This window comes from Embleya sp. NPDC055664 (assembly GCF_053618075.1).
This window is the reverse complement of sequence record NZ_JBSHGZ010000022.1, coordinates 57,672-113,622: the sequence shown is the minus strand read 5'-3', so window position 1 is coordinate 113,622 and position 55,951 is coordinate 57,672. Positions and strand designations below refer to the sequence as shown.

At 71.4% G+C, this 55,951-nt stretch carries 57 protein-coding genes (2 of these 57 only partly in view); 21 read left to right on the top strand and 36 right to left on the bottom strand.

Annotation, left to right across the window (positions count from 1 at the left end; genetic code table 11):
* The 5 genes from ACWGR4_RS29910 to mshA form a co-directional block, all read right to left on the bottom strand.
* A protein-coding gene (locus ACWGR4_RS29910) for a response regulator transcription factor (RefSeq protein WP_078975976.1) crosses the window boundary here: on the bottom strand, window positions 1–335 show its 5' portion. Its footprint begins 346 nt before the window's first position; 335 of the gene's 681 nt are visible here — the first part of the coding sequence; it begins with the start codon at window positions 333–335; its stop codon lies off the left edge, out of view.
* A complete protein-coding gene (locus tag ACWGR4_RS29905) occupies window positions 332–1,522 on the bottom strand; it encodes a sensor histidine kinase (RefSeq protein WP_235618594.1) in 1,191 nt (396 codons plus the stop codon). Before ACWGR4_RS29905 ends, ACWGR4_RS29910 begins: the two co-directional genes overlap by 4 nt.
* A gap of 353 nt (window positions 1,523–1,875) precedes the next feature.
* Window positions 1,876–2,634: a phosphoglyceromutase gene (locus ACWGR4_RS29900; RefSeq protein ID WP_452130190.1), complete on the bottom strand. Its 759-nt coding sequence runs from the start codon at window positions 2,632–2,634 to the stop codon at window positions 1,876–1,878.
* 31 nt (window positions 2,635–2,665) lie between these two features.
* The gene (locus ACWGR4_RS29895) at window positions 2,666–3,187 is read right to left on the bottom strand and encodes a YbjN domain-containing protein (RefSeq protein ID WP_452130189.1); all 522 of its coding nucleotides are present in this window, start codon (window positions 3,185–3,187) and stop codon (window positions 2,666–2,668) included.
* A 31-nt stretch (window positions 3,188–3,218) separates the two neighbouring features.
* Window positions 3,219–4,538: a D-inositol-3-phosphate glycosyltransferase gene (mshA, locus tag ACWGR4_RS29890; protein ID WP_452130188.1), complete on the bottom strand. Its 1,320-nt coding sequence runs from the start codon at window positions 4,536–4,538 to the stop codon at window positions 3,219–3,221.
* Window positions 4,539–4,745: 207 nt separating this feature from the next.
* Between mshA and ACWGR4_RS29885 the strand changes: the two genes are divergently transcribed.
* On the top strand, window positions 4,746–5,642 hold the full coding sequence (locus ACWGR4_RS29885) for a class I SAM-dependent methyltransferase (RefSeq protein WP_452130187.1): 897 nt from the start codon (window positions 4,746–4,748) through the stop codon (window positions 5,640–5,642).
* A gap of 295 nt (window positions 5,643–5,937) precedes the next feature.
* Window positions 5,938–7,308 (top strand): NlpC/P60 family protein, encoded by a 1,371-nt coding sequence (locus ACWGR4_RS29880; RefSeq protein WP_452130186.1) that lies wholly within the window; start codon window positions 5,938–5,940, stop codon window positions 7,306–7,308.
* 196 nt (window positions 7,309–7,504) lie between these two features.
* On the opposite strand, the gene ACWGR4_RS29875 is transcribed toward ACWGR4_RS29880, so the two are convergent.
* The gene (locus tag ACWGR4_RS29875; protein WP_452130185.1) at window positions 7,505–8,020 is read right to left on the bottom strand and encodes an O-acetyl-ADP-ribose deacetylase; all 516 of its coding nucleotides are present in this window, start codon (window positions 8,018–8,020) and stop codon (window positions 7,505–7,507) included.
* A 212-nt stretch (window positions 8,021–8,232) separates the two neighbouring features.
* Between ACWGR4_RS29875 and ACWGR4_RS29870 the strand changes: the two genes are divergently transcribed.
* Both ACWGR4_RS29870 and ACWGR4_RS29865 read left to right on the top strand, forming a co-directional pair.
* Window positions 8,233–9,561: a PP2C family protein-serine/threonine phosphatase gene (locus ACWGR4_RS29870; RefSeq protein WP_452130184.1), complete on the top strand. Its 1,329-nt coding sequence runs from the start codon at window positions 8,233–8,235 to the stop codon at window positions 9,559–9,561.
* A gap of 38 nt (window positions 9,562–9,599) precedes the next feature.
* Window positions 9,600–11,117, top strand: coding sequence for a sensor histidine kinase (locus ACWGR4_RS29865; protein ID WP_452130183.1), 1,518 nt, complete (start codon window positions 9,600–9,602; stop codon window positions 11,115–11,117).
* Here the strand turns inward: ACWGR4_RS29865 and ACWGR4_RS29860 are convergent.
* The 4 genes from ACWGR4_RS29860 to ACWGR4_RS29845 all read right to left on the bottom strand — a co-directional run bounded on the left by ACWGR4_RS29860 (window position 11,102) and on the right by ACWGR4_RS29845 (window position 13,241).
* Window positions 11,102–11,428 (bottom strand): DUF2516 family protein, encoded by a 327-nt coding sequence (locus ACWGR4_RS29860; protein WP_380009214.1) that lies wholly within the window; start codon window positions 11,426–11,428, stop codon window positions 11,102–11,104. The genes ACWGR4_RS29865 and ACWGR4_RS29860 overlap by 16 nt on opposite strands.
* A gap of 306 nt (window positions 11,429–11,734) precedes the next feature.
* Window positions 11,735–12,163, bottom strand: coding sequence for a hypothetical protein (locus tag ACWGR4_RS29855; protein ID WP_452130182.1), 429 nt, complete (start codon window positions 12,161–12,163; stop codon window positions 11,735–11,737).
* A gap of 8 nt (window positions 12,164–12,171) precedes the next feature.
* Window positions 12,172–12,618: a helix-turn-helix domain-containing protein gene (locus tag ACWGR4_RS29850; protein WP_380008844.1), complete on the bottom strand. Its 447-nt coding sequence runs from the start codon at window positions 12,616–12,618 to the stop codon at window positions 12,172–12,174.
* A 101-nt stretch (window positions 12,619–12,719) separates the two neighbouring features.
* Window positions 12,720–13,241, bottom strand: coding sequence for an RsiG family protein (locus tag ACWGR4_RS29845; protein ID WP_380008841.1), 522 nt, complete (start codon window positions 13,239–13,241; stop codon window positions 12,720–12,722).
* Between the two features lie 82 nt (window positions 13,242–13,323).
* Here ACWGR4_RS29845 and dtd point away from each other — a divergent pair, with 82 nt between their 5' ends.
* Window positions 13,324–13,749, top strand: coding sequence for a D-aminoacyl-tRNA deacylase (gene dtd, locus ACWGR4_RS29840; protein WP_452130181.1), 426 nt, complete (start codon window positions 13,324–13,326; stop codon window positions 13,747–13,749).
* Between the two features lie 133 nt (window positions 13,750–13,882).
* Entirely contained in the window at window positions 13,883–14,071 is a 189-nt protein-coding gene (locus ACWGR4_RS29835; RefSeq protein ID WP_078979320.1) for a hypothetical protein, read from the top strand.
* Between the two features lie 55 nt (window positions 14,072–14,126).
* Here ACWGR4_RS29835 and ygfZ read toward each other — a convergent pair whose 3' ends face one another.
* Genes ygfZ through ACWGR4_RS29820 form a run of 3 tightly spaced genes read right to left on the bottom strand, consistent with a single transcriptional unit; the run spans window position 14,127 to window position 16,096 of the window.
* On the bottom strand, window positions 14,127–15,071 hold the full coding sequence (ygfZ, locus tag ACWGR4_RS29830) for a CAF17-like 4Fe-4S cluster assembly/insertion protein YgfZ (protein WP_380008835.1): 945 nt from the start codon (window positions 15,069–15,071) through the stop codon (window positions 14,127–14,129).
* A gap of 32 nt (window positions 15,072–15,103) precedes the next feature.
* Window positions 15,104–15,529 (bottom strand): Fur family transcriptional regulator, encoded by a 426-nt coding sequence (locus ACWGR4_RS29825; protein ID WP_078975989.1) that lies wholly within the window; start codon window positions 15,527–15,529, stop codon window positions 15,104–15,106.
* A 51-nt stretch (window positions 15,530–15,580) separates the two neighbouring features.
* Entirely contained in the window at window positions 15,581–16,096 is a 516-nt protein-coding gene (locus tag ACWGR4_RS29820) for an FABP family protein (RefSeq protein ID WP_078975990.1), read from the bottom strand.
* Window positions 16,097–16,339: 243 nt separating this feature from the next.
* Between ACWGR4_RS29820 and ACWGR4_RS29815 the strand changes: the two genes are divergently transcribed.
* Complete coding sequence (locus ACWGR4_RS29815) at window positions 16,340–16,702, top strand: DsrE family protein (RefSeq protein ID WP_078975991.1); 363 nt, start codon at window positions 16,340–16,342, stop codon at window positions 16,700–16,702.
* Between the two features lie 25 nt (window positions 16,703–16,727).
* Here the strand turns inward: ACWGR4_RS29815 and ACWGR4_RS29810 are convergent, their stop codons facing one another.
* The 8 genes from ACWGR4_RS29810 to ACWGR4_RS29775 form a co-directional block, all read right to left on the bottom strand.
* The gene (locus ACWGR4_RS29810) at window positions 16,728–17,051 is read right to left on the bottom strand and encodes an SMR family transporter (RefSeq protein ID WP_439676142.1); all 324 of its coding nucleotides are present in this window, start codon (window positions 17,049–17,051) and stop codon (window positions 16,728–16,730) included.
* Window positions 17,052–17,279: 228 nt separating this feature from the next.
* Window positions 17,280–17,573, bottom strand: a complete 294-nt coding sequence (locus ACWGR4_RS29805; protein WP_020552259.1) for a DUF1416 domain-containing protein — start codon at window positions 17,571–17,573, stop codon at window positions 17,280–17,282.
* A gap of 39 nt (window positions 17,574–17,612) precedes the next feature.
* Window positions 17,613–18,452, bottom strand: coding sequence for a sulfurtransferase (locus ACWGR4_RS29800; protein ID WP_078975994.1), 840 nt, complete (start codon window positions 18,450–18,452; stop codon window positions 17,613–17,615).
* 426 nt (window positions 18,453–18,878) lie between these two features.
* On the bottom strand, window positions 18,879–19,724 hold the full coding sequence (locus ACWGR4_RS29795; RefSeq protein ID WP_452130180.1) for an anti-sigma factor family protein: 846 nt from the start codon (window positions 19,722–19,724) through the stop codon (window positions 18,879–18,881).
* Window positions 19,721–20,458: a sigma-70 family RNA polymerase sigma factor gene (locus ACWGR4_RS29790; RefSeq protein ID WP_452130179.1), complete on the bottom strand. Its 738-nt coding sequence runs from the start codon at window positions 20,456–20,458 to the stop codon at window positions 19,721–19,723. Before ACWGR4_RS29790 ends, ACWGR4_RS29795 begins: the two co-directional genes overlap by 4 nt.
* 116 nt (window positions 20,459–20,574) lie before the next feature.
* Window positions 20,575–22,128: a hypothetical protein gene (locus ACWGR4_RS29785; RefSeq protein WP_452130178.1), complete on the bottom strand. Its 1,554-nt coding sequence runs from the start codon at window positions 22,126–22,128 to the stop codon at window positions 20,575–20,577.
* Window positions 22,125–22,385, bottom strand: a complete 261-nt coding sequence (locus ACWGR4_RS29780; protein WP_078975997.1) for a MoaD/ThiS family protein — start codon at window positions 22,383–22,385, stop codon at window positions 22,125–22,127. Before ACWGR4_RS29780 ends, ACWGR4_RS29785 begins: the two co-directional genes overlap by 4 nt.
* Window positions 22,386–22,549: 164 nt before the next feature.
* Window positions 22,550–23,404 carry an alpha/beta hydrolase gene (locus ACWGR4_RS29775; protein WP_452130177.1) on the bottom strand — a complete coding sequence of 285 codons (855 nt, stop codon included), beginning with the start codon at window positions 23,402–23,404 and terminating at the stop codon, window positions 22,550–22,552.
* Window positions 23,405–23,576: 172 nt separating this feature from the next.
* Here ACWGR4_RS29775 and ACWGR4_RS29770 point away from each other — a divergent pair, with 172 nt between their 5' ends.
* From ACWGR4_RS29770 to pstB, 10 genes are all read left to right on the top strand, one after another.
* Complete coding sequence (locus ACWGR4_RS29770) at window positions 23,577–24,290, top strand: response regulator transcription factor (protein ID WP_078975999.1); 714 nt, start codon at window positions 23,577–23,579, stop codon at window positions 24,288–24,290.
* A 232-nt stretch (window positions 24,291–24,522) separates the two neighbouring features.
* Window positions 24,523–25,542 (top strand): LacI family DNA-binding transcriptional regulator, encoded by a 1,020-nt coding sequence (locus ACWGR4_RS29765; RefSeq protein WP_452130176.1) that lies wholly within the window; start codon window positions 24,523–24,525, stop codon window positions 25,540–25,542.
* 69 nt (window positions 25,543–25,611) lie between these two features.
* Window positions 25,612–26,553, top strand: a complete 942-nt coding sequence (gene mshD / locus ACWGR4_RS29760; protein WP_380008812.1) for a mycothiol synthase — start codon at window positions 25,612–25,614, stop codon at window positions 26,551–26,553.
* 84 nt (window positions 26,554–26,637) lie between these two features.
* Window positions 26,638–28,812, top strand: coding sequence for an RNA degradosome polyphosphate kinase (locus ACWGR4_RS29755; protein WP_380008809.1), 2,175 nt, complete (start codon window positions 26,638–26,640; stop codon window positions 28,810–28,812).
* Window positions 28,799–29,791, top strand: coding sequence for a CHAD domain-containing protein (locus tag ACWGR4_RS29750; protein WP_452130175.1), 993 nt, complete (start codon window positions 28,799–28,801; stop codon window positions 29,789–29,791). Before ACWGR4_RS29755 ends, ACWGR4_RS29750 begins: the two co-directional genes overlap by 14 nt.
* Entirely contained in the window at window positions 29,784–30,596 is an 813-nt protein-coding gene (locus ACWGR4_RS29745) for an NUDIX domain-containing protein (RefSeq protein WP_452130174.1), read from the top strand. The genes ACWGR4_RS29750 and ACWGR4_RS29745 overlap by 8 nt, the downstream gene beginning before the upstream one ends.
* A gap of 289 nt (window positions 30,597–30,885) precedes the next feature.
* Window positions 30,886–32,031: a phosphate ABC transporter substrate-binding protein PstS gene (pstS, locus tag ACWGR4_RS29740; RefSeq protein ID WP_380008800.1), complete on the top strand. Its 1,146-nt coding sequence runs from the start codon at window positions 30,886–30,888 to the stop codon at window positions 32,029–32,031.
* Between the two features lie 37 nt (window positions 32,032–32,068).
* Window positions 32,069–33,064, top strand: coding sequence for a phosphate ABC transporter permease subunit PstC (gene pstC, locus ACWGR4_RS29735; protein WP_380008797.1), 996 nt, complete (start codon window positions 32,069–32,071; stop codon window positions 33,062–33,064).
* Window positions 33,061–34,170 (top strand): phosphate ABC transporter permease PstA, encoded by a 1,110-nt coding sequence (gene pstA / locus ACWGR4_RS29730; protein ID WP_380030130.1) that lies wholly within the window; start codon window positions 33,061–33,063, stop codon window positions 34,168–34,170. Before pstC ends, pstA begins: the two co-directional genes overlap by 4 nt.
* A 65-nt stretch (window positions 34,171–34,235) precedes the next feature.
* Window positions 34,236–35,012, top strand: coding sequence for a phosphate ABC transporter ATP-binding protein PstB (gene pstB, locus ACWGR4_RS29725; RefSeq protein WP_078976006.1), 777 nt, complete (start codon window positions 34,236–34,238; stop codon window positions 35,010–35,012).
* 193 nt (window positions 35,013–35,205) lie between these two features.
* Here the strand turns inward: pstB and ACWGR4_RS29720 are convergent, their stop codons facing one another.
* Window positions 35,206–36,201, bottom strand: a complete 996-nt coding sequence (locus tag ACWGR4_RS29720; protein WP_380008791.1) for an inorganic phosphate transporter — start codon at window positions 36,199–36,201, stop codon at window positions 35,206–35,208.
* 4 nt (window positions 36,202–36,205) lie between these two features.
* Window positions 36,206–36,826 (bottom strand): DUF47 domain-containing protein, encoded by a 621-nt coding sequence (locus ACWGR4_RS29715; RefSeq protein WP_020552276.1) that lies wholly within the window; start codon window positions 36,824–36,826, stop codon window positions 36,206–36,208.
* A 386-nt stretch (window positions 36,827–37,212) separates the two neighbouring features.
* Here ACWGR4_RS29715 and ACWGR4_RS29710 point away from each other — a divergent pair, with 386 nt between their 5' ends.
* Window positions 37,213–37,617, top strand: coding sequence for a metal-sensitive transcriptional regulator (locus tag ACWGR4_RS29710; protein ID WP_380008788.1), 405 nt, complete (start codon window positions 37,213–37,215; stop codon window positions 37,615–37,617).
* Between the two features lie 28 nt (window positions 37,618–37,645).
* Entirely contained in the window at window positions 37,646–37,807 is a 162-nt protein-coding gene (locus ACWGR4_RS29705; protein ID WP_380008785.1) for a hypothetical protein, read from the top strand.
* A 177-nt stretch (window positions 37,808–37,984) separates the two neighbouring features.
* On the opposite strand, the gene ACWGR4_RS29700 is transcribed toward ACWGR4_RS29705, so the two are convergent.
* The 10 genes from ACWGR4_RS29700 to ACWGR4_RS29655 form a co-directional block, all read right to left on the bottom strand.
* Entirely contained in the window at window positions 37,985–38,872 is an 888-nt protein-coding gene (locus tag ACWGR4_RS29700; protein ID WP_380008782.1) for a hypothetical protein, read from the bottom strand.
* 89 nt (window positions 38,873–38,961) lie between these two features.
* A complete protein-coding gene (locus ACWGR4_RS29695; RefSeq protein ID WP_452130173.1) occupies window positions 38,962–39,669 on the bottom strand; it encodes a GntR family transcriptional regulator in 708 nt (235 codons plus the stop codon).
* Between the two features lie 28 nt (window positions 39,670–39,697).
* Complete coding sequence (locus tag ACWGR4_RS29690; RefSeq protein ID WP_380008776.1) at window positions 39,698–40,333, bottom strand: phosphatase PAP2 family protein; 636 nt, start codon at window positions 40,331–40,333, stop codon at window positions 39,698–39,700.
* Window positions 40,334–40,441: 108 nt separating this feature from the next.
* Window positions 40,442–41,281, bottom strand: a complete 840-nt coding sequence (locus ACWGR4_RS29685) for an ABC transporter ATP-binding protein (protein WP_380009211.1) — start codon at window positions 41,279–41,281, stop codon at window positions 40,442–40,444.
* Window positions 41,282–41,294: 13 nt separating this feature from the next.
* Window positions 41,295–42,215, bottom strand: a complete 921-nt coding sequence (locus tag ACWGR4_RS29680) for an ABC transporter permease (RefSeq protein ID WP_452130172.1) — start codon at window positions 42,213–42,215, stop codon at window positions 41,295–41,297.
* Between the two features lie 58 nt (window positions 42,216–42,273).
* Window positions 42,274–43,137: a glycosyltransferase family 2 protein gene (locus ACWGR4_RS29675; protein ID WP_452130191.1), complete on the bottom strand. Its 864-nt coding sequence runs from the start codon at window positions 43,135–43,137 to the stop codon at window positions 42,274–42,276.
* A gap of 53 nt (window positions 43,138–43,190) precedes the next feature.
* Window positions 43,191–43,973 (bottom strand): CDP-alcohol phosphatidyltransferase family protein, encoded by a 783-nt coding sequence (locus ACWGR4_RS29670; protein WP_439676129.1) that lies wholly within the window; start codon window positions 43,971–43,973, stop codon window positions 43,191–43,193.
* A complete protein-coding gene (locus ACWGR4_RS29665) occupies window positions 43,951–45,021 on the bottom strand; it encodes an iron-containing alcohol dehydrogenase family protein (protein WP_380008768.1) in 1,071 nt (356 codons plus the stop codon). The genes ACWGR4_RS29670 and ACWGR4_RS29665 overlap by 23 nt, the downstream gene beginning before the upstream one ends.
* Complete coding sequence (locus ACWGR4_RS29660; protein ID WP_380008765.1) at window positions 45,009–45,776, bottom strand: phosphocholine cytidylyltransferase family protein; 768 nt, start codon at window positions 45,774–45,776, stop codon at window positions 45,009–45,011. Before ACWGR4_RS29660 ends, ACWGR4_RS29665 begins: the two co-directional genes overlap by 13 nt.
* On the bottom strand, window positions 45,773–47,566 hold the full coding sequence (locus ACWGR4_RS29655; protein ID WP_452130171.1) for a DUF5941 domain-containing protein: 1,794 nt from the start codon (window positions 47,564–47,566) through the stop codon (window positions 45,773–45,775). Before ACWGR4_RS29655 ends, ACWGR4_RS29660 begins: the two co-directional genes overlap by 4 nt.
* Before the next feature lie 487 nt (window positions 47,567–48,053).
* Between ACWGR4_RS29655 and ACWGR4_RS29650 the strand changes: the two genes are divergently transcribed.
* Window positions 48,054–50,903: a bifunctional glycosyltransferase/CDP-glycerol:glycerophosphate glycerophosphotransferase gene (locus tag ACWGR4_RS29650; protein WP_452130170.1), complete on the top strand. Its 2,850-nt coding sequence runs from the start codon at window positions 48,054–48,056 to the stop codon at window positions 50,901–50,903.
* A complete protein-coding gene (locus ACWGR4_RS29645) occupies window positions 50,900–52,072 on the top strand; it encodes a glycosyltransferase (RefSeq protein ID WP_380008756.1) in 1,173 nt (390 codons plus the stop codon). The genes ACWGR4_RS29650 and ACWGR4_RS29645 overlap by 4 nt, the downstream gene beginning before the upstream one ends.
* A gap of 19 nt (window positions 52,073–52,091) precedes the next feature.
* On the opposite strand, the gene ACWGR4_RS29640 is transcribed toward ACWGR4_RS29645, so the two are convergent.
* The 3 genes from ACWGR4_RS29640 to ACWGR4_RS29630 form a co-directional block, all read right to left on the bottom strand.
* Entirely contained in the window at window positions 52,092–53,693 is a 1,602-nt protein-coding gene (locus ACWGR4_RS29640) for a glycosyltransferase family 2 protein (RefSeq protein ID WP_452130169.1), read from the bottom strand.
* A 4-nt stretch (window positions 53,694–53,697) separates the two neighbouring features.
* A complete protein-coding gene (locus ACWGR4_RS29635; RefSeq protein ID WP_452130168.1) occupies window positions 53,698–55,854 on the bottom strand; it encodes a hypothetical protein in 2,157 nt (718 codons plus the stop codon).
* A gap of 77 nt (window positions 55,855–55,931) precedes the next feature.
* Window positions 55,932–55,951, bottom strand: the final stretch of a protein-coding gene (locus ACWGR4_RS29630; protein ID WP_452130167.1) for a PIG-L family deacetylase. Its footprint extends 1,342 nt past the window's final position; only the last 20 of its 1,362 coding nucleotides appear in the window; the start codon falls outside the window, past its right edge — the gene reads right to left on this strand; it ends in the stop codon at window positions 55,932–55,934.

The window sequence follows — 55,951 nt, the reverse complement described above, 5'->3', positions numbered from 1 at the left end:
ATCCGGGCGATCAGCTCTCGGGTCGAGTACGGCTTGGTGACGTAGTCGTCGGCGCCGATCTCCAGGCCGACCACCTTGTCGACCTCGCTGTCCTTGGCGGTCACCATGATGACCGGCACGTTGGACTTGGCCCGCAGCCCGCGGAAGACCTCGGTGCCCGGCAGGCCGGGCAGCATCAGGTCGAGCAGGACCAGATCGGCGCCGCCCTGGTCGAACAGCTCCAACGCCTCGGGGCCGGTGGCGGCCACGGCCACCTCGAAGCCTTCCTTGCGAAGCATGTACGACAGCGCGTCGCTGAAGGACTCTTCATCTTCGACGACGAGCACACGGGTCATCGTGATGCCTCCATGGATGGGGTCGACGATGTCATCGACATCGATTGAGAGGTACTGGACTTGAAGGGCAGCACCAGGGTGAAGGTGGATCCCACACCCTCCAGGCTGCGCACGGTTACCTCTCCCCCGTGGCCCGCCGCAATGTGCTTGACGATGGACAGGCCCAAGCCGGTACCGCCGGTGGCCCGCGAGCGGGCCGGATCGACACGGTAGAACCGCTCGAAAATGCGATCCAGGTCACGCTGGGGAATGCCCAGGCCCTGGTCGGAAACGGTGATGACGGCCATCCGCGCCTCTGCTCTGACCTCGATGTCGACCCTCGTCCGCGCAGGACTGTAGTTGACCGCGTTCTCGACCAGATTGCCCAGGGCCATCACCAGTTGATTGTGGTCCCCCGGCACGATCAGCTCACGATCGCCCCCGATCGCGAGGGTGATCTGCTTCGACTCCGCCGCCTGCCGGCAGCGGTCGGCGGCCTCGGCCACCAGGTCGTCGAGCGGTACCGGGCCCACGTGGTGCAGCGGATGGTCGTTCTGCACCCGGGACAGGTCGATCAGTTCCTGGACCAGGTTGGTCAGCCGGGCCGACTCGATCTGCATCCGGCCCGCGAAGCGGATGATCGCCTCGGGGTCGTCACTGGCGTCCATGACCGCCTCGGCCAGCAGTGAGAGCGCGCCGACCGGGGTCTTGAGCTCGTGGCTCACGTTGGCCACGAAGTCGCGGCGCACCGCGTCCACCCGGCGCGCCTCGGTGCGGTCCTCGACCAGGAGCAGCACCAGCCGAGAGCCCAGCGGCGCCACGCGCGCGGACACCTCGAACTCGTGCGCCTCGCCGTCGGCCCGGGCGAGCAGCAGGTCGCGCTGCCTTATCTCGCCGTCGCGCCGGGTCTCCTTGGCCATCGCCAGCAGGTCCTCGGGCACCAGTTGATCCCCGCGGACCAGGCCGAACTTGTAGGCCGCGGAGGACGCCTTGACGACCGTGTCGAACTCGTCGAGGACCACGGCGGAGGAACGCAGCACGGACAACACCGTGGCCACTCCGGGCGGCAGAGAAGGGGCCGCGGCGGGCGCCGCGGCCGTACCTCTGCCCTGGGCCCGCTCACTCCAGCGGAAGGCCAGGGTGCCGGCCACACCGACGGCCAATCCGGATACAGCGGCCAAAGCGGCGGCGGCAACGTTCACGTCCACATGTTCCAGGGTAGAGCTGACCCGAACGGGTGAAACCGTCCAGAGGGTCCGTCGTGCAGATCTTCATGTGTCGTTCATCCGTGCGCCACGCCTGTCACCGGTGATCGTTCGGAGGTCGTCATGTCCGACCCGCAGACCCCGCCCCAACCGAGGGCTCCCGTGCCGGGCTGCAACTGCCCGTCCAGTTGTGGCTGTGGCTGTAAGTCCGGTTCCGCGTGCAATTGTGGCGGCAGTTGCGGTCGCTGAACGGGCGCTCGGGCCGATGAGCCCGGCCCGTGCGGAGCGCCCGGCCCCTTCCGTGACAGGCGGGCGCTCCGCGCGGAGCCGATCGGGCCTTCACCCGATGTTCGTGTTCACTTCCGTCCCTGGTTCTTGACCGCTTCGATCGCGGCCGCCGCGGCCTCGGGGTCGAGGTAGCGGCCACCGGGGGTGACGGGGCGCAGATCCGCGTCCAGTTCGTACAGCAGCGGGATTCCGGTGGGGATGTTGAGGCCGGCGATGTCCGCGTCCGAGACGCCGTCCAGGTGCTTGACCAGCGCGCGCAGCGAGTTGCCGTGCGCGGCCACCAGGACCGTGTCGCCGCCGAGCAGGTCCGGCACGATCGCGTCGTACCAGTAGGGGAGCATGCGCTCCACGACGTCCTTGAGGCACTCGGTGCGCGGGCGGATCTCCACCGGCAACGACGCGTAGCGCGGGTCGGCGAACTGCGAGTACTCGTCGTCGTCGGCCAGCGGCGGCGGCGGGGTGTCGTAGGAGCGGCGCCAGAGCATGAACTGCTCCTCGCCGAACTCCTCCAGGGTCTGCTTCTTGTCCTTGCCCTGAAGCGCGCCGTAGTGCCGCTCGTTGAGCCGCCAGGAACGCCGCACGGGCAGCCAGTTCAGGTCGGCCACGTCCAGCGCGAGCTGGGCGGTGCGGATCGCGCGGCGCTGGAGCGAGGTGTGCAGGACGTCGGGCAGCACGCCCGCGTCGAGCAGCAGTTGCCCGCCGCGCGCGGCCTCCTTCTCCCCCTTTTGGGTCAGGTCGACGTCGACCCAGCCGGTGAACAGATTCTTGGCGTTCCATTCGCTTTCGCCGTGGCGAAGAAGTACCAGTTTGTACGGAGCATCAGCCATGGCAAGGAGCGTAATCCACCACCGCGTGGCCCTATTGCCCGCGGTTCTCCGGGGCGGCGAAGCGGGCGAAGGCCTCCAGGTTGCGCAGGGATTCGCCGCGTTCGACGCGCCAGTCCCATTCCCGGCGGATCGAGGTGGCGAAGCCGATCTCCAGGAGGGTGTTGAAGCTGTCGTCGGCGGTCTGGAGCACCACGCCCAGGATCCGGTCGATCTCCTCGGCGCTCACCGCGGCCAGCGGGAGCCGGCCGTTCAGGTACACGTCGCCGAGTTTGTCGACGGCGAAGGCCACCCCGTACATCCGCACGTTGCGCTCCAGCAGCCAGCGGTAGAAGGCGGCGTGGTTCTCGTCCGCGTGCCGGATCACGAACGCGCTCATGGTCAGGCTGTGCGCGCCCACCGTGAGCGCGAGCGCCGTTTTGAGCTTGCGGGTGCCCGGCAGCACCGCGACGAACGTGTGCGGCGCGGACTGCTCCCACTCGACGCCGGCGTCGTCCAGGGCCGCGCGCACGGTGTCCGCGGCCCGCTCTCGTTCGGTTTCCACGGACTGCCCCATTCGTCGCCCCTCTCGCCCCGGTACCCCGACGCTACTGCCCGCCCACGACCCACCCACGCGGGGCCGTGCTGCGGGCCAGTGTGTCGGCGTACACCTCGGCCATCGAGGCCGCCGCCGCCGCCCAGCCGAAGGAGGCCGCGTGCCGCACCGCGCCCTCGGCGTAGTCCTCGCGCAGCCGGGGGGCGCGGATCAGGTCACGCAGGGCCAGGCCGTAGTCGACCGGGTTGTGGCCCCGGACCAGGGTGCCGGAGACGCCGTCGCGCACGGCGGTGGGCAGTCCGCCGACCGCCGCCGCGACCACGGGCGTCCCGCACGCCTGGGCCTCGATGGCGACCAGGCCGAAGGACTCGTTGTAGGAGGGCACCACCGCGACGGTGGCCGCGCGGTACCAGTCGGCCAGCACGTCCTGGCGCACCGGGCGCTGGAAGCGGACCACGTCGTGGATGCCCAGCGTCGCGGCCAGCTTGTGCAGGTGTTCGGGCGCGGCCATGCCGTTTCCGCTGGGGCCGCCGACCACCGCGACCACCAGCGAGTCGCGCAGCGTGGGGTCGGCCTGGAGCAGATGGGCGATCGCGTACAACAGCACGTCGGGGGCCTTGAGCGGCTGGATCCGCCCGGCGAACAGGATCACCGTGGCGTCCTCGGGCACGTCGAGGCGGCGGCGCGCGGCGGCCATGTCGCCGGGGCAGAACGTCTCCAGGTCCACCCCGGGGTTGACCACCGCGACCTGATCGGGCTCCGCGTCGTAGAGGTCGATCAGCTGGTCGGCCTCCTCGACGGTGTTGGCGACCAGCCGATCGGCCGCCTCGACCACCTGGGACTCGCCGATCACCCGGGCCCGGGGCTCGGGGGCGTCGCCGCCCGCGAGGGAGGCGTTCTTGACCTTGGCCATCGTGTGCATCGTGTGCACCAGCGGCACGCCCCAGCGTTCCTTGGCGAGCCAGCCCACCTGGCCGGAGAGCCAGTAGTGCGAGTGCACCAGGTCGTAGTGTCCGGGGTCGCGCATCGCCTCGGTGCGCAGCACGCCGGAGGTGAAGGCGCACAGCTGGGCGGGCAGGTCCTCCTTGGACAATCCCTCGTAGGGCCCGGCGGTGACGTGCCGCACCAGGACGCCCGGGGCCATCTCGACGACCGGCGGCAGGTCGCTGCCGGTGGCTCGGGTGAATATCTCCACCTCGATGCCGAGCGCGGCCAGCCGCTTGCTCAGCTCGACGATGTAGACGTTCATCCCCCCGGCGTCGCCGGTGCCGGGTTGGTGCAGCGGGGAGGTGTGAACGCTGAGTGTCGCGATTCGACGAGGTGCCCCCCGGCGCGCTCCCCATGTGATCGCGCGCTGGACGTGGTGGCTCACTCGTTGACCTCCCTGGCCGGCCCCGTGCCCTGTCGTTCTGTTGTGCGGAACTACCAGTTGTACCGAGCCGTCGCGGACGAGGTCCGCCCGGCCCGCCGTCGCGGCCCAACTCAAGTCCCAACCCATCGTGGTCGGGCGGGATTCCCGGGCGGGGTGTGATCCACGCCCCTGCGGGGGCGTACAGAGGTGTTCGCCTACGCTGCGAGCATGGGCACGCGCGGCAAACCGGGCATCGGCGCCCCGGGAGCGGGGACGGGAGCGGGGTCCCGGTCGCGGCCGGCCGGGGTGATCACCCGTGGTACCACCAACGCGAACCGGCTGCGCCGGGTCGACCGGTGGCTGACCGGCGTACACGGGCGGCTGCTGCGGGCCGCGGCCGATCCGCTGGTGGTCGACGTCGGCTACGGGGCGTCACCGGTGACCACGGTCGAGTTGGCGCGCCGACTGCGCACGGTGCGGGCCGATGTCGCGGTGGTCGGCTTCGAGATCGACCCGGAGCGGGTGGCTGCGGCCTTGCCGTACGCCGGGAACGGGCTGACCTTCGCCCGGGGCGGCTTCGAGGTGCCGCTGCCGGCCGGCCGCTCGGCGACCGCGATCCGGGCGTTCAACGTGTTGCGGCAGTACGACGAGGACGCGGTGCCGGCGGCCTGGGCGCGGATGTGCGCCCGCCTCGCGCCGGACGGGGTGCTGGTCGAGGGCACGTGCGACGAGTTGGGTCGGCGTGCGGTGTGGCTGGGCATCGGGTCGGACGCCCGGCCGCGCACGGTCACCTTCGCCGCCCGGTTGGCGGGTCTGGGGCGGCCGTCCGAGTTGGCCGAGCGGTTGCCGAAGGCGTTGATCCATCGCAATGTGCCGGGCGAGCCGGTACACGCGTTCCTGACCGCGTTCGACCGGGCCTGGGACCTGCACGCGCCGCTGGCCGCGTTCGGCGCCCGGCAGCGCTGGCTCGCGGCGACCGCGACGCTGGCCCGGGACTGGCCGGTGTGCGACGGCCCGGCGCGCCGGCGGCAGGGAGAGGTGACCGTTGCGTGGTCGGCGGTGGCGCCGCCGGGGCGCGCCCACGCTTCCCAGCGCGGGTCGGCACTGCCCGACCGACTGTATTGATACATTCTGGTGACTCGTGTCCGATCCGAAACGGCACATGAAATCTTGAACACACCGCGTTGATCCGGACGTGGAACAGCTCGGCGTGTCGTCCTGGATTGCACTGATACGCCCGTTCCGATATCCGGACGATCTCGAATAGTCCCCTGCCGATCACAGCCGGAACATGCAAGGATCCGACGCTGAACCGGTGCCCGGGAACTGCCGTCCCGAAAGCGCGGGTTCCGGTCGGCGTCGCCGCATGAAATCGTCCGCAGCGTCTCCAGGACAAGCCGTTTTCCGAAAGGGCGAAAGCATGGTGAAACTCGGGGGCCGGATCGGTCTGCGAACCCGGGCCGTGACCAGCTGCGGAGCGGCACTGTTGTGCGCGGTCCTGTTCGGCGGCAACGCGTGGGCGGCTCCCGACGCGCCGCCGGTGCCGCCGCCCGCCAACACCGCGATCACCTCGGTCCAGGATCTGCTGGCCGCCCAGGCCCGGGTGCAGGAGCTGTACCGCCAGGCCGAGCAGGCCACCGAGCGATTCAACGCCACCACCGAGCAGTTGGGTCGCACCCAGATCAAGGCCAACGACGTGAACGCGGGCGTGGTGTGGGCCCGGCAGAACGTCGAGAAGGCCAAGGAGGATCTGGGCCGACTGGCCCGACTCCAGTACACGACACGGGGCATGGACCCGCTGCTGACCCTGATGTTGTCCGCGGATCCCGCGCAGTTCCTGCGCGACGCGCCCACGTACGAGCGGGTCTCGCAGTCGCAGCTGGACACCATCGCGCGCGCCAAGCAGGCCGAACTCCAGCTCACCGCAATGCAGAAGAGCGCGGACGCCCAGCTCGCCGAGAGCCGTCGGCTGGAGCAGGAAGCCGCCGCGACCCGGACCGACATCCAGTCCCGGATCACCGAGGCCGAGAAGATACTGGCCGGCCTCACCCCCGAGCAGCTGGCCGAACTCGCCCGGATGGAGGCGCTGTCGGCGGAGGCCGGTCAGGCCCAGCTGAACACGCTGATCGGCAAGCCCGACCAGCAGACCACGCCCAAGGCGGCGTTGGCCATCGCGTTCGCGATCGACAAGATCGGCAAGCCGTACATCTGGGGCGGCGTCGGCCCCGAGGGCTACGACTGCTCCGGCCTGACCTCGAAGGCCTGGGCGTTCGCGGGCGTGCCGATCCGCCGCACCTCACAGGAGCAGTGGGCGTCGCTGCCGCGCGTACCGCTGGCCGACATGCGCCCCGGCGACCTGATCGTCTACTACTCCGACGCGAGCCACATCGGCATGTACCTGGGCAACGGCAAGATCGTGCACGCCCCCCGTCCGGGCCGCACGATCACCGTCGCCAACGCCGGTTCGATGCCGATCCTGGGCGTGGTACGACCCGACGCGGGCGCGGGGACGGTGAACGCCCCGGCGATCCCGAACGTCCCGGGCCCGCCGCCCACCACGCCGCCGGTGACACCGCCCGTGACCACTCCGCCCGTGACCACTCCGCCGGTGACCACACCGCCCGTGACCACGCCCCCGGTGACGACGCCTCCGGTGACCACTCCGCCCGTGACGACGCCTCCGGCGAGCACGCCCCCGCCGTCGACGCCACCGGCGACGGGGACGGGCAGGCCGAGCGGGTCGAAGTCGGGAACGCCGGCGCGTGGGTCGGGAACACCTTCGGGCGGGTGATCGCGGGTTGCGAACGAGGTTGGTGACCGGGCCTCGTGAGCGGGATCGCGTGCACGCATCGAAGGGGCCGGGCCTGCGGGCTCGGCCCCTTCGCGTTGGCGGTCGGGCGCTGGACGCGGCGGCGCGGTTCCGGGGCGAGCCGAACCCGGGGTCGCGCCGTGCCCGCCCACGGCGACGCGACCGGCTCGCCGTGGGCCTACAACGCGGCCACCGCTGCCTCGAAGGCGATATACGCGCGGGCCTCGAACAGCACGAAGCGGGCCTCCGTCACGGCGGACGGTGTGCCGTGGACCGTCTCCACGGCGATGCGCGCCGCGTCGTCCATCGGCCAGCCGTAGCTGCCGGCCGAGACGGCCGGGAAGGCCACGGTCGATGCGCCGAGGTCGTCGGCCACGCGCAGGCACTCGCGGTAGCACGAGGCGAGCAGGGCGGAGCGGTCCTCGGCGCGGCTGTACACCGGGCCCACGGTGTGGATGACCCAGCGGGCCGGGAGGCGGCCCGCGGTGGTGGCTACCGCCGCGCCGGTGGCCAGGCCGCGACCCAGCTCGGCAGCACGCAGCGCCCGGCACTCGGCCAGGATCTCCGGGCCGCCCCGGCGGTGGATCGCTCCGTCGACGCCGCCGCCGCCCATCAGGGAGGAATTCGCCGCGTTCACGATCGCGTCCGCGTGTTGCTCGGTGATGTCGCCGCGAACCAACGTGATCCGTGTCATGCCGACGAGCCTGCCGGCCGGGGCCTCGGCACCGCCGGCGCATTTCCCCGCAGGGGTGACGCCGCGAAGCGGCGCCGGTCGGGGGTCCGGGGCGGGGGACCGTACGGTTATCGGCTCGGGCCGGCCCACGCTATCGTCCCTTTTCGATTGCCGAACTTCGATTGCCGAACGACGCCGCGTCCGTGCGGCGGCATCATTCCGGAGGTGGTGGCGTGCGCCCCGCGTACGGCGGCGACGGCGGAGCGGTCGAACGGACCGGCTACCGCGCGGGTCCGGTGTCCGTCCCCTCGGCATCGGGTCCGATCGCCCACGTGGCGCGTCCGCTGCGCGTCCTGCTGATCGAGGACGACGCCGGGGACGCCTTCCTGGTCGAGGAGTTGCTGGCCGACTCGCCGGATCCGATGGAGATCGTCTGGGCGCGCTCGATGGCCGAGGCGATGGTCGGACTCGGCGAGGACGTCGGGTGTGTCCTGCTCGACCTCGGGCTGCCCGACGCCGAGGGGCTCAACGGGCTGCACCGGCTGTTGGCGTTCGCGCCGCGGACCGCGGTGATCGTGCTGACCGGGTTGGCCGACGCGCATCGCGGGTCGGCCGCGGTGGCCGCCGGTGCCCAGGACTACCTGGTCAAGCAGGAGATCGACGGCTCGCTGCTGTCCCGGGCGATCCGCTACGCCCTGGAGCGCAAGCGGGCCGACGAGTCGCAGCGCCGCCTGGTCGAGTCGGAGTTGCGCGCGCAGGAGAACGCCCGGCTCGAACGCGGACTGCTGCCCGCCCCGATCCTGCGCGACCCCTCGCTCGACTTCCTCGCCCGCTACCGCCCCGGTCGACAGCGCGCGCTGCTCGGCGGCGACCTGTACGACGCGGTGCAGACCGCCGACGGGCGGGTGCACGTGATGATCGGCGACGTCTGCGGACACGGCCCGGACGAGGCCGCGCTCGGGGTCAACCTGCGGATCGCCTGGCGCTCGCTGATCTTCGCCGGACTCACGGGCGGTGACCTGCTCACCACGCTGGAACGAATCTTCGAACACGAGCGGCGCTCGGACGAGATGTTCGCCACGCTGTGCATGACCATCATCGAACCCGACCGCCACCGGGGTCGGGTCTACCTCGCGGGCCACCCGGCCCCGCTGCTGATCACCCCCGAGGGGGTGGCGCCGCTGTCCGAGGGCGCCACCGGACCGGCGCTCGGGTTGTTCCCCGACGGCCGGTGGGGGTACGAACCGATCGACCTCGGCCCGGACTGGTCGCTCCTGCTCTACACCGACGGGCTGATCGAGGGCCGGATCGGTCGGGGCCCGGAACGCCTGGGCACCGACGGCCTGTTGCCACTGATCACCCGCCTGCTCGCGGCCGGGGGCACCGGCTACGACCTGATCGACTCCGCCGTCGCCGCGGTGGAGGAGTTGCACGGGGACAGCCTCAACGACGACGTCGCGGTGTTGCTGCTCCGATACGATCCGAACCATCCGCCGCACCGCGCCCCGGGCGAACACCCGGTGTTGCCCGGCCCGGCGACCGGTGAGGGCCGCACGGCATGAGTCGACGCGAGCCACGACAGCGACCCGGCGGCCCCCGCATGCGCCAGGTCGTCGGCCTGGGGCTTGGCCTGCTCGCGCTGGTCATCGTGATCTCCGCGGTGATCGGCGCACTGGCCATATCCCGGCTGAACGACTCCCGCAGCACCGTCCTGGAGCGGCTCGAACCGGCCGCCAACGCCGCGCTGCGCCTGGAGAACGCGCTGGTCGACCAGGAGACCGCGGTGCGCGGCTGGATCCTCAGCGGCGACCCGAGCTTCCACGAGTCGTACACGCAGGCGCGGTCCGAGGAGGACCGGGCCTACGCGGCACTGGAGCGGCTGCTGCCGAACTCCGTCGACGGGGACCGGCTGCGCGCCGACCTGGTCGAGGTGGGCGCCCGGGCCCGGGCCTGGCGGATGGGGTACGCGGAGCCGGCCTTCGCCGATCGCCCGGGCATCGCCGCGGTGCCCGACCAGGGCAGGGGGCTGTTCGACGCGGTGCGCGCGAGGACCTCGGTCCAGCAGGCCGATCTGGGCGACGAGCGGGCCGCGGCGCGGCACGAACTGTCGCGCGACTCCACCATGCTGACCGCGACGCTGATCGCGGTGGCGGTGTTGTTCGCCGGGCTGCTGATCGCCATCGCGGTGTTCTTCCGCCGGATGGTCACCAGCCCCCTGGAGCATCTGGGCGAGCAGGTCCGGCGGGTCACCGAGGGCGAGTACGACCACGCGCTGACCGGGCGCGGCCCGGCCGAGATCGCCGCGCTCGCGCAGGACGTGAACTCGATGCGCGACCGCATCCTGGAGGAGTTGCACAGCACCGAGGCGGCCCGCGCGCTGATCGACGAACAGGCCGAGGACCTGCGCAGATCCAACGCCGAGTTGGAGCAGTTCGCCTACGTGGCCTCGCACGACCTGCAGGAGCCGCTGCGCAAGGTGGCCAGCTTCTGTCAGCTGTTGGAGAAGCGGTACCAGGGCCAACTGGACGAACGGGCCGACCAGTACATCGCCTTCGCGGTGGACGGCGCCAAGCGGATGCAGACGCTGATCAACGACCTGCTCGCGTTCTCCCGGGTGGGCCGGCTGGACACCGAGCTGGGCGACGTCGATCTGCGGGAGAGTCTGGAGCGCGCGCTGCACGCGCTGGCCGCGGCCCGTGAGGAGAGCGGCGCGAAGATCACCGCCGATCCGCTGCCCACCGTGCCGGGCGACGCGGTGCTGCTCGGGCAACTGGTGCAGAACGTGGTCGGCAACGCGATCAAGTTCCGCACCGGGGAGACTCCAAGGGTGCACGTGGGCGCCCGCTGGGACGGCGAGCAGTGGGAGTTCGCCTGTGTCGACAACGGCATCGGGATCGAACCGCAGTACGCCGACCGGATCTTCGTGATCTTCCAGCGCCTGCACCCGAAGGACGCCTACGGCGGCACCGGCATCGGACTGGCCATGTGCAAGAAGATCGTCGAGTATCACGGCGGTCGGATCTGGCTGGACACCGAGGTCACCGCCGGCACCACGATCCGCTGGACGCTGCCCGGCCCGCCGCCCGCCTCGGACGAGGCGGCTCACCAGGGGCCGTAGGGCCCCATGTTGTTGCGGCCGCCGCCGCGCCGGCCGCCGACCTCCTTGAGCGCGGGGCGCACGTCGACCATGTAGACGATCGCCGCGACCAGGCCCGCGAGGGTGAACATCAGGCCAAGGCCGCCGGTCGGCAGCACGTCGACCACGACAGCGACGCCGAGCAGGATCAGCCAGAAGGACTTCTTCTTCTTGTCGGCGGCGCGATACGCGTCCTCGCGCCGAAACGCCGCGTCGAACAGGCAGAAGACCTTGAGCAGGAGGATGCCGAGGAACAGCCACGTCAGCGCCTGGTCGAACTTGGCCGTCAGCAGACCATCGGCCATGTCCATGCCCATCGATCCTCCTCTGCGCGGCCGCCGGGTGCCGCCACGTCGTGCGGGTGCTTCCAGTCTGGCACGCCGGGCGCGGCCTAGCGCGTGTCTTCAGGCCCCCGCCGAGCTCCACGACGCCCGGCACCGCACCTCGCCGCCCCGGAGAAACAGGCGAATAGAACCACTATGCACCTGCTTCTCCGGCACGCCGATGCACGGCACCGAACGCCGCGGAGCCCGACGGAGGCCTGAAGACACGCGCCAGGCGTTCCCGGGCCGCGCCCCGACGATGGTGACGTGGACGGATCAGGTGCCGGAACCGGTGGTCGGCTCGGTGCCGGTCTCGGCGGCGGGCTTGGGCCGCGGCTTGGCGTTGGCCCGCTTGGTCGCGTTCGCGGCGGTCTTCGCCCGGCTCGCGGCCGGCGCGGCCGGGGGTTCGGCGACAGGCGTGGTGTCGTCGTGCCGGTCGCCGCGCTTGACCAGCTTCTCGCCGCGGGCGGCGAGGTCGTCGTAGATCCCCCGGGCCCGGTCCACCTGCGACCTGGCGAAGGTCTGGGTGCGGTCGGGGAGCGCCTGGATGCGCTCGCGGATCACCTTCGGGTCGGTGACGACCTCGGTCCGGAACCGCTCGGGCAGCTCGCGCAGCTTCTCCACCACCAAGTCGCCCGCGCCGGCGACGGCATAGAACGGGGTGGTCTCGGTCAGGGTCTTCCTCAGTTCCGTGGCGATCGCCATGGTGTTCCTCACTCCTTGGGCGTGTGGATCGAGGTATCGGTCGTGGCCCGGCCGGCCTTGCCGTTCTCGGTTCCGTCGGCGGCGCCCGGTACGTCCCGCACGGCGCCGTCCTGTGCGTTCTCCTTGCGGAATGCCTCGTAGATCTCCACGAGCACCCGCTTTTGACGGTCGTTGATCGCCGGATCCGCCATGATCGCGGTGCGCACCTCGCGGTCGCCCTCCTCGCGTTCGTCGAGGATGCCCGCCTGCACGTAGAGCGTTTCGGCGGAGATGCGCAGCGCCTTGGCGATCTGCTGGAGGATCTCCGCGCTCGGCCGCCGCAGACCGCGCTCGATCTGGCTGAGGTAGGGGTTGGACACCCCGGCCACCTCGGCGAGTTGCCGAAGCGAGTATTGCGCGTTGCGGCGTTGCTCCCGGATGTATTCACCCAGCGAGCCGACGTTCAGACCTGCCATGTCCCCAGCATGCACACATCGCGCTTGCTCTTGCAAGCACCCCGCTAACAACCGCGAGCGCGCCCCGGGCCGGAGGCCGACTTCGCCCGCCCCGGGGCGGGTCAGCGCCCGGACAGCAGGTCCTCCACCTTGGCCTCTCCCTCGCGGTAGCGCCGGGTGATCTCGGCGGCGCAGTCGTCGGCCGTGCGCTGGAGGCGGTGCCGGCGGGAGGAGACCTCCTGCTCGTGGCCGGCGAGCTTGTCCAGCGCCTCGCCCAGTTCCGCGTCGGTGTGCGCGGCGAGGTCGGACAGGCCCACGTCGGCGAGCAGTCGCTCGATCCAACTCCGGTAACGATCGGTGCGCGGCGGCTGCACGTTGACGTGCCGGGCGCCCCGGGCGGGCGGTCTGGATTCGGACAGGATCTCGGGCAGCCGGCCCACCACCGGCGATTTCGGCTCGGCGCCGTCCCCGCCGGACCGCCGGGCCAGTTCGGCGCGCAGGATGTCGATCCGACCCTGGAGCAACCTCCGCAGATAGGACAGATCGTTCTCCTCGCGCTGGGCGTCACGCATGAGTTCGCGAACCCGACTCAGCGTGAGGGCACGGATGGCCTCCGGGGCCACTCCGTCGGGAAGATCCACCATGAGACGCATCGTGTCATGTCGGGCAGACCGTCGCGTGCCACATGGCGCGGAATCGATCCGGACGGGTGTGCAGAATGGGCCCATGCGTGCCGTCCTGCAAGTGGTGACCGAGGCTTCCGTGACCGTCGATGGGGAGGTGGTCGGCTCGATCGTGGGCCCCGGACTGTGCGTCCTGGTCGGCGTCACGCACACCGACACCCCCGAGATCGCCCGCCGACTGGCCGCGAAGTTGTGGAGCCTGCGCGTGCTCGACGGCGAGAAGTCCTGCTCCGATCTGGCCGCACCGTTGCTGGTGATCTCGCAATTTACGCTTTACGGCGACGCCCGCAAGGGTCGTCGGCCCACCTGGAACGAGGCCGCGCCCGGGCCGGTGGCCGAACCGCTGGTGGCCGAGGTGGTCGCGGCGCTGCGCGCGCTGGGCGCCGAGGTGGCCACCGGGGTCTTCGGCGCCGACATGCGCGTCGCGCTGGTCAACGACGGCCCGATGACCCTCGTCGTCGACATGTGAGCCCGGTCGCGACCACGACGACCCCGAGAAATCCCAGGGTCGTGAACCCCGCTTCCCGGGGGTTCTCCCCATGTTCCCGGGCTTCGCGGGGAAGGAGAATGGCGACAGGTTCACCGACCGAAGGGGGTTGACCATGTCGCATCGCGGGCCGTACATCGCGGCCGGGATCGTCGTCGCCATCATCGCGCTGATCGTGCTGCCGTCCTGGATCGCCTGGACCATCGTGGCGGTCGCGATCGGCCTGCCCGTCGTCGCCTACTTCACCCTGGACCGCTCGCAGCGGCGGCGCCTGCACCGCATCCGCCGCCGCGAGATCCGCTAGCGCGTGTCTTCGGACCCCCGCCCGCTCCCCGTGGGGCACGGGCGGAGGGGTGGCGCTACGCCGGGACCACGATCTCCTGCGTCGCCGGCACCCCGCCGGCCAGGAGTTCGGCGTCCACGGCGGTGTTGCGCTTGATCAGCGCGAGCGCGATCGGGCCGAGTTCGTGGTGGCGCGCCGCGCTGGTGACGAACCCGACCTGGCGGCCCGCGAGTTCCACCGGCGCGCCGTGCGCCGGCAGCGTCTCCTGGGTGCCGTCCAGGTGCAGGAAGACCAGGCGCCGCGGCGGGCGGCCCAGGTTGTGCACTCGCGCGACCGTCTCCTGCCCCCGGTAGCAGCCCTTGTCCAGGTGCACGGCGGTGTCGATCAGGCCCAGCTCGTGCACGATCGTGCGGTGGTCGGTCTCCAGGCCGCGCCGGGGCCGGTGCGCCGCGATCCGCAACGCCTCGTACGCCCACATGCCCGCCGGATGCGCGTGCTCTTGCCCATACGCCGCCAACCGCTCGCGGGGCAGGAACACCTCGCGGCCGTACCCGGTCGCCCGGACCAGCACATCCTCGGGAGCGTCCCCGCCCGCCTCGTGCACGACGGCGAAGTCGGCGGACACGTCGGCGACCTCGACCCGCAACATGAAGCGCATCCGGTCCAGGAACTCGACCAGGGCCGGCGCCTCACCGGGTTCGACGTGGGCCCAGAAGGCCTCGCCGTCGTCCACCCCGTACAGCGCGTGCTCGATGTGCCCGTGCGGGCTCAGCACCAGCGTCAGCGTGGCCTCGTGCGGCTTCAGCTCGGTCAGGTGCTGCGTGGTCAGCGAGTGCAGCCAGCTCAGCCGGTCCGGGCCGGACACCCGGATCACGTCGCGGTGCGACAGGTCGACGAAGCCCTCGCCCGCCTCCAGCCGACGTTGTTCGCGCAGGGGGTCGCCGTAGTGCGCGGCGACGCCGGCGTCGGGGGCTTCCGCGGCGACCGCGCCGGGCAGGGTCAACAAAGGGCTCGTGGGCATGTCCCCACAGTACGAGACCCGTCGAAGGAACCTCAGTTCGCCCGGGCCGCCGTGCACTCCGCGCAGCGGCCGAAGATCGCGAAGTGCGCGAGGTCGATGTCGAACCCGTGCTCGACGCGCAGCCGCTCGCCCATCCCGGCGGCGACCTCCGTGCCCACCTCGATCACCCGGCGGCAGTCCCGGCAGACCAGGTGCAGATGGCCGCCGGCGTCCGCCGGGTGATAGGTCGGCGCACCGTGCCCGAGGTGGGTGTGGGTGACCAGGTCGAGCTGTTCGAGCAGTTCGAGGGTGCGGTAGACGGTCGAGATGTTGATCCCGCCGGCCGTCTTGTGCACCTCCACCAGGATCTCGTCCGGTGTCGCGTGGCCCAGGGCGTTCACCGCTTCGAGGACGAGTTGGCGCTGCGGCGTGAGCCGGTAGCCCTTCTCGCGAAGCTCGTGCTTCCAGTCAGTGCTCACGCAGGGAAGTTTACGAGTGCGCGGCGCCCGCCGGGCCGGGCGAGCGGGCGACTACTCGGCCGCGAGTTCCGCGTCGACCCGCTTGAGCTGCGCGGAGACGTGTGCCTGGAGCGGGTGTCCCATGGCGGCCATGTCGTAGGCGTACATCAGCTCGCCCTTGACCAGGCCGTAGAGCCGGTGTCCGGCGGTGTACTCCTTGGCGTCCTCGGTGCGCGCGACCACGTCGGTGCGCATCTCCAGGCGCGGGCCCTCCACCTTGCCGAGCCAGATCTCCACGATGCCGGTCGGGTGGGCGAGCGTGACGTCGACCGAACCGTCCAGCTTGGAGCGCCAGAAGCCGGTCTCGGTGGCCAGCGGGCGCACCCGCTCCCCCGCGTCGTCGAGCAGCCAGGTCCGCGACGTGTAGGTCAGGAACGGCTTGTTCGCGATGTAGCCGAAGGTGACCTGCTGGCCGAAGCGGAACGCCTCGATCGTCGGGTAGTCGCCGACACCGGCGCCTTCCCAGGTGCCGAGCAGGAACGCGAGGGGGACGGCGTCGAAGTGCAGGTCGTCCGGGATTTCGATCATGGTGGGGAGGGCCGCTTCCGAGGGTCGGGTACGGCCGGTCAGCCTACCGGGCGTCGGCTCAGTTCTGGCCCTTGTACAGCTTGGACACGGTCAGCGCGGCGAACCACGCGACGAGGACGCCGACCACGGCCAGCAGCGCAATGAAGAAGATGTGCATCGCCCGGGTGCTCCTCGTGCTTCGTACGGGGCGGCCGGATCGCCCCGGCCGGGTGCCAAACGGCCTCAGTGTATAGGCTGCGAGCCGTGAAGCGATCTCTCGTGGTCAAGGTCACCGCAGGTCAGGACGCGCCGGAGCGCTGCTCCCAGGCGTTCACCGTGGCGTCGGTGGCGCTCGCGTCGGGGGTCGAGGTGTCGCTGTGGCTCACCGGCGAGTCGTCCTGGTTCGCGCTGCCCGGGCGGGCCGCCGAGTTCGAACTCCCGCACGCCGCGCCGCTGCCGGATCTGCTCGACGCGCTGCTCGCCGGCGGCCGGGTGACGTTGTGCACGCAGTGCGCGGCGCGGCGCGAGATCACCGGGGACGACGTGCTGCCGGGGGTGCGGATCGCGGGCGCCCAGGTGTTCGTGCAGGAGGCGCTCGCCGACGGGGCCCAGGCGCTGGTGTACTGACCGGCCGGCCCCCGACGCGCCGGTGTCAGTGGCTGATCCCGGAGATGTTCAGGCCGATCACGCCGAGCAGGACCAAGCCGATCGAGATCAGCTTGAGCGGGGACGAGCCCTCGTTCAGCAGCCAGATGCCCACGAGCGCGGTGCCCGCCGCGCCGATCCCGGTCCACACCGCGTAGGCGGGGCCGACCTCCAGGGACTTGAGCGCGTAGGTGAGCAGTCCGAAGCTGCCCAGCGCGCAGGCGGCGAAGCCTATGGTGGGCCACAGCCGGGTGAACCCGTGACTTTGCTTGAGCATGATGGCGAAGCCGGTCTCCAGGATCCCCGCGATGATCACAATCGCCCATGCCACGTGTTGCCTCCCGGCGTCGCGCCTTGCTCCGGTGCCCCGATGCGCCGGGCGGTTCCCCCCGACGATACGGAAACCTTTCTGCCCCGATGACGGGCGGGACACACCGGGTGCACGACCGAACGACCGCGCCCCTCCCCCGAGCACGTGGGGAGGGGCGCGGCCGTATCGCACCGAGCGGTGGCGGATTCCGTGGGTGTACGTCCGAAGGAGATCCGCCCCGTCGGCGTGTCAGACCGCGATCTCGACCTCGGCGACGGTGCCCTTCTCGGACACCACCACGCTGCGGTCCACGGTCGCGCCGGGCACGAGCGCCCGGACGGTCCAGTTGCCGGGTGCCGCGAAGAACCGGAACTGGCCGGTCGCGGACGTGGGCACCTCGGCGGTGAAGTCGCCACCCGCGTCGAGCAGGCGCACGTAACCGTTGATCGGCTGCCCGCCCTTGGTCACCGCCCCCTGGATGATGGTTTCCTTCGCCACGTCAACTCCTGCCAGATCCGGGCCGCCGGCCTTCGCACCGCACATCGTTCCTGCTCCCTGCGTTCGGGTGGGTGTAGCCGTCGGTCACTTGCCGTCGCCGAGCTCGATCGGCACGCCGACCAGCGCGCCGTACTCGGTCCACGAGCCGTCGTAGTTGCGCACGTTGCCCTGCTCCAGCAGCTCGTGCAGGACGAACCACGTGTGCGCGGAGCGCTCGCCGATCCGGCAGTAGGCGATGGTGTCCTTCGCCAGGTCCACACCCTCGCCCTCGTACAGCGCGGTGAGTTCCTCGTTGGTCTTGAAGGTGCCGTCGTCGTTGGCGGCCTTCGACCACGGGATGTTCTTCGCGGTCGGCACGTGGCCGGCCTTCTGCGACTGCTCCTGCGGCAGGTGCGCCGGGGCGAGCAGCTTGCCGGAGAACTCGTCGGGCGAGCGCACGTCGACCAGGTTCAGCGAACCGATGGCGGCGAGCACGTCGTCGCGCCAGGCGCGGATCGAGGTGTCCTGCGGCTTGGCCGTGTAGGTGGTCGCGGCGCGCTCGGGCACCTCGACGACCAGCTCGCGGGAGTCGAGCTCCCACTTCTTGCGACCGCCGTCGAGCAGCTTGACGTCGCCGTGGCCGTAGAGCTTGAAGTACCAGTAGGCGTAGGACGCGAACCAGTTGTTGTTGCCGCCGTAGAGCACGACGGTGTCGTCGTTGGCGATGCCCTTGGCGGACAGCAGCGCCGAGAAGCCGGCCTCGTCGACGAAGTCGCGCTTGACCGGGTCCTGCAGGTCGTCGCGCCAGTCGATGCGCACCGCACCGCGGATGTGGTTCTTGACGTAGGCGCTGGTGTCCTCGTCGACCTCGACGAGGACGACCTTCGGGTCGTCCAGGTGGGCCTGGACCCAGTCGGCGTCTACCAGAACGTCGGAGCGGCTCATGGGATACCTCCGGTGCAGAAATGCGCGGGATCTCGCGGATGTCGGGGTGCACGTTCGCGACACACCCGGGCATGCCGCGGCGCCGCCGCATGCGGGGATGTACGTGTGTCAGGGGTCTTTCACGCGGGAGCCGGGTGCCCGTTCCGCCGTGTCGTCACACGGCCCGGGTCCCGGGGCCGACGGTCGGTCGCGATCCACCGCGGGTGGATCGCCGAACGACGACTGTCGACAAGTCAGTCAGCGCAACACAGGCAGGTCTGCGTGCGGCACAGGTCCACTGCGCGCCGCTTGGTGAGGTCATCCGCCTGTCGCTTCACATCACGATCGTAGGGACGGATGACCGCCACTGTCATGTATGTCCCATCATGCGAGACAAATGCGTCCGCATCTTGAGATACTCGGGGGATTTGTCCTTGTTTGTCAGGATTATGCGGGTGGAATCTCCAAGAGTTGTTCGCCGCCGCCGACGGTCCTGACGCTGAAGCGGACGATCTCGCCGACGGGGATGCTGGTCGCGCCCCGGATCGGATCGGCCGAGGGGTACTCGCCGTCGGGCACCACCCACGAGGACGCGGTCTCCACCCGGCCCTTGGTGCCGTAGACGTCCAACCGGCAGCGGGTGCCGGGGCGGATCCCGGACAGCGACAGGTCCACGCTGCTGCCCCACGCGGTCGCCGCGTAGCGCAGTTCGGCGCCCGCGCCGGAGCGCGGATCGCCCGCGCGCACGGTACGGCCGCCCGATGGCGCGGGCGGCGTCGTGGTGCCGGGCGGGCCGGCCGGCGCGGTCGGCGTGCCCGGGACCGTGCCCGTCGGCGCCGCCGCGGTGTCCCTGTCGCGGCCGGTGTCGCCGAGCGCCCAGCCGGTGAGGCCCGCAAGCAGCACCAGCACCGCCGCGGCCGCGGCGGCCAGCGAGCGCAGCCGCCGACCCCGGTCGGCCCGCTCGGCGGCGGCGGACAACAACCGCGCGGGGGCCGCCCCCTGCGCAGCCGCGCCGCTGGCCCGCGCCTCCGGCTCGCTCAGCCGGGCGAGCATCCGGGGCAGGCCGGCCAGTTCCTCGTACTCGGCCCGGCAGCGCGGGCAGCCGGCCACGTGGGTGCGCACCCTGGCGGCCTCGTCCTCGTCCAGCGCGCCGACCACGAATGCCCCGAGGTCCAGGCGCGCGACCGCACAGCTCAGCGGGGCGGGCGATCCCGGCGGCCGGGCGGGCGGCGGCGGGTTCGTGCCGGGAGTGGTGCCGTTCGTCGTCGTGCCCTCGTCGCCGATGTCCGTCACGGGACCAACCCCCTTTCCTCCAAGGCCACACGCAGCGCTCGCAGCGCGTAGTACGTCCGTGATTTGACCGTGCCCTCCGGCACGCCGAGGGTCTTGGCTGCGTCGGCCACCGAACTGCCCCGGTAGTACGTCTCCAGCAACACCGCGCGGTGCTCGGGGCTCAGCGCGGCCATCGCGTCGGCGACGTCCCAGGCGAGCACGGCCCGGTCGAACTCCGCCTCCGCGCCCTCGTCGGGCACCGTCGCGAGCACCGCGTCGCCGGTCTCGGGCGGCCGGGCGCGCCGGGCGCGGCCGACGTCGATCACCACGTTGCGGGCCACGGTGCACAACCAGCCGCGGACCGAACCCCGGCCGGGGTCGAGGGCCTCGGGGTGGCGCCAGGCCCGCAGCAGGGTCTCCTGCACCACGTCCTCGGCCCAGGCCCGGTCGCCGCCGGTCAGCCGCAGCGCGAACCCCAGGAGCGGGCCGCCGTGTTCGAGGTAGAGGGTGCGGATGACCGCCTCGTCGGCGGTGGATATTCGAGACGCCGAGTGCAGCGGGTCGGCAGCGTGCAGCGGGTCGGCGGCCTGGAGCGAGCCGCCGGCCTGCAACCGGTCGGCGCCGGGCAGCGCGCCGGCGTGGGGCGGGTCGGCGGCGGGTCGGTCGTCCTCGGGGGCGGTGCGCGCGAGGAAGGCGCGAGCGGCCGCCGGGTCCGCCTGCGCCTCGGCGCCGAGCACGTCCGAACGTTGCAGCACACCCGCTTCACGAGCGGGCGGGCCCGGCGGTTCATCCCGCGTCCCGGGACGGGACCGGCGGCGTATCCACGGCATGGCCGCATCCTCCCGTGACGAGGCCGCCGATGCACGGCTAATCAGCCGATCATGACCCGGCCCAACAGATACGCGGCCGGCGCGGCGAGCGCGAGCGGCAGGGACACACCGGCAGTGAAGTGCACGAACCGGGACGGATGGTCGTAGCCGGCCACCCGCCGACCGAGCAGTGCGAGCGCCGCGGCACCGGCCCCGAGCAACGCGGCGTACGGCGCCTCGCCACCGAGCGAGACCGCTGCGGCGGCGCCCGCCGCCGAGCCGAGCAGCCAGGACGGGATCGGCGCGATCGCCGGGGGCAGCGGAATCGCCCGGACCAGCGTCGCGACGCCCGCCGCCAGCACCGCTGGCACCACCGCCGCGCCCGCGTCGATCGGCCCGCCCGACAGATCGCCCGCGACCAGATAGGCCACGTCGAAGGCGGTGATCAGCGCCGCGGAGGTGGTCACCGTCAGCGCCGGCAACAACTCCCCCGGCCGGGCCCCGCTCCTGGCCTGTAGGGCCAACGTCACCAACAACGCGCCGGCGAGCACCGCCGGCACACTCGCCAGCCCCTGCTCGCCCTTGGCGTAGACCGCCGCGTCGGTACCGAACGCGACCAGCACCACCAGCGCAATGCCCTGGCGCGCCGGCCACATGCCGTTCAGCCGGAACCACCCGACGGCGGTGAGCACTTGGAGGAACGCGATACCCAGCAGGAGAGCGGGCTTCCCGGCGATCGCGGTGACCGCGAGCACACCGGCCAGCCCGACCGTGCACAGTCCCGGCAGCAGGCCGGGCGGATGCCAGATCGGCGTCCCGGCCGACCGCGACGCGCGCGTGGGCGAGTCGCCGCGCCGGGGCGCGGGCACCGGAAGCGACGCCCGGTCGGGAGCGGACTCCATCCCGACCCGGTGGTCGGGGTCGGCCGCGTAGTCGACGTCCGGATCGAACGTGGCGCCGGGATCGAAGTCGATGTCGGCAGCGAAGTCGATGTCGGCAGCGAAGTCGGTGTCGGCGGCGAAGTCGGTGCCCGCGCCGAACTCGGCGCCGTAGTCGGCCTCCGGCTCGAACCCGCTCCCGTGGCCGCCGCCGTGCCCACCCGCGTCGTCCACGATCGCCGGCATCACCTCGGTCGCGCCGGCGTATTCACCCCGGCCGTGCTCGCCGTGGTGGGGCTCGCCCTGGTGGGGCACCCCGCCGTAGCCGTCGCCGCCGTAGGTCCCGAATCCGGATTCGGTGATCGCGGGCAGTACGTCGGTCGCGCCGTCGTAGCCGTAGCCGCCGCCCGGCGCCGGCACACCCGGCGGATCCGGGTAGCCGTACCCGCCGGCCGCCTGGCCCGCCATCGGGTCCTGGTAGCCCTGCGGATACTGCTCCGCCTGATAGCCGTAGGCCCCGTGGTCGACCTGCTGCGGATGCGGCTGTCCGTACTGCCCCGCCTGCGCCGGAACGGCGCCGTAGGACTCGACGGGCTGCCCGCCGTACGGCTGCCCCGGATCGCCCGGGTGTCCCGGATACCCCTGGGCGACCTGCTCCCCCGGGTATCCGGCGGCCGGGTCGTAACCGCCCGGCTCGTCGTATCGGTCGCCCGTCGGGCGACCGTCGGGGCCGCTCATCCGCCGGCGAAGGGGGGCAGGACCTCGACGGTGCCGCCCTCGGTCAGGACGACCGCCGCGTGGTCGCGACGACCGACCGGGTCCCCGTCCACCACGAACGAGCAGTTCGCGACGACCGCCTCGAAGCGGGTCGAGCCGCCGTGGAGCTCCCGGGCCCGGCGCAGCGCCTCGGCGAGGGTGGCCGCGTCGTACGGCTCCTCCGGCGTGCCCGCGGCCTCCTTCGCCGCGGCCCAGTACCGCATGGTGCCGACCGCCATCGCGCGCCCTCCCGTGTGTCTGCGTCGTGTGTGGGTCCGCCGGTGTCCCGGTGTGTCGGTGTCCCGGTGTGCCGATGCGCCGTCCCGGTGCCGACCGGCGCCGAGGCGTGCAGCATCCATGATGACGCCTCCGGACGAGCCCTTCGGTCCGCCCGGCGCGCGGATCACCCCCCGGTGTGCGCCCGGGCCCACCGGCCGATCCGGTCCACCAGCTCGGCGTCGACCGCGTTCTCGGCGTGCCCGAGGCCGGGTTCGATCCACAACTCCTTCGGCGGCCGGGCCGCGGCGTGGATCTGCCGGGGGTGGTCGAGCGGGAAATAGGGGTCGCGATCGCCGTGCACCACGAGCAGCGGCGTGGGCGCGAGCGCGGCGGCGGCCTCGAACGGGGCGAGCGGGACCGGGTGCCAGGGCTCGGCGGAGATCCGGGTGCCGAGCGCGAGCCGGGCGAGCACGCGGCCGGTCGGGCGCTCGATCGCGAAGTGCACCCGTCGCATCGGCGCGGTCCCCCGGTAGTACCAGCGGGCGGGCGCGCTGACCGCGACCACCGCCGCGGGCCCGCTGTACAGCGCCGCGTGCCGCAGCACGACCCCGCCGCCCATCGAGAAGCCGACGGTGACCACTCGGCGGTAGCCGAGTCGGCGACCCCAGCCGATCGCCGCCTCCAGGTCGCGCACCTCGCGGTCGCCGACCGTGCTCAGCCCGGTGGACGCGCCGTGTCCGCGAAAGTCGAACCCGATCACCCCGCCGTGCCGGCGCAACCCGCGCAGCACCGTGCGAACCGCCGGTCGCCGCCACGATCCGGTGAACCCGTGGGCGACCACGAAGACCCGATCGAGTGCCCCGGAACCCGCCGCGGAATCCGCCGCGAGCCCGTGTACCGCGCTGATCCGCACGTCGTCGTCGGTGCACAACACGGCCTGCTCGGGTGCAGGCATTCCGGTGAACGGCGGGTCGCCGAAGGTCGGGTGGGGTGTCCGCAGTGCGGGAAGATCCCCGGGTGGGTCGGTTCCTCGAGACATGTTCGCTATCCTGGCCCCGCAGGCTCTCCTCCGATGACGGGCACACCCCAAGGACCCCGGTAGTGGTTCCCCACCGGTTACGGAATCGGACGAGTCGGCGACCGATGAAGGATCCGGGCGACGATGCCCCGGGTCCTTTCGTGTTTTGTGCCTGTTTTTGGGAGGTGTCCCGTTGAGTGCCCTGCTGCTGCTCACGAACGCGCTCCAGCCGTCTGCCGAGGTGTTGCCCGCGCTCGGACTGCTGCTGCATCAGGTACGGGTGGCCCCGGCCGAGGCCTCCGCCCTGGTCGACGCGCCCGCCGCCGACGTCATCCTGGTCGACGGCAGGCGTGACCTCCCCCAGGTGCGCAGTCTGTGTCGGGTCCTGCGGACCACCGGGGTCGGCGCCCCCCTGGTCCTGGTGGCCACCGAGGGCGGCCTGGCCGCGCTGACCGCCGACTGGGGCGTCGACGACGTGCTCCTGGACACCGCCGGGCCGGCGGAGGTCGAGGCCCGCCTGCGGCTGGCGATCGGCCGGCTCCAGGCGGCGCAGGGCGCGGAGGACGAGCCCACCGAGATCCGCAACGGCGACCTGAGCATCGACGAGGCCACCTACAGCGCAAAGCTGCGCGGTCGGGTGCTCGATCTGACGTTCAAGGAGTTCGAGCTGATCAAGTACCTCGCGCAGCACCCGGGCCGGGTGTTCACCCGGGCCCAGCTGCTGCAGGAGGTGTGGGGATACGACTACTTCGGCGGCACCCGGACGGTGGACGTGCACGTGCGCCGGCTGCGAGCCAAACTCGGGCCGGAGCACGAGTCGCTGATCGGCACCGTGCGCAACGTCGGTTACCGGTTCGTGGTGCCCGACCGGGGTGTCGGGGACGTGGCGGTGGCCGAGCGGGTGTGAGCCCGCGCACCCGAACGACCCGTGTCCGCGCACCCGGGCGACCGGCCTTCGGCGACCGCCGGCGACCGGAGTGCGCAAGTGAACCCCGCCCAGTCGGCCGACGAGGCGGCACATCCGGCGCCCATGCCTACAAAACAGACTTATCCGGAAGAACGCGGAGGACCGTCCCGTCCCCGCGTCCAGGTTGTGAACTCCCGTGAGCCGCGCCGGTCCCCGTCCCTACAATGACCGCGTGCCCAAAGTGACCCGCGACGACGTCGCCCGCCTCGCGGGGACCTCCACCGCGGTGGTCTCCTACGTCGTCAACAACGGCCCGCGCCCGGTCGCTCCGGCCACGCGCGAGCGTGTGCTCGCGGCCATAGACAAGCTCGGCTACCGCCCCGACAGCGTGGCCCAGGCGATGGCCAGCCGTCGCACGAACCTGATCGGATTGGTGCTGCCCGACGCCCGGCAACCGTTCTTCGCCGAACTCGCGCACACCGTCGAGCAGGCCGCGTTCGAGCAGGGTCGGCTGGTGTTGATCGGCAACTCCGACTACGAGGACGACCGCGAACTGCACTACGTGCGCGCGTTCCTCGGCATGCAGGTGTCCGGCCTCGTGCTGGTCAGCCAGGGCCCCTCCGAGCGCGCCGCGCGCGAGATCGCCACCCGCGACGTGCGGGTGGTGCTGATGCACCGCCAACCCGACGCGCTGGGCGGCGACGCGGTCATCCTGGACGACGTCCAGGGCGCCTACACCGCGGTCCGGCACCTGGTGGACACGCACGGCTTCACCCGGGTGGACTGCCTCGGCGGGCCGCCCACCACCCCCGACTCCGGCGACCCGGTCACCGACCACGTCACCGGCTGGCGGCAGGCACTGGCCGAGCGCGGGCTGCCCACCGAGGGGCTGCTGCACGAGGCGCCGTTCGGCCGCTTCGGCGCCTATCAGGTCGCGCTGTCCCTGCTGTCCGGGCCGGACCGGCCCCGGGCGCTGTTCTGCTCGACCGACGACCAGGCGATGGGCGTGCTGCACGCGGCGCGCGAGGTGGGCCTGCGCGTGCCGGACGACCTCGCGGTGGTCGGCTTCGACGACATCGCCGAGGCGGCCATCGCCGACCCGCCGCTGACCACGGTCACTTCCGACCGGCCGGGCATGGCCCGCGCCGCGGTGGAGCTGGCCCTGGAGCGCGAACCGGCCGCCGCCGGGGACCCGCGGGTGCGTACTTTCCCGTCCACGCTGGTGGTCCGGCGCAGCTGCGGCTGCGGCTGACCGCCCCGGGCCCGACCGCGACCGACGGCCCCGCGACGGCCCCCGGCGTCGCTCAGTACCGTGGGGCTCATGGACCTCGCGGATGTGTCGATCGAGACGGTGAATCGGGCCTCGGCGGATGACGCCGCCGCCGTACTGGCCCTGGCGGAGGCGGCGGCCGGCGTCGACGGCGCGGCGCCGTTGTCCGAGCAGTCCCGCCTCGAGCTGCGCCACGGCGCGCCCTCGGCTCGCGAACTGCTGGCCCGCGACGCCTCCGGGATCGTCGGCTTCGCGCACCTCGACGGCGCGGACCCGGTGGACGGCCCCGCCGCCGAACTGTTCGTGGTGCCGGCCGCGCGCGGCGCGGGCCTGGGTCGGGCACTGCTCGAAGCCGTGCTCGCCGAGGCCGCGCGGGTCGACGAGCGGGGCCGGCTGCGGGTGTGGGCGCACGGCAAGCTGCCGGCGGCCGGGCGCCTGGCGGAGGCGCTGGACTTCACCGCGTTCCGCGAGTTGTGGCAGATGCGCCGGGTGGCCGACACCCCGGTGCCCGAGGTCGCCACGCCCGCCGACGTCCGGCTGCGCACCTTCCGCCCGGGTGTGGACGACCGGGCCTGGCTCGCGCTGAACGCGAAGGCGTTCGCCCACCACCCCGAGCAGGGCGCGTGGACGGCCGAGGATCTGACCCGGCGGTTCGCCGAGCCGTGGTTCGACCCGGCCGGCTTCTTCCTCGCCGAGGACGCGGACAGCGGCGAGTTGCTCGGCTTCCACTGGACCAAGACGCACCCCGCGACGGCGGACTCGGGCCCGCTGGGCGAGGTGTACGTGGTCGGCGTCGACCCTGCCGCGCAGGGTCGCGGCCTGGGCGCGCTGCTGACCGCGGTGGGCCTGCGACACCTGGCCGAGCGCACCGTCGACGGGGTGCAGCTCGCCGAAATACTGCTGTATGTGGACGCGGACAACGAGCCGGCGGTCAAGGTCTATACCCGTTTGGGCTTTCGTGTGCATACAGTCGATGTGATGTACCGACGCTGAACACCGTGTGAAACCTGGCGAACAACTGTTTCGGGTCGCCTTCGTACAGGTGCACATAGACCGTCGCGAAAAGACAATGGTCTGATGAACGCCGAGACTCCCGCCGCACGATCCTCCCGACACCTCACCGTGGCCGTGCCGCCGGCGAAGAACGGCGGCACGGCAGTCACCGCGGCCGCGGTGCACGCGGAGTCCGAGCTGCCCCCGGACCGGTTCCTGGACCGCGAGGGCAGCTGGCTGGCGTTCAACGAGCGGGTGCTCGAACTCGCCGAGGATCCGAGCACCCCGCTTCTGGAGCGGGCTCGATATCTGGCCATCTTCGCGTCCAACCTCGACGAGTTCTTCATGGTCCGGGTGGCCGGCCTCAAGCGCCGGATCGCCACCGGCCTGGCCGTACGCGCGGCGAGCGGACTCCAGCCGCGCGAGGTGCTGGAGAACATCTGGTCGCGCAGCCGCGCGCTGATGGCCCGCCACTCCACCTGCTTCCACCACGACGTGCTGCCCGCGCTCGGCGAGGCCGACATCCAGCTGCTGCGCTTCGACGACCTCACCGACGGCGAGCGGCAGTCGCTCTACGCGCTCTTTCGCGAGCGGGTCTTCCCGGTGCTCACCCCGTTGGCGGTCGACCCGGCGCACCCCTTCCCGTACATCTCCGGCCTGTCGCTGAACCTGGCCGTGATCGTGCGCAACCCGCGCTCGGGCAACGAACACTTCGCCCGGGTCAAGGTGCCGCCGCTGCTGCCGCGGTTCGTGGAGACCTCGCCGGCCCGCTTCGTGCCGCTGGAGGAGGTGATCGCCGAGTTCCTGGGCGATCTGTTCCCGGGCATGGACGTGCTCGGCCACCACGCGTTCCGGGTCACCCGCAACGAGGACCTGGAGGTGGAGGAGGACGACGCGGAGAACCTGCTCCAGGCGCTGGAGCGGGAGCTGATGCGCCGCCGGTTCGGCCCGCCGGTGCGGCTGGAGGTCGAGGAGACCATCGACCCGCACGTGCTCGACCTGCTGGTGCGCGAGTTGGGCGTGGGCGAGAAGGAGGTCTACCCGCTGCCGGGGCCGCTGGACCTGACCGGGCTGCACGCGATCGCCGACCTGGACCGGCCGGAGCTGAAGTTCGGCCGCTTCGTCGCCGGCACCCACCGCGACCTGGCCGAGGTGGAGACCGCGCAGGCCGCGGACGTGTTCGCCGCGATGCGCAAGCGCGACATCCTGGTGCACCACCCCTACGACTCGTTCGCGACCTCGGTCCAGGCCTTCCTGGAGCAGGCCGCGGCCGATCCGAACGTGCTCGCGATCAAGCAGACCCTGTACCGCACCTCGGGCGACTCGCCGATCGTGGACGCGCTGGTGGACGCGGCCGAATCGGGCAAGCAGGTGCTGGTCCTGGTCGAGCTCAAGGCCCGCTTCGACGAGCACGCCAACATCACCTGGGCGCGCAAGCTGGAGCAGGCCGGCTGCCACGTCGTGCACGGCGTGGTGGGCCTGAAGACGCACTCCAAGCTGTGCCTGGTGGTGCGCCAGGAGGGCGACGCGCTGCGCCGCTACTGCCACATCGGCACCGGCAACTACAACCCCAAGACCGCCCGCCTGTACGAGGACCTGGGCCTGCTGACCGCCGACCCGCAGGTCGGCGAGGACATGTCGAACCTGTTCAACCGGCTCTCCGGCTACTCGCGCGCGCAGTCCTTCCGACGCCTGCTGGTCGCGCCGCACTCGCTGCGCAACGGACTGGTCGAGCGGATAGAGCGGGAGGTGGCCAACCACGAGGCCGGCCTGCCCGCCTACGTCCGGCTGAAGTCCAACTCGCTGGTGGACGAGCTGGTGATCGACGCGCTGTACCGCGCCTCGCAGGCGGGCGTCCCGGTGGACCTGTGGATCCGGGGCATCTGCGCGCTGCGGCCGGGCGTTCCCGGGTTGTCCGAGACCATCCGAGTGCGCAGTATTCTCGGCCGATTTTTGGAACACTCGAGGGTGTGGGTCTTCGCCGGCGGCGGCGAGCCCGAGGTGTGGATCGGCAGCGCCGACCTGATGCACCGCAATCTCGACCGCAGGGTCGAGGCGGCGGTGCGGCTGCGCGGCGATCGACACCGCGACGAGATGACGTCCTTCATGGACCTGGGGATGAGCGCGGAGACCGCGTCCTGGCACCTCGACCGGGACGGTACCTGGACCAGGCACGCGACGGCGGCCGACGGCACCCGGCTTCGCGACGTGCAGGAGCACCTCATCGAGACCCGGAGGCGCAGACGTGGGCCGGAGTAGCAAGCAGGCGACGAGCATTCCCCGACCGCGCGCGGCGGCCGAGGACACCTCCGCCGGCGAGATCCTGCTCGCCCATCTGGTCGGCGAGGCGGGCGCGTTCATCGACCAGCTGCCCCGCCTGGGCGCGGGCGAGGAGGACGCCGCACACCAGGCGCGAGTGGCCGCCAGACGCATCCGCAGCGCGCTGGCCACCTGCGCGCCGCTGCTCGACCCGGAGCCCGCCACACGCCTGCGCACCCGGCTGCGCGAGGCCGCGGACGCGCTGGCCGGCGAGCGCGACTCCGAGGTATTGCTCGATCGCCTGCTCGCGGACCTGGACGCGCTGCCGGAGCGCCCGGGAACGGTCCGGGCCCGGGCGCTGGCCGAGCGCCGACTGCGCGGCGATCTGGGCTCCGGACGGGCCCGGGCGTTGGCCGCGCTCGACTCGGGGCTGTTCACCACGCTGTCGGCCGAATTGGTGGAGCCGGCCCTGGGGCTGACCTTCACCGAGCGGGCGGCGGATCCGGGCGCCGAGGTGGTGCCGAAGCTGGTGGCCCGCACGCTGCGCCGCCTCGACCGGGCCGCCGACGCGCTGCCGCTGGTCGCGGCGGGGGTGCCGTATCCGGATCCCGTGGACGCCCCCGGCTTCTCCCCGTACGCGGGCACCGACGACGAGGCGTGGCACCGGGTGCGGATCCTGGCCAAGCGGGCCCGCTACGCCGCCGACATGTGCGTGCCCGCGTTCGGCGCCCCCGCCGCCCGGCTGGCCCGGCGGCTCAAGGCGGTCACCGAGGTCCTGGGCATCCACCAGGACGCCTGCATCGCGGCCGGCGCGGTGGCCGAGCTGGCGGCCACGCCCCGGATCGGCGGGCCCGCCTCGTTCGTGCTCGGCGAGTTGTACGCCCGCGAGCGGTGGGCGGCGACGGCGCAGCGTCACGCCTTCACCCGGGTCTGGCCCGGGGCGTACGCGCACGACGTCAGGTCGTGGCTCGATGGATGACCCGCCCGGGGCCGCGGAGCCCGCGCACGATCCGGTGCTCGCCGCGGGCGGGGTGTTGTGGCGGCGCACCCCCGACGGGACGCAGGTGGGGCTGGTGCACCGGCCGCGCTACGACGACTGGTCCTTCCCCAAGGGCAAGCTGGAGCCCGGTGAGCCCGCGGTGGTGGCCGCGGTGCGCGAGATCGCCGAGGAGACCGGTTTCCGGGCCGTGCTGGGCCGGGAGTTGGGGGTGCGCAGCTATCCGATGCGCTCGCGCGATCGGATCAAGATCAACCGCTACTGGGTGGCGGAGGCGGTGTCGGGCGGGTTCACCCCCAACCACGAGGTGGACCGGATGTGGTGGGGCGCGCCGGAGGAGGCCGCGGAGCGCAGTGGGACGCCGGACTACACCGCGTCGTTGACCGAGGCGTTTCGCACCGGGCCGCCGCCGGCGACGGTGCCGGTCGTGGTGTTGCGCGCGGGCCCGGCGTTCGCCCCGGCCCTGGTGCCGATGCTGGCCGCGTTCGCGCCGGTCGAGGTGTACGGGGGCGCGGAGCCGGACGCTGCGGCGACGGTGGCGCCGTATGTGGCGGCGGCCGGGGCGCGGGTGCACGCGACCGCCGTGTCGGCCGCCGAGGCGGTGCGCGCGGGTCGGCCCGCGCTGCTGTGTACGCCCGTCCCGGACCTGCCGGCGATCGCCTCCGGGGCCGGTTCGCCGCGGCTGCCGGCGGAGCCGTTGTTGCCCGGCGAATTCGCCGTCTTGCACACGTGGGCGGGGCGGGTGGTGGCCGTGGGCCGATACGCCCCCTATCCGACGGGAAGCTGAGCGCTTGGTCAAGCCGTGATCACGGTTTACCGAACGTAACTCGGCGTCCATCTGAACGCGGGATGAACGTCGTTCCGACGTCACCATAAAGCCGCAGTTCACGGGCAGTAAATGGCTACATGAACGGACAATTCATCCAGCGGTCGGCTTATCTGACTCGACCGTTCGAGTTCACCCTCGGTTCACTTTCCGCGGCGGATCGCTTCATTCACACGGCCTAACTTCGTGCATGACGGCGACCGCTCGGGTCGTCGCGACCACGAGCAGAGTTCGATCGAAAGGGAGCGCCGTGACCATTCGGCCCCGCAGTGTCCGTCGCGGTATCGGCTTCACCGGCCTGGCACTCGCCGGCGCGCTCACGCTGGCCGCGTGTGGCTCCGACGACAACAGCTCGGGTGACGACAAGAAGTCGTCCACGAAGGCTGCGTCCGCCCCCGGCGCGGAGGCCCCCAAGGGTGACTGCGGCACCGGCAAGCTCGCCGCCGCCGGCTCCAGCGCGCAAAAGAACGCGATGGACGAGTGGATCAAGGCGTACCAGGCCAAGTGTTCGGGTGCCACGATCGACTACGCGTCCTCGGGTTCGGGCACCGGCCGCCAGTCGTTCTTCGACAAGCAGGTCACCTTCGCGGGCTCCGACTCGGCGCTCAAGCCGGAAGAGGTCGCCAAGGCCGCCGCCGCGTGCGCGCCGGGCCAGGCGATCAACCTCCCGATGGTGACCGGCCCGATCGCGGTCGCGTACAACGTCTCCGGCGCCAAGGACCTGGTCCTGGACGCGAAGACGATCGCCGGCATCTTCTCCGGCAAGATCACCAAGTGGGACGCCGCCGAGATCAAGGCGCTGAACCCGAACGCGCAGCTGCCCGGCACCGCGATCCAGCCCGTGCACCGGTCCGAGGCGTCCGGCACCACCGAGAACTTCACCAAGTACCTCAAGGCCGCCGCCGGCGCCGACTGGACCTACGACTCGGCCCAGGACTGGAAGGCCCCGGGCGGCCAGGGCGCCAAGGGCAGCGAGGGCGTCGCGCAGATCGTGAAGTCGACGCAGGGCGCGATCACCTACGTGGAGCAGTCCTACGCGGAGAACGCCGGCCTGAACATCGCCGCGATCAACACGGGCGCGTCGGCCCCGGTCAAGCTCACCCCCGAGGCCGCGGGCAAGGCCGTCGAGGCGGCCAAGATCGCGGGCGAGGGCAACGACCTGAAGCTGTCGGTCGACTACGCGACCAAGGCCGAGGGCGCCTACCCGATCATCCTGGTGACCTACGAGATCGTCTGCGAGAAGGGCACCGCGGCGGACAAGCTCCCGCTGATGAAGTCCTTCCTCACCTACACCTCCAGCGCCGAAGGCCAGAAGGTCCTCGCGGGCATCGGCTACGCGCCGCTCCCGACGACCGTCGCGGACAAGGTCCGCGCCGCCGTGGCCGGTCTGTCCTAGTCCGAGCCCGCTGAGCGACCGACTCGTACGGAGAGAGATGTCCACCACCACCCCCACCGCACCGGCGGACCCCGAGCGCAAGGCCCCCGTGGCCAAGCGCGTCAAGGTCCGACCAGGCGACCGGATCTTCTCCGGTGCCGCCCGCGGCGCCGGCATCAGCCTGCTCGCCATCATGGCCGCGATCGCGATCTTCCTCGTGGTCAAGGCGACGGACGCACTGTCGAAGAACCAGGGCAGCTTCCTGACCGACCAGGGTTGGGACCCGAACGTGGCCAAGCCCGCGTTCGGCGTGGTCACCCTGGTGTTCGGCACGGTTGTCAGCGCCACCATCGCGATGGTCATCGCGGTGCCGGTTGCGGTGGGGGTGGCGCTGTTCATCACGCACTACGCACCCCGGCGGATCGCCCAGACGCTCGGTTACATCGTCGACCTGCTGGCCGCGGTGCCCAGCGTGGTCTACGGCCTGTGGGGCTACATCTTCCTGGCCCCCAAACTGCTCGGCCTGCACACCTGGCTGGCCGACTACCTCGGCTGGATCCCGATCTTCGACAAGGAGCAGCCGGGCGCCACCGCCCGCACGCTGTTCACCGTCGGCATCGTGCTGGCCATCATGATCCTGCCGATCATCGCGGCGGTCACCCGTGAGGTCTTCCTTCAGGTGCCCCGCGCCCACGAGGAGGCCGCGCTCGCGCTCGGCGCCACCCGCTGGGAGATGATCCGGGTCGCGGTGCTGCCCTACGGCAAGCCCGGCATCATCAGCGCGTCGATGCTCGGCCTCGGCCGCGCGGTCGGCGAGACCATCGCGGTCGCGATGGTGCTCTCGCCCAGCTTCGACCTCTCGATCCACATCCTGGACCCGGGCAACACCACGATCGCGGCGAACATCGCGAACCAGTTCGGCGAATCCAACGACATCGGCCGCGGCGCGCTGATCGCCTCCGGTCTGGTCCTGTTCATCATGACGCTGCTCGTCAACGGCGCCGCGCGCGTCGTCATCAACCGGCGCAAGGCGTTCTCTGGAGCGAACTCATGACCGTCCTGGACACGGGCGACAAGCGCCCGGGCATCGGTACGGACGCGGCCGAGAGCGGTCGCGGGGGTCCGGCCGATCCGCGCGCGGCGTCGCTGACCCGGCGGACCCTGCCGCGCCAGGTGCCGTGGGCGATCGCCGGCGGCGGCGTGCTGCTGACGATCGTGTTCAAGCTGACCCTGGACAACTGGGCGCTCGCGGTCTTCCTCGCCGGCGTGATCTTCATCGTCGCGCTCTCCGCCGTCTCGTGGCGCTTCGAGGACGCCCGTCGGGCCCGGGACCGGTTCGCCACCAGCCTGATCTCCACCACGTTCGTGCTCGCCGTGCTGCCGCTGGTCTCGCTGCTCGGCTACACGATCCAGCGCGGCGTCGACAAGCTCACTCCGTACTTCCTGTCCCACTCGATGCGCGGCGTGGGCGCCCGGGACGACACCGGCGGCGTCTACCACGCGATCATCGGCACCCTGGAGCAGGTCGGCCTGGCCACCCTGATCGCGGTCCCGATCGGTCTGCTCACCGCGATCTACCTGGTCGAGTACGGGCGCGGCCGACTGGCCAAGACGGTGACCTTCTTCGTCGACGTGATGACGGGTCTGCCGTCGATCGTCGCGGGTCTGTTCATCTACGCCTTCTGGATCCTGATGCTCGGCTTCGAGGCGTCCGGCTTCGCCGGGTCGCTGGCGCTGATGATCCTGATGTTGCCCACGGTGGTGCGCTCCGCCGAGGAGATGCTCAAGCTCGTCCCGAACGAGCTGCGCGAGGCCAGCCTGGCGCTCGGCATCCCGAAGTGGCGCACCGTGCTCAAGGTCGTGCTGCCCACCGCGTTCGGCGGCATCGTCACCGGCGTGATGCTCTCCATCGCCCGCGTGATCGGCGAGACCGCCCCGCTGCTGCTGCTCGTCGGGCTCACCCAGTCGATCAACACCGACCCCTTCTCGGGGTGGCAATCGGCGCTGCCGCTGTACGTGTTCGACCAGAACCACGCCGGCAACAAGTTCGCCGAGGAACGGGCCTGGGCCGCGGCACTCACGCTGATCCTCATCGTGATGATCCTCAACCTGGCGGCGCGGCTGATCGCCCGCTGGAAGGCACCGAAGGCGGGCCGATGAAGGCCACGACGAGGACCCGTACGGCCGACCGCGGCACCGACATCCGCACCGATCCAGAGGCAGGAATGACCAAGCGCATCGAAGTTGCCGGACTCAACGCCTACTACGGCTCGCACAAGGCCGTCGAGGACATCTCGATGACCATGGAGCCGCGTTCGGTCACGGCCTTCATCGGTCCCTCCGGCTGCGGCAAGTCCACCTTCATCCGCACCCTGAACCGGATGCACGAGCTGATCCCCGGCGCCTCCGTGGACGGCTCGGTCGCGCTCGACGGGCAGGACCTGTACGGCAGCGACATCGACCCGGTGGCGGTGCGTCGCACGGTCGGCATGGTGTTCCAGCGGCCCAACCCCTTCCCGACCATGTCGATCTACGACAACGTCGCGGCCGGGCTCAAGCTCGCCGGGATCAAGCGCAAGGGCGACCTGGACGCGATCGTCGAGCGGTCGCTGCGCGGCGCCAACCTGTGGACCGAGGTCAAGGACCGGCTGAACAAGCCCGGCGCGGGCCTGTCCGGTGGCCAACAACAGCGACTGTGCATTGCGCGCGCGATCGCGGTCGAGCCGCAGGTGCTGCTGATGGACGAGCCGTGCTCGGCCCTGGACCCGATCTCCACGCTGGCGATCGAGGACCTGATCGCGCTGCTCAAGGAGCGCTACACGATCGTGATCGTGACGCACAACATGCAGCAGGCGGCTCGCGTCTCGGACAAGACCGCGTTCTTCAACCTGGCCGGCCCGGGTCAGCCCGGCAAGCTGGTGGAGATCGGCGACACCGAGACGATCTTCTCCGCGCCGACCGAGGAATCCACCGCCGACTACATCGCCGGCCGGTTCGGCTGACGGATCGACGCACCGAGCGACGAGTCGACGGACCGCCGACATGGACACGCGAGAGGGCCCGCACCGGATTCGGTGCGGGCCCTCTCGTCCGTTATGCGACACCTGTGCCAACCGTGCCGGCTGTGACATCCGTGCCGTCCGGGCCGGATGCCGCGTGCGTCCTGCATTACGCGCGCGGCGCGCGGCCCCCGGGTCAGCCCACGATCAGGTGGGCGATCCAGTAGGTGCCCGCCGCGACCAGACCCGCGGCCGGCATCGTGGTGAACCAGCCGATCAGGATGTTCTTGGCGACACCCCAGCGCACCGCCTTGACCCGCTTGGTCGCACCCACGCCCATGATCGCCGAGGTGATGATGTGCGTGGTGGAGATCGGCGCCTTGAAGACGTAGGCCGTGGTGTACAGGATCGACGCGGCCGTGGTCTCGGCGGCGAAGCCCTGCGGCGGGTCCAGCTCGATGATCTTGCGGCCGAGGGTGCGCATGATCCGCCACCCGCCCGCGTAGGTGCCGGCCGAGAGCGTGATGGCACAGGCGAGCTTGACCCACACCGGAATGCCGTCGCCCTCGTGGTGGCCGCTGATCACCAGCGCCATCACCACGATGCCCATCGTCTTCTGGGCATCCTGGATGCCGTGCCCGAGCGCCATGCCGGCCGCCGAGACGGTCTGCGCGAGCCGGAATCCGCGCTTGGCCTTGTGTGGATTGGCCCTGCGGAACAGCCAGATGATCCCGACCATCACCAGATAGCCGGCCACCAGACCGACCACCGGCGACAGGAACATCGGGATGACGACCTTTTCCAGCACGCCGTCCCAGTAGACGGTGCTGGAGCCCGCGAGCGCGGCGCCGACGAGGCCACCGAACAGCGCGTGCGACGAGGACGAGGGCAGCCCGAAGTACCAGGTCAGCAGGTTCCAGAAAATCGCGCCGACCAGCGCCGCGAACAGGATGACCAGACCTTGATGGCCCTCGGGGGTGGAGATCAGCCCTTCGCTGACGGTCTTCGCGACGCCTTCGCCGAGGAAGGCGCCGGCGAGGTTCATCACCGCGGCCATGGCCAGCGCCGCCCGCGGGGTCAGTGCCCGAGTGGACACCGAGGTGGCGATGGCGTTGGCCGAGTCGTGGAAGCCGTTGGTGTAGGTGAAGAAGAGCGCGACGCCGATGACGATGATCAGACCAGTGAGTTCCACTGGGTCAGGACTCCTTGACGGCGATCGTCTCGACCGTGTTCGCCACGTGCTCGAACCCGTCGGCGGCCTCTTCGAGCACGTCGACGATGCCCTTGAGCTTGAGCACGGTCAGTGCGTCGTACGCCCCGCTGAACAGGTGCGCCAGCAACTTGCGGTGGATCTGGTCGGCCTGGTTCTCGAGTCGGTTGATCTCGATCCAGTACTCGGTCAGGTCCTTCATCGTGCGCAGCCGGGGCATCGCCTCGGCGGTCAGCTCCGAGGCCCGCACGAGCACCTCGATCTGGTCCGCGACCTGGGGCGGGAGTTCGTCGAGCTGGTACAGCACGACCAGGTCGACCGCCTCTTCCATGTAGTCCATGACGTCGTCGAGTTGCGAGGCGAGCGCGTAGATGTCCTCGCGGTCGAACGGCGTGATGAAGGAGGCGTTGAGCTGGCGCATGATCGCATGCGTGGTGTCGTCACCGGCATGCTCGGCCGCGCGCATCCGTTCGGCGATCTCCGGACGAGCGGAGACCTCTGCGCCGAGCAACTCCGTCAGGAGCTTGGATGCGGTGACCAGGTTGCTCGCCGCTGCGGCGAACATGTCGTAGAAGCTCGTCTCCCTGGGGGTCAGACGCAATCGCACTTGAGGTCTCCGGGATAATGAAGGTGGTCGGCGTCGATGCTAGGCGCTCTTGCGGTCTTGCACGCAAACCGGGGAGTCGACGCGAACCCCGACCGTACCCGGCGGTAATGAGACACACGCGCACAGCGACGAACGGGCATGCGGAACCGCCCGTTCCGCCGTCGAGGACGCCCGTCACACGGCCAGAGTATGGGTCCGCGCACCATTCGAATGACAGAGCGCCCTACCCTCGATCCATGTCGCCCACATCACACGAACCGAATCCGGGGATCGACCGGCACGACGCCCGCCGGAGCCGGTCGGCCGTGGGCGGGGCGATCGGAGCGCTTGCCGGATATACCCCCCGGGGGTAAATTCGAAGACGTGGTCGGTCACCCGATCGGGCCATGGACAGGTGGGAAACGGCCGCACGGACACGGGAGACGACGGTGGAACAGGATCCGCAGACGCCGGACACGAAGGCGACATCCGGCGCATCGGGGCACGAAACCTCGGGACACGGCGCGTCGGGGCACGGCTACAGCGGGCGCAAGGACGAGCACTTGAAGCGGCTGCGTCGGGTCGAGGGGCAGATCCGCGGGTTGCAGCGCATGGTCTCCGAGGACGAATACTGCATCGACATCCTCACCCAGGTCTCGGCGGCGACCAAGGCACTGCAGTCCTTCGCGCTCAGCCTGCTGGAGGAACACCTCGGGCACTGCGTGGCGAACGCGGTGGAAAAGGGCGGTCCGGAGGCGGACGAGAAGGTCAAGGAGGCGTCCCAGGCGATCGCACGCCTGGTGCGCTCCTGAGGCCGCGGCGACGGGGGCCGGCCCTGCCGTGCGCGCCCGACCCCCGGCCGCCGGCCAGGCCGAGCACGGCGTCGATCTGCGCCTGGGTGAGCGGGCCCTCGCTCGCCGACGCCGCGATCATCAGGTCTCCGTAGAGCTCGATCTCGTCGAGGACGACGTGGTCGTGCACGCGGCGATCGGAGAATCGTGACACTCCCATCGCCTCCTCGCGGCACGCCTCGGACGGTCCTTCGGCCCATCCAGCGTAGGGGCGGCTCCTCGGCGCGACCATGACACGCCTGGGTCATTTGGGAACCGCCCGAAACGATGCCGCGGAGGTGGCCGGGGCCGTCCGGCGGACCGGGCCCGGGGCCCGGCCCGGCGAGATCTAACCGCGTTTCGCCGGGGCGCTCGGCGGGGCGACGGGCGGAGCCGGTGACACGTAGATGTCCTTGGCCTCGGGCGGCTTGACGTCGACCACGACGCCGAAGTCGTACAGCTCCGCGGCGGAGAGCACCTTCGTCGTCGGCGCGGACTTGGCCTCGTCCGGACCCATCACGAACACGAACGACTCCTCGACCCTGCGCAGTCGACCGGCGTCGTCGAGATAGGCGTCGAACGGGATCGGCGCGCCGTCGAAGGTCTTCAGCGCGGCGGCCAACGGGCCGCGCACCTCCGGCGCGGTCAGGTCGTGCGCCTTGCGGATGTCCAGGGTGCCCTTGTAGTGCCGCACGGTGTCCGGGCCCAGCTTCTCGGTGCCCACCAGGACCACGTCGTCGTTGACCCCGCGCAGTATCTCGAAGGACGTCCCGGGGTCGGTACCGCCGCCGCTGACCAGGTTGCCGTCGGCCAGCCCGTCGATCGCGAGGCGCACCCACTTGTCCTTGGGGATGCCCGGCGAGCCGTTCTTCATGTAGAGCGCGTCGGGGGTCAGGATCTCCTGGAGCGGCCCGGCGATGCCGGAGTCCTTGGGCGCGTCCACCGTGAGCGAACCGATGTGCCGGACATAGTCGAACATGCCCTGGCCGGTGAGCTTCACGACCCGGTTGTCGCTCTGCATCGTCATCGTGGTGCGGGTGCGCGAACTCTTCGCGCCGGTGGTGACGTCGGCCGCCTTGCGCACGGCGGCGACCGCGTTCGACGGGCCGCCGCTCGCGGCCCCGCCACTGCCCTTGACCTGCGCTCCCTGCGGTTGCACGTCATCGCCCTGACAACCGGCGACCCCGGCCAGGACCAGGGCGCAACAGGCACCCGTGAGCGCGGTGCGGACCAACATGTGGGGTTCTCCCGGATGCTCGGAATCCTCGCGTGACGGCCGGCCACGCGGCGGCGGCTCGACGGGACAACGAGCGAGGCGACGCCGGGTTACGGCCGTTCGGGCGATGCCGGGACGGCGGGGGCGCCCGCGTGGGCGGACGGGCGCGATCGGGCCAGCCGGCGGCGGGTCAGCTCCGCGGCGCCCGCCGCGTCGCGGGCCTCGATCAGGTCGAGCAGCCGGTGCAGCTCGGCGGTGATCGAGCCGTGTTCGGGCGCGTCCGCCTCCGGGCGGGGACCGTACAGCCGGGCCTGGGCGCGCAGCTCGGCGACCACCTTGACCAGGCGCGCGTTTTCGGCCAAGCCGAGCAGGTGCGCGTGGAAGCGGTCCTCGGCGTCCACGCGGTCCGCCACGTCGGCCCGCTCCAGCGCCTCGGCGAGGTCGTCGACCAGCGCGCGCAGGCGCGGCATCTCCTTCGCGCAGCCGTCCCGGGCGAGCCGGGCGACGGTCGGTATCTCCAGGAGTTCGCGCAGGTCGTGCACGTCGGCCAGGTCGGCGGCGGACATCGTGCGCACCCGGAAGCCCTTGTTGCGGACCGGCTCGACCAGGCCGTCCTTGGCCAGGTCGAGCAGTGCCTCGCGCACCGGCGTGGCGGACACCCCGAACCGGCCGGCCAGGGCGGGCGCCGAGTAGACCACCCCCGGCTGCATCCGGCCGGTCACCAGCGCCGCCCGGATCGCCCGCGCGACCTGTTCGCGCAGGCTCAGCCGCTCGCCCAGTCGGCCCGCGTCCCGGCCGCTCTCGGTGTCGCTCCCCATCGTGTCCGCCCCCTCGGCCGCGCCGCCGTCATCCCGCCGCACGCGGCGCTGCCGTGACCAGTGGCCGCAGCGGTCCACGTTCGACCATCCGCACCACCGGCTCCAGGAGACGGCCGACGAACATCGAGCCGACCAGCGCGACCAGCGCGCCGAGCGCGAATCCGGCGAGCACGTCGGTCGGGTAGTGCACCCCCACGTAGAGCCGGGCGAAGCCGGTGAACACCGCGGCGAGCACCGCGAGCACGCCGATCCGGCGGTCCACCAGCAGGATCCCGACCGCGAGCGCCATCGTGGTCAGCGCGTGGTCGGAGGCGAAGGACGGGTCGGTCTTGCCCTGCACGAGCACGTGCAGCCCGTCGTGGCTCAGGAAGGGGCGCGGCCGGTCCACCCAGTCGCGCAGCGGCGCGTTCGCCAACTCCGCCACCAGGGCCGCGAGCGGGGCCCACACGAGGCCGGCCACGGCCGCCACGTGGTCCGGCCGGGAGCGTACCCGCCACCACGTGAGCAGGCCGAGCACGGCGAGTACGGCGAACATGCCGTACTCGCCCATGAACTCCATGCCGCCGTGCGCCCAGGAGGTGTGTTCGGTGAGTCCGTTGACGTCCCGCAGGACCTCGATGTCGAGGTTGTCGTCGGTACTCTCCGCCAGGACCTGCAAGGACACCGGTGAACCCCTTTGCGTGGTGCTGTTGGTGCTGGTGGAACCGATGGTGCTTTTGCTGCTTGTGGTGCAGGACGTGCCTGTGCGGCGGGTGGTTCTTCCGCCGCGTCGCTACTTGCCCTCGTAGGCGTTGACGACTTCCTCCATCGGCCCGTCCATCTTGATCACGCCCTGGTCGAGCCAGATCGCCCGGTCGCAGGTGTCGCGGATCGACTTCATGCTGTGGCTGACCAGGAAGACCGTGCCGGCCTCCTTGCGCAGTTCGCGGATCCGGGCCTCGCTCTTGAGCTGGAACTCCCGGTCGCCGGTGGCCAGCGCCTCGTCGATCATCAGCACGTCGTGCGAGCGCGCCGCCGCGATGGAGAACCGCAGCCGCGCCGCCATGCCGGACGAGTAGGTCCGCATCGGCAGCTTGGTGAAGTCCTTGCCGTTGTAGTTGTTCAGGCCGGAGAAGGTGGCGATCTGCTCGTAGTTGGCCTCGGCCTCGCGCTGGGTCATGCCCATCGCCAGGCAGCCCAGGATGATGTTCCGCTCTCCGGTGAGGTCGTTCATCATCGCGGCGTTGACCCCGAGCAGCGACGGCTGGCCGTCGCTGTAGATCTTGCCGGTGGTCGGCGGCAACAGGCCGGCGATGCAGCGCAGCAGCGTGCTCTTGCCCGAGCCGTTGCGGCCGATCAGGCCGATCGCCTGCCCCTTGTAGGCGACGAAGCTGACGCCGCGCACGGCGTGCACCTCGGTGACGCCGGTGGCCTTCTTGCGCAGTGCCAGTCGGGACAGCGCGGAGGTGGCACTGCCCTTGCCGGAGGAGGCGCCGTGGACCCGGTAGATCAGGTGCACGTCGTCGACGACGACGGTCGGCGGCAGTTCCTCGCCGACCTGCTGCGGTTTTTGCGGAACGCCTTGTTCGGGCACCTCGACCTCGGACTTCGCGCCGGCTTCGGCCAGACTCATGATCGCGGGCTGCTCAGCCACGGCCGTACCTCTCTTCCGCCTTCCAGAAGTACACGTAACCGCCGAGACCCATCAGCAGCGCCCAGCCGACCGCGTAGGCCCACGTGTGCGCGGGCACCGTGGAGTGGCTGTCGATGAGCGCGTCGCGCACCAGCTCGATGTACACCGCCCCGGGGTTCGCCTCCAGGACGCGGGCCACCCAGGTCGGCGCCGTCTTGGTGTAGTTGTCCAGGCTGTAGAAGACGCCGCTGATGTACAGCCAGGTGCGCAGGATGAACGGCAACAGCTGCTTGATGTCGACCATCACGGCGCCGATGCGGGCCAGGACCAGGCTCAGGCCGACGTTGAAGACGAACTGCAGGACCAGCGCGGGCACGATCAGCAGCCACTTGAGGCTGAGCGGTTCACCGGTGCCGAGCACGATCGCGCACAGCACGACCATCGAGAAGAGCAACTGCTGGAGCTGGACGATGGTGAACGAGATCGGCAGGCACGCCCGGGGGAAGTGCAGCGCCCGGATCAGGTTCAGTTGGTCGCTGATCGCCCGGCTGCCCGCGAGCACCGCGCTCTGCGTGAAGGTGAACACGAAGACGCCGGTGACCAGGAAGGCGACATAGTTGTCGATGCCGCCCTTGGTCTTCACGAGGTAGCCGAAGATCAGGTAGTACACGGCCGCGTTCATCAGTGGCGTGAGCACCTGCCAGACCTGGCCCAGCTTGGCGGTGCTGTAGGTGGCCCGGGTCTTGGCGTTGGCGAAGGCCACGATGAAGTGGCGCCGGGCCCAGAGCTGCTTGGTGTACGAGAGCAGCCCGGGGCGGGCTCCACTGACCGTCAGCTTGTAGCGGGCGGCGAGGTCCGCCAGTGGTTCGGTGGAACCGGGGGGTGCCGACGTCCCCTGTGGGCTCAGGGTGTCGGCCTGCACGCTGTTGGCCACGTTGACACTTTCATATGCGTCGGGTCGAGATCGAAAACGTACGGGGGTTTCCAGCCTGTCAGATCACGGGCGGGCGGCCGAGCCTGGTCATGCGCCAGACCGTTCGCCACGACATCGGTCGGCGCCGGCCGCTGGGGGTCTTCCAGCCCTCGCGAAAGCCCGCGAGCCACGCCTGGGCGTTCTCCCGGGACGGCCGACGGGCGGCGGTGAGTACCACCCAGGTGCCCAGGTAGGCGGGCACGATCGGCCAGGGCAGGTTGCGTCGGGCCAGGTACACGCGGTTGCGCGCGTTCATCCGAAAGAAGGCCGCGTGCCGGGCCGGGCTGGTCTTGGGGTGCTCGAGGACGATGTCGGCGCGGTACTCGATCTCCCAGCCCGCGTCGAGCGCGCGCCAGGCCAGGTCGGTCTCCTCGTGCGCGTAGAAGAAGTCGTCGGGCAGCCCGCCGACCTCGCGCAGCACCGCCGCGCGCACCGCGCTGGCGCCGCCCAGAAACGTCGTCACCGGGCCCGAGCGCAGCGGGTCGCCGACCCGGATCCGGGGCACGTGCCGGCGCTGGGTCTCGCCGCTCTCCGGGTCCACGATCCGGAAGGAGACGATGCCCAGGCGCGGGTTGGCCGCGAACGCCTCGCGCAGCAGGCGGCCGGCGTCGGTACCGCCGAGCCGGCCGTCGTCGTCGAGGAAGAGCACCACGTCGGTGTCGGCGGGCAGGCCGTCGGTGCCGACGTTGCGGCCGGCGGGGATGCCCACGTTCTTCGGCAGGGCGATGCCCACCACACCCTCGGGCAGCTCCGGCAGCGGCCCGCCGTTGGCGACCACGACCACCGCCATCGGCTCGCCGTCCTGGTCGGCGACCGAGCGCAGCAGGCGCTCCAGCTCCCGCGGGCGGTCGCCCATGGTCAGCACCACCGCGCCGAGCACCATGTGTTCGGTGTCCGCGCCGCCGTCGGCCCGCTGCCCCTCGGCAGCCTCGGCGGTCACCGGAGCCTGCTCGACATGAGCACGCTGACCAGGTGCAGCACGGTCTGCAGGAGGGCGATGGCGGCCAGCGCGGTGACCGCGATCCGGCTGTAGAGCAGGCCGCCGTCGTCGGCCACCAGGTCGAGCGCGCCGGCCAGGAGCAGGAAAATCGACGCCTCGACGGCGCCGACCAGACGGTGGAACTTGAGCGAGGCGACCATCTTGCGCGCGCTCGCCGCGCCCGAGGAGCGCGGCACGGCGGCGGCGTCCTGTACGGGCGGCAGGCCGCTCTTCGCGCGGGCGCCGTCGACCAGGTCGGTCTCGGACTTGATCAGGATCGCGCCCAGGGCCGCGACCACGCCGAGCGTGGCGTAGCCGTTGAAGCCGCCGCCGTCCAGGACGCCCGCCGCGTGCAGACCGGCGCCGGAGAGCAGCGCGGCCTCGGACAGGTAGTGGCCGACCCGGTCGAGGTAGACCCCGGTGACGGAGGTCTGCCGGCGCCAGCGGGCCACCTCGCCGTCGACGCAGTCGAGCAGCAGGTAGAGCTGCACCAGGATCAGCGCGGCGAGCGGTCCGGCTATCCCGGGCAGGATCAGCGCGGCGCCGGCGGCGATGCCCGCGAGGATCATCATGTAGGTGAGCCCGTTGGGCGTCACCCGGGTCCCGACGATGCGTCGGGTCACCTGGAGGGAGATCCGGCGCATGTAGATGCGCCCGGCCCAGTGTTCGCCACTGCGCCGGTCGAGCAGACCCTCGGGGTGTACGACCGAGCGAAGCTCAGCCGCCGTAGGTGTGGACATATTCGGTCACCGAATCCCGGATGGCGTCGTGGTCGAGGTCGAGATGTTCGAGGATGGTGAAACGTCCCGGGCGGGTCTGCGGCGCGTGACTCACCACCGCCGTGAACTCGTCGATGGTCAGGCCCAGATGCTCCGGCACGACCGGCAGCTTGTGCCGCTCGAGGGTGCTCGTCAAGAGCCTGGTCAGCGCCTCGTCGCCGCGCAGGTGGGTGGCGAACGCGGCGCCCAGGCCGACCTGTTCGCCGTGCAGCCCGTCGTGGCCGTCGCGCTCGCCGTAGAGCAGGTCGATGGCGTGCGAGATCTCGTGGCAGGCCCCGCTGCACGGGCGGGTGGTGCCGGCCACCGACATCGCGATGCCGGAGAGCACCAGGCCCTCGGTCAGCGCGACGAGGAAGTCGTCGTCGTCGATGCCGCCCGGGCGGTGCAGCATCGAGTCGCCGGAGGTGCGGGCCAGCGCGACCGCGAGGCCGTCCAGCGGCTCGCCGGTCACCCGATGGGACAACTCCCAGTCGGCCACCGCGCACAGGTTCGACAACGACTCGCCGATGCCGGAGCGCACGAAGCGCTGCGGCGCGGCCCGGACCAGGTCCAGGTCGACCACCAGCGCGATCGGCGTGGGCACGCCGTAGGAGCCGCGGCCCGCGTCGTTGTCGAGGATGCTCACCGGCGAGGCGATGCCGTCGTGGGCGAGGTTGGTGGCGACCGCGACCATGGGCAGGCCCACGCGCGCGGCGGCGTACTTGGTGGCGTCCAGGACCCGGCCGCCGCCGAGACCGACCACCGCGTCGTAGGCTCCGCCGCGCATCCGGTCGGCCAGGTCGACCGCCGCGGTCAGCGTGCCGCCGCCCACCGAATACCACTCGGCGCCCGGCAGTTGCGGGGCGAATCGCTCGCGCAGTCCGGCGCCGGAGCCCTCGCTGACCACGACCGCGATCCGGCCCGAGGTGGAGACCCGACGGTCGGCCAGGATGCCGGCCAGGTCGGCGACCGCGCCCGCGCGGATGTCGACGGTGAGCGGTGTGGGGACCAGTCGGGTCAGTACCGGCACGCGATCTCCCGGGCGACCGTCAGGTCCTCGGTGGTGTCGATCTCGGTCCACGGCACCCGGATGTCGGGCGCGCCGATCGGCTGCACGTCGACCCGGCCGCCGCGGTTCACCAGCTCCTGGTAACCGTCCTCGTAGTACAGCTGCGGGTCGCGCTCGAAGGTGGCCCGGAGCGCGTCGACCAGCGCGGGCGCGGCGTGGCCCTCGATCAGCGTGACGCCGATGTACTCGCCGGCCGCCTCGGCCGGGTCCATCAGCTTGGTGATCCGGCGCATCCGGCCGTCGTCGCCGAGGGTGACCTTCATTTCCTCGTCGGCGAGCGGCTTGGCGGTGTCCAGGGCCAGGATGATGCCCTTGTCGCCGCCCCGCGCGGCCAGCATGGTCTCCTGTACCGAGAGCGGGTGCAGCGTGTCGCCGTTGGCGAGCAGCACGCCGTCGGCGAGGTGGTCGCGGGCGCACCACAGGGAGTAGGCGTTGTTCCACTCCTCGGCCTTGTCGTTGTCGACCAGGTGCAGCTTGAGGCCGTACCGACGCTCCAGCAGGTCCTGCCGCTCGCGGATGGCGTCGCCGCAGTAGCCGATCACGATCGCGGCCTCGGTCAGGCCGACCGCCGCGTAGTGGGAGAGCGTGACCTCCAGGATCGACCGCTCGCTGTCCGGCGCACCGGGCGCGCCCACCGGCACCAGGGCCTTGGGCAGCGTATCGGTGTGCGGGCGCAGCCGGCGGCCGGCGCCGGCGGCGAGAACGAGGCCGATCATGAAAGGTCTCCAGTTCGATCGGGGGCCGCCGCGACGACGGCCTCCAGGGGGCGGTACGAGGGTGTGGAGGCCGAGGGGGCGGGGCCCACCGGGGTGGCGTCGTCGATGTCCGGGCGCGCGCCGCGCACCCAGAAGGCGACACTCTCGGCGAGCACGATCGCCGCCAACACGCCGGCCGTGACGATCAGACCGGTGCGCAGGGTGTCCGAGCCCGCCGCGGCCAGCACGGTCACCAGGAGCACACGTCCCTCGTGACCGAGCACCGCCCACACCAGCGCCCGGGGCGGGGCCCCGTAGCCGCCGCGCAGGCGATACACCGTGTCGTAGTGATGGTAGGCGGTGGCCGCGACCAAACCGAATGCCGCGGCCACCGCGGTGGGCACCACCTGCGCGGCCAGGACGGTGATCGCGGCGTATTCGGCGGCCCGGAAGATCGGCGGCACCACCCAGTCGAGCCGGCGCACCAGCGGGCGGCCGATCGCGACCCCGGCGCACAGCGCGTAGGCGCCCGCGCCGGCCAGGCCCCACCACTGGCCCGCGCCGCCCGCGAGCAGCACGGCGAGCAGGGCGGCGGTGCCAAGGAGCGCGGCCGCGGGGGCGGGCACGCGCAGCCGCAGCCGGGCGACGAGTTCGGCGAGCGGGCCGCTGTCGGCGAGCGCGGCCAGGTGCTCGCCGACCTGCGGGGCGGCCGGCGTGCGGCGCGGCAGCGAGCGCAGGACGCGGCCGAGCGAGGTGTAGCAGGCGGCGAGCACGCAGCCGGTGATCAGTACGACGAAGGTGATCCGCGGCGTGGTGGTCGCGGTGAGCACGGCGATCAGGGCCCAGCGCTCGCCGATCGGCAGGATGATCATCCGCCGGGCCCACACGGTCCAGCCGACCGTGTTCAGCTTGCCGGACAGTTTGGCGCCCGCGCCGCCGTCGGCGCTCTCGTCGTCCCCGCCGCCGATGCCGCGCCGGGTCTCGTTGAACGCGAAGTCGACGATGTGCCGGGTGGTCATCACCACCATCGCGACCAGCGCGAGGGTCCACACGTCGTCGTCGTGCCGGGCGGCGCCGAGCGCCAGGCCCGCGTAGACGGCGTACTCCTTGGCCCGGTCGAAGGTGGCGTCCAGCCAGGAGCCGATCCGCGAATAGCTCACCGCGTAGCGGGCGAGTTGGCCGTCGGTGCAGTCGAGCACGAAGGAGAAGTACAGGCCCAGGGCCGCGCCGATGTAGCCGGCGCGGGTGCCGGTGGCCGCGCCCGCCGCCGCGGCGAGCGCGACGAACAGCGAGGCGACGGTGACCTGATTGGGCGTCAGGCCCCGGCGGGCGCACCAGCGGGCCAGGTAGCGCGACCAGGTGCTGACCGCGAACGTGGTGAAGAAACCGTCCCGCGCCTTGACCGCCGAGGCGAGCCGGATGCGCTCGTCGTCCACCGCGGCAACCGCGGCCGTCGCCCGGGCGCGCGCGGCCTCGTCACGCGGCACCTCGGCGACCAGTTCGCCCAGCGGAACCTCGCGCAGCGAGACACCCGCCGCGGCCAGCCGCTCGGCGATCAGGTCGGGCACGCAGTCGTCGGCGGCGGGGCCACGGTCGAGGCCGGCCGCGATCCGGGCCGCCTCGGCCCTGGCCTCGCCCTCGACGGCGAGCACGCCGGGTACGTGCGCGGCCGGGAAGCGGGTGTCGGCGATCACCAGGCGCAGCGCGTGCCGGTGGCCGACGAAACGCGCGTCGACGAGGGTGATCCGGTCCTCCCCCGCGGCCAACGCGGCCCGCAGTGCGTCCGGGGCCACCACCTCGATCTCCGGCACACCACGATCGAGCGCCGACAACTCGGCGAGCAGCGGGGCCGGATCGGCACTGGTGTAGGCGTCCGCCGGCCGGGACGGCGGAGACGCGGAGGTTGCCGTGGACGCCGTGAGGACCAGTGCCGTGGACAGGCGCCATCACTCCTTTTGCGGTGGTGCCGCGGGCACCGCCGATGAACGTGCGGTCGGGCACGGACCGGGAAGACAACCGAACGGGCGTGCAGGGAGGTGCGGGAAACAACGAGACAGGCTAGCCGATCCCCCGGAGCCGCCCGAACGGCTCGTTCGCAACCGTCCGGCGTCGTCGAACGTCCCACGTTTTACCAGATCAACGGGCGGTCACCGGGATCGATACGGCTGCCGACCCCACCCGTTCGGTTTTTCGTGGGGTTCTCGTCGTATTCGTTAGGATCGGCCGAGTCGGTCCCGACGGTCCCCCGTCCGGTGACCGTCCCGGCTTCCCGTCCCACACCCGCCCGGAGGTGACCGCTTGTCCGCGACCGAAGTGCCCGATATCAGCGTCGTAGTGATCGTCTACAACGACGCCCGACGGTTGGTGCACGCGGTCGCATCGGTGCTCGGCCAGACCCTCGCCAATCTCGAGGTCGTCATCGTCGACGACCACAGCACCGACGACAGCTTCGCCGTGGCCGAGCGGTTCGCGACCGAGCACCCGGGCAGGGTGCGTGCCATCCGCCTGCCGGAGAACAGCGGGGGATGCAGCCGGCCGCGCAACGTGGGCATCGACGCCGCCCGCGGCACCTACGTGATGTTCCTCGACAGCGACGACGTCCTGGACCGGCACGCCTGCAAGAACATGCTGGTGGCCGCCGACGAGACCGGTGCCGACTTGGTCTCCGGGTTGTGCGTGCGGGTGCATCTGGACAAGCGGAACAAGGTCACCGAGTGGTACCCGGCGCTGTATCGCGAGCGTGCGGTGCTCTCCTCGGTGGCCGAGAAGCCGGAGTTGTTGTACGACACGCTGTCGACCAACAAGTGCTACCGGCGGGCGTTCCTCAACAGCGCCGAGTTGCGCTTTCCCGAGGGCTATCACTACGAGGACCTGCTCTTTTCCGCGCGGGCCTATCTCGCGGCGTCGAAGCTGACCCTGATCCCGAGCACGATCTACCACTGGAACGTGGTGGAGAAGGCCGAGAAGCTGTCGATCTCGAACCGACGCAACGAGATCAGCAACTTCATCGACCGGGTGCGGATCCATCAGCTCATCGACGACGAGTTGCGAGCGCGCGGCGAGGTGGAACTCAAGCTCCTCAAGGACCGCAAGTTCATCCAGCACGACCTGGTGCTCTACCTGTGGGGCCTGCCCTTCCAGACCGAGGAGGAGCGCGACGGCTTCATCGCCGTGGCCCGGCCCTACCTGGAGACGCTGGACCCCCGGGCCTTCGTGGAGGCCAACCAGATCCCGGCGATCGCCGCCTATCTCGTGTTGCGCGACGACCGGGTGAACCTGATCCCGGCGATCGACTTCGTGCTGAACCGGAGCAAGATCACCTCGCCGCTGCACCTCGAGGGCGACCGGGTGTACTGGTGTGCCGGGCACCTCGACGACGAGTTGGGCCGGCAGGTCCTGGACGTCACCGACACGATGCCGTGGACCAAGCCGCTGAAGTCGCTGTGGCTGGGCAACGAACTCACCTCGGTGCGTTCGGTGGACGGCGTGGTGCGGATGTCCGGCGTGATCGTCAATCCGGTCGAACGCATCGGCCCCGACGCGAAGTTGTCCGGGCACTTCGAGTTCCTGCCCCGGCGCAAGAAGCTCGCCCCGCTCGCGGTGCGGCGCCCGGTGCAATCGATCCGGTACACCCCCGAGGGAATCGTGTGGGAGGCCGAGGTCGACCTCGCCGACACCATCCATCCCATCGGGCTGATCGACCCGGTCTGGGACGTCCGGCTGATCATGTCGGTGGACGGCGAGAAGGTCACCACCCGGATCTTCGGCACCTCGATCCCCGAACACGTGCAGTCGTTGCCCGCCCGACCCCGGCTGAGCCGACTCGCCGGGGACCAGTTCTCCCTGCACATCACGTCCAAGGGGCACCTGGCCTTCGAGCTGATCGCCGAGGGTTCGGCCGCACGGCGCAGCGACGAGTTGTTGACCAGGGCGGTGCAGAGCCGGGCCGGCGTCAAGGCCCGGGGCATCCTGCGCACCCAGTTGCGCCAGACCGGCGCGCGCAAGCGCAAGCTGCTGCGGATGGGCCGCGAGGTGCTGGGGCAGTTGCCGGTGCGCAAGGGCACCGCGGTGTTCGAGAGCCACCTGGGCAAGCAGTACGGCGACAGTCCGCGCCACATCTACGAGGAGTTGCGCCGCTCGGGCGCGCCGATCAAGGTGACCTGGGCCTACGCGGAGAGCAAGGCCGGGTTCCCGGCCGACGCGACGCTCGTCAAGCGCGGTTCGTGGGCCTACTACAAGGCGCTCGCGCAGGCCGAGTTCTGGGTCGACAACCAGGGCTTTCCCGGGGACGCGGTGAAGAATCGCGGCACCACCTACATCCAGACCTGGCACGGTTCGGCGCTCAAGCGCATGGGCTTCGACATGCCCTCGGTGAAGCACTCGGGCGAGGTCGAGCAGCGGCGTCTGCAGGAGATGGTCGATCGGTTCGACCACTTCGTGGTGCGCTCGGAGCACGACGTGCGCACGCTGGTCCGGGGCTACCGGCTCAAGTGCGAGATCCTGCGGATCGGGTATCCGCGCAATGACGCGCTGATCGACGGCGAGGCGAACCGCGCACAGGTCGCGGCGCTGCGCGAGCAGTTGGGCCTGGCGGGCGACGAGCGTCGGGTGGTGCTGTACGCGCCGACGTTTCGGCAGGAGGAGGACGGTTCGATCACGCCGTTCACACTGCCGTTCGATCCGGCCCGGTTCGTCGAGGAGTTCGGCGATCGTTTCGTGTTGCTCGTGCGTACGCACTATCTGAACACGGTGATGTTGCCGCCGTCGCTGGCCGACCACGTCAAGGACGCCTCGACGGTGCCAGACGTGACCCAACTGCTGCAGCTGACCGACGTGTTGATCACGGACTACTCGTCGCTGATGTTCGACTACGCGTTGCTCGACCGGCCGATGGTGTTCTTCACCTACGACTACGACGCGTACACCCGCCAGTCCCGGGGCGCGTACTTCGACCTCGCCGAGACGGCTCCCGGGCCGCTGGCGTACGACGAGGACCAGCTCTTCGGGCATCTTCGCGAACTCGACGCCGCCGCCCCGGAGTACGCGGAGCGTCGGCGGGACTTCGTGGAGTCCTACGGCGAATACGACCACGGCACCGCGGCGAAGACCATCGTCGAACGTTTCTTTCTCGGCAAGGAATCACAGTGAGCGACGTCGAGACCGTGCGAGCGCACCCGTCGCGGGACGTCTTCATCGTCTGCAACAACATCGAGGAACTCGGCGGGTTGCAACGTTGGGCGCACCACACCGCCGCGATGTTGACCGAGGCCGGGCACACCGTCACGCTGATCGGCGTGGTGCACCCGGAGCAGATCCACGACTACGGCCGGGACCTGCCGTACCGCACGATGTACCTGCACGAGGAGCATCCGCCGTCGGCGTGGAGCCCGCGCACGGTGCGCGACCGGTTGAACGTGGGCGCGCAACGCCGTGAGGCGCTGCGCAAGGCGTCGGTGCAGCAGGCCGCGGACCGGCTGACCGGGCTGTTCCGCCGGGCCCGGCCGGGCGGCATCGTGATCGTGCCGCAGGTGTGGGCGATGGAGTGGGTCGGCCTCAGCGACACCGCCGGGCTGCGGGTGATCGGGATGAGCCACGAGTCGTTCGAGGCGTCCGCCGCCTCCTCCCGGCACCGGCGGGTCAAGAAGTACTTCGCCGGGGTCGACCGGCTGCTGCTGCTGACCGCCGAGGACGCCGACGCGTGGAGCCGGGACGGGCTCAACAACACCGACTTCATGCCCAACCCGCTGCCGATAGAGCCTCGGGAGTTCACCCCCCGGTCGAGCCGGGTGGTGGTGAGCCTGGGTCGGTTCTCCTTCGAGAAGGGCTACGACCTGCTCTTGGAGGCGTGGGCGCTGGTCGCGCCGCGGCATCCGGACTGGACACTGCGGCTGTACGGCGCCGGTCCCGAGGACGCCCGGCTGCGGGCGCAGACCTGGACGCTGGGCGTGCACGACAGCGTGGAGTTCCCCGGGCGCACCTCGGACATCGAGGGCGCGTTGGCCGACACCTCGGTGTTCGCGCTGTCCTCCCGGGCGGAGGGGTTCCCGATCTCGCTGCTCGAGGCGATGGCGATGGGTGTGCCCAGTGTCGGCTTCGACTGCGCGCCGGGTGTGCGGGAGATCATCACCGACGACGGCAACGGCCTGCTGATCCCGCGTGGGAACACCGAGGAGTTCGCGCGCGGCCTCGACCGGCTGATGAGCGACCAGAGCCTGCGGGATCGGCTGGGCAAGCAGGGCCTGGCGGACGTCCTGCGGTTCTCCCCCGAGGCGATCCTGGAGCGCTGGGAACAGCTGTTCGTCTACGTCTATCGCTGAGCCGGATCCGCCGCGGACCTCAGGGTGAGGCCCGGCGGCGCCGGATCCGGGCGTCCAGCACCTCGCGCACCCCGCCCACGCCGCCCGCGAAGCGGATCGCGAGCGAACCGCTCGCGGTGGCGTAGAACTGGGCGAGCGCGAGCCCGTGCCGCAGGTCCGGCTGGACCCGGCGGCCGAGCCCGGCACCGGCGGCGACCTTGGTCTCCAGGTGGGTGCCGTCGCGCAGGTGGACCACGGCCCACACGTCCCACACGGTGAACGGCTCGCCCGTGGACAGCAGCGTGTTGTCCAAGCCGATGGTCGTGCTCCAGGAGCCGCCGTCGGGATCGACCGGCTCCTCGTGGAGCACGCCCGCGCCGGCGCCGGCGACCCGCACGGCCTCGCCGTGTCGGTCGCGCAGTTCCAGCTCGATCCGGTGCGGACGCCCCGGACGCAGGCGCTCGTACAGGTCGCGCACGCTCACGTCGAGCACGCTGCGGCGGCCGGCGTGCACCGTGGCCCGTACCTCGACGGGCAGTTCGGCGGTCGGGATCGCGGCGAGGCCGTCCAGTTCCACCGCGGGAGCGCGGTCGTCCCACACCGGCACGCCGTCGCGCTCGCGCAGCGGACCGGTGAGCCGGGGCGGGTCGGCCGCGAGCCGGGACAACCGCAGCAGGTCGACGGGCTCCTCCCGCGCGCGCACCACCGCCGCCGCCCAGCGCGCGGCGGGCCGGGCGAGGGCGAGCGCGCGCGGGTCGAACCCGGCCAGGTGGGCGCGGGTGGAGGACCACCACTCGGCGCGATACGCCTCGTCGCGCGCGTGCAGGTCGCGCAGGTAGAGCGGCAGATCGTGGTCGACGAACTTGGTCTCCGCGACGAGCCGCAACTCCGGGACGGGGTCCAGGATTTCGAGCACCTGGCGGTGTGCGTCCAGCCGGTCGAGCCAGTTGCGCACCCGGTCCCGGCGCAGCGAGATCGACGGGTCGCCCGCCGCGCGGCGCACATGCCAGGTGTAGACGTCGTCGGTGATCACCACGAAGCGCGGCCCGGCCGCGTACACCCGGGCGGTGAAGACGAAGTCCTCGTAGTGCGCGGCGCCGTCGGGGAAGCGGATGTCGTGCTCGATCAGGAACGCGCGGCGGTACGCCTTGTTGACGGAGAGCGTGTCCCACAACGTCCGCGGTCGGCCCGCCAGGCCGTCGAACACGCCGCGGCGGGCGAACAGGTCCGGCTGCCACGGCACGTCGCGCACCCGCGGCAACTCGCGGCGTACGCACCGGCCGGCGACCACGTCGGCTCCCTCCCGGACGCCGGCGTCCACCAGCGCGGACACCGCGCCGGGCGGCAGTACGTCGTCGCTGTCCAGGAAGACGATCCAGTCGGCCCGTGAGGCGTCGACGCCGTCGTTGCGCGGGGTGCCGCAGCCGCCGCTGTTGACGCTCCGTCGGATCACCCGGACCCGGGGGTCCTCGGCGGCCAGGCGGTCGGCGACGGCCGCCGAGGCGTCGGTGGAGGCGTCGTCGACGATGGTCACCTCGGTGACCGTCGGGCCCTGGGCCAGCGCCGAGCGCACCGCGTCGGACAACAGGGCCGCGTCGTCGTAGACGATCACCACGACGCCGACCCGGACCTGCTCGGCCATGGTGCTACTCCCTGTCCGGGTTGTTCGTCGGGTTGGTCACCGGCACCTGTACCGGGGCCGGGGACTTGGCCTTGGACTTGCACCCGTTCGCGGGGAACGGGATCACCGGCACCGGGGCGGGCTCCTTGCCGGGCGCGGGCGCGGCCACCGGCTCGAAGCGGTAGCCGCATCGGGTCGGGTTGCTGAACAGCACGTCCAGGCCCAGCTCCGGCCGGTCCCGGCGGATCCGCTGCACGGTGTCGAGGGTGACCGGGTCGTTGGTCATCACCCGGATCGGGGTGCCCGGGAACTGCCGGGTGATCCGGTCCTTGAGCGCCGCCGGGCTCTCCTGGGTGCCCAGCGGCGGCTTGACCGGCCAGGCGACGCCGAGGTTGCGCTGCATCACGTCGACCCACAGGGTGCCGTAGTAGTTGGCCTCCCAGTCGTTGCGCATCTGCAGGATGGTGGCCTTGCCGTCGGGATCGGGCTGGGCCTGGACGGCGGCGAGCACGGCCCGGGCGAGCTTGGGGTGGTCCATGCCCTTGAGGAAGTAGCTCACGCCCCAGCTGTAGTCCTTGCCCGGCTTGCGCCACACGTAGCGGTCGGGGTTGGCGTTGCAGGCGATGGTCACGGTGACCGCCAGGGCGAGCGGGACGGCGGTCCACGCGTTGGCGAACGCCGGCCTCGGCCGCCGGCCCGGGCGGAAGTATCCGGGCTGGTAGCGCGGCACCACCAGCCAGGTGGCGCCGAGGCACACCAGCGCGACCACGAACAGCTGGTGGAGCAGCTTCTCGTAGTAGTAGGAGGTCTCGCCGATCACCGCGGTCTGGTACAGGAACATCAGCGCGACTATCCCGACGGCCCCGAGCATCCACAGGATCACCCGCCGGCGTACCGGGTGCCGCCACGCGTACCTGGACGCCAGGCCGAGTCCGACCAGGAAGACCAGCAGCATCAGCAGGTGCCGGTTGGTCGGGCTGATCCCGCCCGCGGCGTTGACCGCCTCCGACTTGCTCGCGTACTTCCAGTTGACCACCGGCACGATGAGCGCGCCCACGGCGGTGATCACGGCGACCACCGCGGTGAGCAGCCGGCGCTCCAGCAGCTGCTTGCGGTAGCCGATCAGCCAGACCAGGAGCATGGCCCCGGCCAGCGGCAGGAACAGGTAGTAGGTGAACGACAGCGCGATGGTCAGCGAGGCGAGCACGCACAGTTGCTCGCGCAACCGCGACAGCGGGCGGGCGACCACCGCGACCAGGATGGCGAGCAGCGCGAGCCCGGCGAACTCGCTCGGGAAGCCGCGCAGGAACATCGCCATGCCGTCGCCGAAGTACAGGTAGGCGGCGGCGGCCGAGGCGAGCACGAGGTAGCGCCACGGGGACAGCGCGGTGCCGGCGACCCAGCGCATCGACCACATGACCGCGAAGATCATCAGGACGAAGGTGGCCGCGTAGAAGTAGACGAAGTGGTTCATCGCCTCCTGGCCGGAGCCCGCCCCGGTGCCCGCCCGCCAGAAGTTGTCGAACAGGCCCATCGCGAAGTGGCTGCCCTGCGGGTACGCGGTGAGGTCGTCGGTCAGGCCCGCCTTGAGGTCGGGGCGGTGCATGAACGTGTAGCCGCCGGCGGTGCGGATGCCGTCGTAGAGCGCGAAGTGCCGGCCCAGGTCCTCGGCGACCGCGACCAGCGAGATCCTGCCGACCAGACCGCGGCCCAGGTAGGGCCACAGGGTCAGGAAGGTGATCACCCCGGTCAGCCCGACGGTGAGCAGGTCGGGCAGGGTGCCCACGCGCGGCAGCTCGGGACGGCGCCGCAGCAGTGCGGCGACCAGCACCAGGACGCTGAAGCCGAGCCCGGAGACCGGCACCGGGTGCAGCCCCCACGGCCACGCCGAGAAGAGCAGGCCGGCCACGCACATCGCGCCCGCGGTCAGCGCGAACGCGAGCACCAGGCGGTCCAGGACGGTACGTCCGGCCCGCAGCAGCGAGGCGACCAGCGCGAGGAAGACGAACGGCAGGACGATGGTGGCGTGCGCGGCGTACGCCGCGAGCGGGATCAGCCAGGACAGGGCCAGTGCGACGAGCACACCGACCGCCAGGCGCCCGCCGCCCACCGGGGACGCACCGCGCGGCGCGGCCGGTGCAGGCGTCGACAGGCTCGTCCTCGCGCTCTCTGAGACGGTCACGGATCCTCATTCAGGGCTTGCGGAAGATGACGGCTGGGCTGGGCACAGCGTATCGAGTGGGGCACGCCGCACCGAATTCACACCGGGATGAAATCCC

Excerpts from the sequence above, each read along its gene's own strand:
- ACWGR4_RS29900 (WP_452130190.1), bottom strand. The coding sequence starts at position 2,634 with ATGGCTGATGCTCCGTACAAACTGGTACTTCTTCGCCACGGCGAAAGC.
- ACWGR4_RS29895 (WP_452130189.1), bottom strand. The coding sequence starts at position 3,187 with ATGGGGCAGTCCGTGGAAACCGAACGAGAGCGGGCCGCGGACACCGTG.
- ACWGR4_RS29885 (WP_452130187.1), top strand. The coding sequence starts at position 4,746 with ATGGGCACGCGCGGCAAACCGGGCATCGGCGCCCCGGGAGCGGGGACG.
- ACWGR4_RS29880 (WP_452130186.1), top strand. The coding sequence starts at position 5,938 with ATGGTGAAACTCGGGGGCCGGATCGGTCTGCGAACCCGGGCCGTGACC.
- ACWGR4_RS29875 (WP_452130185.1), bottom strand. The coding sequence starts at position 8,020 with ATGACACGGATCACGTTGGTTCGCGGCGACATCACCGAGCAACACGCG.
- ACWGR4_RS29865 (WP_452130183.1), top strand. The coding sequence starts at position 9,600 with ATGCGCCAGGTCGTCGGCCTGGGGCTTGGCCTGCTCGCGCTGGTCATC.
- ACWGR4_RS29855 (WP_452130182.1), bottom strand. The coding sequence starts at position 12,163 with ATGGCGATCGCCACGGAACTGAGGAAGACCCTGACCGAGACCACCCCG.
- ACWGR4_RS29850 (WP_380008844.1), bottom strand. The coding sequence starts at position 12,618 with ATGGCAGGTCTGAACGTCGGCTCGCTGGGTGAATACATCCGGGAGCAA.
- ACWGR4_RS29845 (WP_380008841.1), bottom strand. The coding sequence starts at position 13,241 with ATGGTGGATCTTCCCGACGGAGTGGCCCCGGAGGCCATCCGTGCCCTC.
- dtd (WP_452130181.1), top strand. The coding sequence starts at position 13,324 with ATGCGTGCCGTCCTGCAAGTGGTGACCGAGGCTTCCGTGACCGTCGAT.
- ACWGR4_RS29835 (WP_078979320.1), top strand. The coding sequence starts at position 13,883 with ATGTCGCATCGCGGGCCGTACATCGCGGCCGGGATCGTCGTCGCCATC.
- ygfZ (WP_380008835.1), bottom strand. The coding sequence starts at position 15,071 with ATGCCCACGAGCCCTTTGTTGACCCTGCCCGGCGCGGTCGCCGCGGAA.
- ACWGR4_RS29820 (WP_078975990.1), bottom strand. The coding sequence starts at position 16,096 with ATGATCGAAATCCCGGACGACCTGCACTTCGACGCCGTCCCCCTCGCG.
- ACWGR4_RS29805 (WP_020552259.1), bottom strand. The coding sequence starts at position 17,573 with ATGTGCGGTGCGAAGGCCGGCGGCCCGGATCTGGCAGGAGTTGACGTG.
- ACWGR4_RS29800 (WP_078975994.1), bottom strand. The coding sequence starts at position 18,452 with ATGAGCCGCTCCGACGTTCTGGTAGACGCCGACTGGGTCCAGGCCCAC.
- ACWGR4_RS29785 (WP_452130178.1), bottom strand. The coding sequence starts at position 22,128 with ATGAGCGGCCCCGACGGTCGCCCGACGGGCGACCGATACGACGAGCCG.
- ACWGR4_RS29780 (WP_078975997.1), bottom strand. The coding sequence starts at position 22,385 with ATGGCGGTCGGCACCATGCGGTACTGGGCCGCGGCGAAGGAGGCCGCG.
- ACWGR4_RS29775 (WP_452130177.1), bottom strand. The coding sequence starts at position 23,404 with ATGTCTCGAGGAACCGACCCACCCGGGGATCTTCCCGCACTGCGGACA.
- mshD (WP_380008812.1), top strand. The coding sequence starts at position 25,612 with ATGGACCTCGCGGATGTGTCGATCGAGACGGTGAATCGGGCCTCGGCG.
- ACWGR4_RS29755 (WP_380008809.1), top strand. The coding sequence starts at position 26,638 with ATGAACGCCGAGACTCCCGCCGCACGATCCTCCCGACACCTCACCGTG.
- ACWGR4_RS29745 (WP_452130174.1), top strand. The coding sequence starts at position 29,784 with ATGGATGACCCGCCCGGGGCCGCGGAGCCCGCGCACGATCCGGTGCTC.
- pstC (WP_380008797.1), top strand. The coding sequence starts at position 32,069 with ATGTCCACCACCACCCCCACCGCACCGGCGGACCCCGAGCGCAAGGCC.
- pstA (WP_380030130.1), top strand. The coding sequence starts at position 33,061 with ATGACCGTCCTGGACACGGGCGACAAGCGCCCGGGCATCGGTACGGAC.
- pstB (WP_078976006.1), top strand. The coding sequence starts at position 34,236 with ATGACCAAGCGCATCGAAGTTGCCGGACTCAACGCCTACTACGGCTCG.
- ACWGR4_RS29710 (WP_380008788.1), top strand. The coding sequence starts at position 37,213 with ATGGACAGGTGGGAAACGGCCGCACGGACACGGGAGACGACGGTGGAA.
- ACWGR4_RS29700 (WP_380008782.1), bottom strand. The coding sequence starts at position 38,872 with ATGTTGGTCCGCACCGCGCTCACGGGTGCCTGTTGCGCCCTGGTCCTG.
- ACWGR4_RS29695 (WP_452130173.1), bottom strand. The coding sequence starts at position 39,669 with ATGGGGAGCGACACCGAGAGCGGCCGGGACGCGGGCCGACTGGGCGAG.
- ACWGR4_RS29685 (WP_380009211.1), bottom strand. The coding sequence starts at position 41,281 with ATGAGTCTGGCCGAAGCCGGCGCGAAGTCCGAGGTCGAGGTGCCCGAA.
- ACWGR4_RS29675 (WP_452130191.1), bottom strand. The coding sequence starts at position 43,137 with ATGGTGCTCGGCGCGGTGGTGCTGACCATGGGCGACCGCCCGCGGGAG.
- ACWGR4_RS29670 (WP_439676129.1), bottom strand. The coding sequence starts at position 43,973 with ATGTCCACACCTACGGCGGCTGAGCTTCGCTCGGTCGTACACCCCGAG.
- ACWGR4_RS29660 (WP_380008765.1), bottom strand. The coding sequence starts at position 45,776 with ATGATCGGCCTCGTTCTCGCCGCCGGCGCCGGCCGCCGGCTGCGCCCG.
- ACWGR4_RS29640 (WP_452130169.1), bottom strand. The coding sequence starts at position 53,693 with ATGGCCGAGCAGGTCCGGGTCGGCGTCGTGGTGATCGTCTACGACGAC.